The following is a 42085-nucleotide window of genomic DNA, read 5'->3' as shown; positions in this document are numbered from 1 at the left end:
CGCGGAGATCGTCGCAGGCAGGCATTCGACCGCGCTGGTACCGGTCAGCACCGACTGACCGGCACGCGGCGTGCCGTCTCCGGGCGGCATGCCGCCCGGCCGCTCACTTTCTCTGCTCGCGGTGGCCGCGAGCCGTGCTCAGGCCCAGTCCTGAGGCTTGAGGTAGCGGTCGTAGAGCTCGGCTTCGGCGGAGCCCGGCTCGGGGTGCCAGTCGTAACGCCACTTCACCACCGGCGGCATCGACATCAGGATCGATTCGGTCCGTCCGCCCGACTGCAGGCCGAACAGGGTGCCGCGGTCGAAAACCAGATTGAACTCCACGTAGCGCCCGCGCCGATAGGCCTGGAAATCCCGTTCGCGTTCGCCGAAGACGTGGTCACGGCGGCGCGCAAGGATCGGCAGATAGGCGCCCAGGAAGGCCGCGCCTACGGAGCGGGTGAGACCGAAGGCCTGATCGAAGGGGAGGTGTCCGTCCGCGCCGAGATCGTCGAAAAACAGGCCCCCCACGCCGCGCGCTTCGTTGCGGTGCTTGAGGAAGAAGTAGCGGTCGCACCAGTCCTTGAGCCGGCGATACTCGGCTTCCCCGCCCCAGGGCAGGACCGCCGACCTGCAGCTGGCGTGGAAATGGCGGACGTCCTCCTCGAAGGGATAATACGGCGTCAGGTCCATGCCGCCACCGAACCACCAAACCGGGGGCTTGTCCTCGGCCTCGGCGACGAAGCAGCGCACGTTCATGTGCACCGTCGGGCAATAGGGATTGCGCGGGTGCAACACCAGCGACACCCCCATCGCCTCGAAGCGCCGGCCGGCGAGTTCGGGGCGGTGTGCGGTGGCGGACGCGGGCATCGCCCCGCCCATGACATGGGAGAAATTCACCCCGCCGCGCTCGAACACTCCGCCGTCCTCGACGACCCGGGTGATGCCGCCGCCACCGGCGGGGCGCGCCCAGGCGTCGGTGTGGAAGCGCTTGCCGTCCAGCGTCTCGAGCTCGGCGACGATGTCCGCCTGCAGCCCGAGCAGCCAGTTCCTGACGATCGCGGTGTCCATACGCTGCGGGGACCCGCTCAGCTCTTGTCGTCGACTTCGGCGCTGGCGGCGCCTGACTTCATCGCCGCGATCGCGGCGTCGCGCGCGGCGGCGTCGGCGAACATCGGGCTGGTGCCGATGATCTGACCGTTGCTGGCCTTCAGGTTGAAGTAGGGGCGGCCGTCAGAGGCTTCCTTGAGCTCGTAGCGCTTGTCATCGGCGGCGTTCTTGCGTACCGATTCGACGCCGTTGGCGCAGCTCGACTTGGCGTTGTAGCCCTCGCTGCGGACCAGCGTCTTGCCCTCCGCCGAGAGCAGCTTGAAGTGGAATTCGCCCTTCTCGGCCCTGGTGATTTCGAACTTGATCGACATCCATGCCTCCGTATCGGTTGTGGGTGGGAACGTGGAAGCGCCAGTATGGATGGCGCCCTCGGGAAAGTCAGCAGCGGCGGGGCTTTCCCTCCGCTCCCATGTCGTGGGGATTCACGCTTCGCGCGCGGCGGCGCGATGGCCGATGTCGCGGCGGTACTGCATGCCGTCGAAGCGAATCGTCTGGGCGAGCGCGTAGGCCTTCTTCTGCGCCGACTGCACGCTCTCGCCGAGCGCGGTCACGCACAGCACGCGGCCGCCGGCGGTGACGATCGCGGCGCCGGGTTCGGCGGTGCCGGCATGGAAGACGTGGCTGTCGGCGTCGGCGACGGCGGGCAGCCCCTCGATCGGATCGCCCTTGCGCGGGCTGTCCGGATAGCCCGCTGCGGCGAGCACCACACCGAGCGCGATGCGCGGATCCCACTCGGCGCTGGCCTGGTCGAGCCTGCCGGCGATCGCCGCCTCGACGAGGTCGGCGAGGTCGGTCTTCAGGCGCATCATGATCGGCTGGGTTTCGGGGTCACCCATGCGGCAGTTGAACTCGACCACTCGCGCCTTGCCGGCGGCGTCGATCATCAGGCCGGCGTAGAGGAAGCCGGAGTAGGGCAGGCCGTCGGCGGCCATGCCGGCGAGGGTGGGCTCGATGATCTCGCGCATGACGCGGGCGTGAACCTCGGGGGTGACCACGGGCGCAGGCGAGTAGGCACCCATGCCGCCGGTATTCGGACCCTGGTCGCCGTCCTTCAGGCGCTTGTGATCCTGGCTGGTGGCGAGCGCGAGCGCGTGCCTGCCGTCGGCCATGACGATGAAGCTGGCTTCCTCGCCCTCCATGAACTCCTCGATCACCACCTGCGCGCCGGCCTCGGTGTACTGCACGCCCATGCGGTTGTCGAGCAGCATCATGTCGATCGCGGCGTGCGCCTCGTCGGCCGTCATCGCGACCACCACACCCTTGCCAGCGGCGAGGCCGTCGGCCTTGATCACGATCGGTGCGCCCTCTGCGTCGATGTAGGCGTGGGCTTCGGCGGCGTCGGAGAAAGTGCGGTACTTCGCGGTCGGAATGTCGTGGCGAATGAGGAACTGCTTGGCGAAGTCCTTCGAGCTCTCGAGCTGGGCGGCGGCCCGGGTCGGGCCGAAGATCGGCTGACCCGCGGCGCGGAAGGCGTCGACCACGCCGGCGGCGAGTGGCGCCTCGGGCCCCACTACGGTGAACGCGATGCCTTCGCGGCGGGCGAACTCGACCAGCTCGGGGATCGCCGTGATCGGGAGATTTTCGAGCTTCGGCTCGCGGGCGGTGCCGGGGTTGCCGGGCGCGACCAGCACCCGCGTCACGCGCGCCGACTGCGCGAGCTTCCACGCCAGGGCGTGCTCGCGGCCGCCCGAACCAATGACCAGAACCTTCATGGACTGCTCCACAGACCCTGCCGGCAGCGTGCGCGAGGCCGCCGCCGGCGTCGGGCGATCAGTGACGGAAGTGACGGAAGCCGGTGAACACCATCGCGATGTCCTGCTCGTCGGCGGCGGCGATCACTTCGGCGTCGCGCATCGAACCGCCGGGCTGGATCACCGCGGTGGCGCCGGCCTGGGCGAGCACGTCGAGGCCGTCGCGGAAGGGGAAGAAGGCGTCCGAGGCGACCACGCAGCCGGCGATCTGGAGGCCGGCGTTGTCGGCCTTGATCTTCGCGATGCGGGCGGAGTCGACCCGGCTCATCTGGCCGGCACCGACGCCGACGGTCATGCCGTCCCTGCAATACACGATGGCGTTGGACTTGACGTACTTGGCCACGCGCCAGGCGAACAGCATGTCGCGCATCTCGGCTTCCGTCGGAGCACGCCGGGTCACGACCGTGAGGTCGGCGATCTGGATGCGGGCCTCGTCGGCGCTCTGCACCAGCAGGCCGCCGCCCACGCGCTTGTAGTCGAAGGCGCCTGCGGGCTGGCCGAGCGGGCAGGTGAGCACGCGCACGTTCTTCTTGCCGGCGAGCAGCTCGAGCGCGTCGGCCGTGTAGGACGGAGCGATCAACACCTCGAGGAACTGTGCCGACACGGCTTCGGCCGCCGCGCGGTCGACCTCGCCGTTGAAGGCGATGATGCCGCCGAAGGCCGAGGTCGGGTCGGTGGAGAAGGCCTTCTTGTAGGCCTCGAGCGGGCTGGCGGCGACCGCCACGCCGCAGGGGTTGGCGTGCTTGACGATGACGCAGGCGGGGGCCGAGCCGTCGAAGGCCTTGACGCACTCCCACGCCGCATCCGCGTCGGCGATGTTGTTGTAGGAGAGTTCCTTGCCCTGCAGCTGGGTGTAGCCGGCGATTCCGCCTTCGGCCGCGCCCGGCTGGCGGTAGAAGGCCGCGGTCTGGTGCGGGTTCTCCCCATAGCGCAGGTCCTGCACCTTGTCGAAGGCGAGCTGCAACCGTTCGGGGTAGCTCTGCAGCGAGACGTCGCCGGCGTCGTTGGTGACCAGCGCGGTGAGGTAGTTGGCGATCGCCGAGTCGTAGCGTGCGGTGTGGGTGAAGGCCTTCACCGCGAGCGCGAAGCGCGTCTTGTGGCCGAGCTTGCCGCCCTGCGCCTTGAGCTCGGCGACGATCGAGGCATAGTCGTCCGGGTCGGTGACGACGCCGACACCGCCCTTCTCGTCGCCGTGGTTCTTGGCTGCCGCGCGCACCATGGTCGGACCGCCGATGTCGATGTTTTCGATCGCATCTTCCAGCGTGCAATCGGGCTTGGCCACGGTCTGCTGGAAGGGATAGAGGTTGACCACGACGAGGTCGATGCGGCCGATGTCGTGCGCGGCGATCGTGTCCATGTGCTCGGGCAGGTCACGGCGGGCGAGGATGCCGCCGTGCACCTTCGGGTGCAGGGTCTTGACGCGGCCGTCGAGCATCTCTGGGAAGCCGGTGTGTTCGGAGACGTCGGTGACCGCGAGACCGGCCTCGCGCAGCAGGCTGGCGGTGCCGCCGGTCGACAGCAGCTTGATGCCGAGCTCGGACAGTTCGCGCGCGAAGTCGAGCACGCCACGTTTGTCGGAGACGCTGATAAGGGCTTGGGTGACGTTCATCGTGAGTCCGGAGGGAGTGACGGATTGGGAGAGTCTGCGTGGCGCGTGGCCGGGGTGCTCAGAGCAGGTCGTAGTCGGTGAGCTTGCGCCGCAGGGTGTTGCGGTTGATGCCGAGCATGTCGGCCGCGGCGGTCTGGTTGCCCTTGGCCTGCTGCAGCACGAACTGCAGCATCGGGCGCTCCACGTTGCGGATCACCATGTCGTAGATCGCGGCCGGCTTGGCGCCATCGAGGTCGCGGAAGTACTGCTCGAGGGTGCGATGAACCGAGTCGGCGATGTCGTTGCTGGGACTGCTCATGCTGCAAGCTCCTGGGGCATTTCCGCTTCGTAGCGCAGACGGTCGTCGGCTTCGGCGAGCTGGCCGAAGAAGACATGCACCGCCTCGAGCTGGCCGGGGATGTCGGGGATCTGGTTCATCGCGTGGCGGAAGGCGGCCGAACCGACCAGACCCCTGGTGTACCAGGAGATGTGCTTGCGCGCGATCTTCACCCCACGCTCGTCGCCGTAGAAGTCGTAGAGGTCGGCGAGGTGTTCGCGACACACCTGGTGGATCTCGCTGACCATCGGTGGCGGCAGCATCTCGCCGGTGGCGAGAAAGTGCTCGATCTCGCGGAAGATCCAGGGACGCCCCTGGGCGGCACGGCCGATCATGACGCCGTCGGCGCCGGTATATTCGAGCACCTGCCTGGCCTTCTGCGGGCTGCCGATGTCGCCGTTGGCGATCACCGGGATGCGCACCCGCGTCTTGACGTCGGCGATCGTGTCGTACTCGGCATCGCCCATGTACTGGTCGGCGCGGGTCCGCCCGTGGATCGCGATCACGCGGATGCCGGACTCCTCGGCGATGTGCGCGATGCTCGGCGCGTTCCTGTTGGCGCGGTTCCAGCCGGTGCGGAACTTCAGCGTCACCGGGGTATCGGGCACCGCCTTCACCACCGCCTCGAGGATGCGGGCGACCAGTGGCTCGTCCTGCATCAGCGCCGAACCGGCCATGACGTTGCACACCTTCTTCGCCGGACAGCCCATGTTGATGTCGATGATCTGGGCACCGCGGTCGGCGTTGTGGCGCGCGGCCTCGGCCATCATGGCCGGGTCCGCACCGGCGATCTGCACCGCGATCGGCTCGGCCTCGCCGTCGTGGTTGGCGCGGCGGCGCGTCTTCTCGCTGCCGTACAGCAGCGAGTTCGAGGTCACCATCTCCGACACCGCGAGACCGGCGCCCATCTTCTTGCACAGCTGGCGGAAGGGACGATCGGTCACGCCGGCCATCGGGGCGACGATGAGGTTGTTGCGCAGGGTGAAACCGGCGTACTCCATGGGCGTGGTGGCGGCTCTGGAAAAACGCGCATTTTACCCCATGCGGCGGCCGACGGCTGCGCGCCCCTCTCCTTCGTTACAGGGCGCGCGTCTCCCTCACGGCCAGGCGCGGGCGCCGAACATCATGCGTCTGGCGACGAAATTGCGAAGCGGGGGGATCAGGTCGAGGGCGAAGAGGCCGGCGCCGCGGCCGTGGCGCATGGGAAGGAAGTCGGTGCTGAAGATGCGCACCAGCGCGTCGGTGAAGCGGATCGTGCCGAAGCGGTCGAGGTCGCGGGCGCGCGCGTAGGCCGACAGGGTGACGGGATCGCCCGGGTCGCCGCCATGCTCGCGAAGGGTGCGGGCGAGCGCCCACACGTCGCGCAGCGCGAGGTTGAAGCCCTGGCCGGCGACCGGGTGCAAGGTCTGGGCGGCGTTGCCGAGCCAGACGCAGCGCTTGCCCACCGGCTGGCGTCGGTAGCGCAGCCGGAGCGGGTAGCGCAGCCGCGCGCTGACGCCGGTGAGGCGTACGCGGCTGCCGATATGGCCCTGCAGGACGGCCAGATAGGCCGCGTCGTCGAGCGCGAGCAGTTCGTCCGCGCGCGCGGGCGGGGCGACATGAACCAGGGCGTAGTCCTTGCCGCAGGGCAGCAGAGCCACCGGTCCGTCGACCGTGAAGCGCTCGAAGGCGAGCCCGTGGTGTCCTCCGGCGACGCCGACGGTGCCGATCAGCGCATGCTGGTGGTAGTCGTGGGTGACGGTATCGGCGTCGTCGGCGCGCATGCCGCCTTCGGCGCAGGCGACGAGGCGGGCGCTCAGCGTCGACGCCGGCGCGCCGGTGCCGCCGAGGCGGGCGGTCACTGCAGCTTCGGCGGGCGCGAGTTCGAGGACTTCGGTCTGGTCGAACACCGGGATGCCCGCGGCTGCGACCTCGCGGCGCAGCGCCGCGGCCAGCGCACCGGCCGGCACGACGTAGCCGAGGGCGGGGAGTTGGTGCTCGGAGGCGCGCAGCAGTGTGCGGCCGAAACCGCCCGCGTGCGAGATGTGCACCGACTCGATCGGGGTCACCGGCAGGCCGCGCCAGGCGCCGAGCCGCTCCAGGGTGAGGCGGCTGCCGTGGGCGAGCGCCAGCGTGCGCGCGTCGCCGGCGACTGCGGCGGCACTGCGGGCGTCGGCGAGCGCGACGTCGAGGCCGCTGTCCTTGAGGGCGAGCGCGAGCGCGAGGCCGACCGGGCCGGCGCCGACGATCAGCAGGTCGCGCTCAGCCATGGCCCGCCTCCCGCATCAGCGCCTCGATGTCGGCGACCGATTTGGGCGCGTCCTCGGTGATGAACTCGCAGCCGGCCGCGGTGACCACCGCGTCGTCCTCGATGCGGATGCCGATGTTCCAGAAGGCCTCGGGCACGCCCTCGCCTGGGCGCACGTAGCAACCGGGCTCGACGGTCAGCACCATGCCCTCCTCGAGCGCTCGCCACGCGCCGCCCACCTTGTATTCGCCGGCGTCGTGCACGTCCATGCCGAGCCAATGCCCGGTGCGGTGCATGTAGAAGCGGCGGTAGTCGCCGCGCTCGAGCACGCCGTCGAGGCTGCCCTCGAGCAGGCCGAGGTCGAGCAGGCCCTGGGCGAGCACCTCCACCGCGGCCTCGTGCGGCTGGTTCCAGTGCGCGCCCGGGCGGATCTCGGCGCGCGCCGCGTGCTGGGCGGCGAGCACGAGCTCATAGAGTTCGCGTTGCGGGCCGCTGAAACGCCCGTTCACCGGGAAGGTGCGGGTGATGTCGGAGGCGTAGCCGTCGAGTTCGCAGCCGGCGTCGATCAGCAGCAGCTCGCCGTCGATCATGCGCCGGTCGTTCTCCACGTAATGCAGCACGCAGGCGTTGGCGCCGCTGGCGACGATCGAGGTGTAGGCGGGGAACTGGCTGCCGGCGGCGCGGAAGGCGTGCAGCAGCTCGGCCTCGATCTCGTACTCGAAGCGGCCCGGACGGGTGGCGAGCATCGCCCGCCGATGGGCCTCGGCGGAGATCTTCGCCGCGCGGCGCATGATCGCCAGCTCGGTGTCGTCCTTGAACAGCCGCATCTCGTCGAGGTCGGCGCGCACATCGCGCACCGAGTGCGGTGGGATGATGCCTGTGCGCGCCTTGTCGCGCACCGCATTGAGCGCGGCGATGACGCGGGTGTCCCACTCGTTGTCATAGCCGAGGCCGCACCACAGCACCGGCTGGTTGGCGAGGAAGTCGGGCAGGCGGCGCTCGAGGTCGCCGATCGTCCACGCCTCGTCGAAGCCGAATCGCTCACGCGCCGCCTCCGGGCCGTGCCGGTAGCCGTTCCAGATCTCCTGCTCCTCGTCGCGCTGGCGGCAGAACAGAATCTGGCTGGGCTGCTCGCCGGCGACCAGGACCACCACCGCCTCGGGTTCGGTGAAGCCGCTGAGGTAGTAGAAATAGCTGTCGTGGCGGTAGGGGTAGTGGGCATCGCGGTTGCGCGGACGCTCGGGGGCGGTGGCGAGGATGGCGACACCGCCGCCGGCTGCGGCCATGCGTTCCAGCAGGCGCTCGCGGCGGGCACGGAAGGGGGTGATGTCGAGCGGGCGGGATTCGGTCGGTGCGTTCATGGGGCGATTATGTCATGCGGGGTCGACAGGGCTGTCGACCACCGTTTGCGGCCGGGGTGCCGCGGCGGCACGCAGGCGGGCGTCGAGTTCGGCGAGGCGCTGTGGTGTGCCGACATCGACCCAGCAGCCGTCGTGGCGCGCGCCGGCGACCCGCCCGGCGGCCATCGCCGCGCGCAGCAGCGGGCCGAGGGCGGCGCGTTCGCCCGCGGCGAGGCCGGCGAACAGGGCCGGCCGGTAGGCGCCGAGCCCGGCGAAGGTCAGCCGCGGCTCGCCTTCGGCATGGACCCTGCCATTCACCAGGCCGAAGTCGCCCGTCGGGTGGTGGTCGGGATTGGGCACCAGCAGCAGGTGGGCGAGGTCCTCGCCGGCGGCCAGGGCCTCGGCCGCGGCGCGCAGCGCGCCGAAGTCGGCATCGCAGAAGACGTCGCCATTGACGACGACGAAGGGGGCGTCGCCGAGCAGTGGCAGCGCCTGGCGGATGCCGCCGGCGGTCTCGAGCGCGACCGCCTCCGCCGACCACGCGATGCGCACGCCGAAGGCGCTGCCGTCGCCGAGCGCGGTCTCGAGCAGATGGCCGAGGTGGGCGTGGTTGATCACCAGCTCGCGGAAGCCCGCGTCGCGCAGGCGCTCGATGTGCCACACGATCAGCGGCTTGCCACCGGCCTCGAGCAGCGGCTTGGGGCGATGGTCGGTCAGTGGGCGCATGCGTTCGCCGCGGCCGGCGGCGAGGATCATCGCTTTCATCGGCGGGCGCTCAGAAGGTGTAGCCGACGCTGACCTGCTCCGGCTCGATGCGCTCGAGCAGCCGGGTCAGCGGTCCCAGCTCGCGCCAGCGCTTGCAGGCGCGGCGCAGGTAGTCCATCACCAGCGGCATGTCGGCCAGATAGCCGTCCTTGCCGTCGCGATGATGGAGACGGGCGAAGATGCCGAGCACCTTGAGGTGGCGCTGCACGCCCATCCACTCGAAGTCGCGGTGGAAGTCGGGGAACTCGGCGCGCACCGGCAGGCCGAGCTTCTTCGCGGCCTCCCAGTAGCGGATCAGCAGGTCGAGGACGAACTCCTCGTCCCAGCGGATGTAGGCGTCCTTGAAGAGCGACACCAGGTCGTAGCTGATCGGCCCGTACACCGCGTCCTGGAAATCGATCACGCCGGGGTTGAGGCCGGCCTCGTCGGCGGGCTCGAGCAGCATCAGATTGCGCGAATGGAAGTCGCGATGCACGAACACCCTGGGCTCGGCCAGGTTCACCGCGAGGATGCGCTCGAAGGCGTCGTGCAGGCTGGCGGTCTCCTTGTCGTCGAGCACGATGCCCTTGTGGCGGGCCACGTACCACTCCGGAAACAGCATGAGCTCGCGCAACAGCAGCGCGCGGTCGTAGTCGGGCAACACGCCGGGCCGGCTCGCGGCCTGGATCGCCGCCAGCATGCCGAGCGCGTCGGCGTAGAGCCCGGCGGCGCGGTAAGGGTCGTCCTGCGCGCGCAGCGCGGACAGATAGGTGGTGCTGCCGAGGTCGGAGAGCAGCAGGAAGCCCTGCTCGAGGTCCTGTGCGAGTACGTCGGGGACGTGGGCGCCGGCCTTGCGGAAGAGGTCGGCGACATGCAGCCAGGGGCGGCAGTCCTCGTTGGCCGGTGGGGCGTCCATGACGATCAGCGAGGGTGAGCCGTCGTCGAAGACGAGGCGGAAGTAGCGGCGGAAGCTGGCGTCGGCCGAGGCCGGGGTGAGCTGGAAGCGGCGCCCGGGCAGGGTTTCGGCGAGCCAGGCGTCGAGCTGGGCAAGGCGGGGCAAGGAGTTCTCCGCAGACGTTCGTGTAGAATCCGGGAGTTTATCAATACGGTCGTTCCGGTGGGCGGCCAGCCACTGCCGCGACGGGGAATGCTGTGCCAGACAAGGCTTTGAAAACTCGGATGCGCGTCCTGCCATGGCTGCTGTGCTGGATCTCCGGCTCGGCCTTCGGCGCCGGGCTGGCGCCGCTGGTCGTGTCGCCGGATCTGGTGCGCGACGCGCCGGCGCGCCCAGCCGTTCCCTCGCCTGCCGTCTCCACGCCCGCCCCGCAGCCGGTGGGGGCGAGTCCGGCCCCGGCGGCGAGTCCGGTCGCCGAGACGGTGGTCGAGGCGCCGCCCGCGGCCGAGGCCGTGTCGGAGCCGGCAGCGCCGCTGGCGCTCGGCGCAACCGACGTCCGTGCCGAGCGCATCAGCGGCACGCGCGGCATCGGCCTGTTCGCCGAAGGCGAGGCCGACGTGCGGCGCGACGACCTCCGCCTGCAGGCCGACCGTGTCAGCTACGACGAACTGACCGACGAGGCGGTGGCCGAGGGCAATGTGCGGCTGCAGAAGGGCGGGGACCGGATCACCGGTCCGCGGCTCAATCTCTTCGTCGGCGACCAGGTCGGCACCTTCGAGTCGCCGCGGTACTCGATCAACCGCCCGAAGGCGGAAGGCGGGGTGACCGCGGCGGGCAGCGGCGAGGCCGATGCCCTGCTGCTCGAAGGGGAGAACCAGTACCGGCTGAAGAACGGCACCTGGACCACATGCGAGCCGACCGATCCCGACTGGTACATCAAGGCGCGCGACCTGCAGCTCGACTACGATCGCGAGGTCGGCACTGCGCGCGGCGGCAGCATCGTGTTCATGGACACGCCGCTGTTCTGGATGCCCTGGATCGAGTTCCCGCTGCTGGCGCAGCGCCAGTCCGGCCTGCTGCCGCCGACCTTCGGCTCCTCCAACAAGACCGGCATCGACTTCGCACAGCCCTATTACTGGAACATCGCCCCCAACTACGACGCGACGATCACGCCGCGCTTCATGGGCCGGCGCGGCCTGCAGATCGGCGGCGAGTTCCGTTACCTCGGCGAGACCTACCAGGGCCAGGCGCGGGCGGAGTGGCTGCCCGAGGATCGCGTCACCGGCGAGGCGCGCAGCTTCGGCTCGCTGCAGCACCGGCAGCGGATCACGCCCAGGCTGAGCGGTGCGCTCGACTTCAACGCGGTGTCGGACGACGCCTATTTCGAGGACCTGTCCTCGCGCATCGCGATCGCCTCGCAGTCGCACCTGCTGCGCCAGGGGCAGCTGGTCTACAGCGGCGGCTGGTGGTCGGCCTCGGCGCTGATGCAGAGCTACCAGACCCTGAACCCCGACCCCGACGACTATGTGGCGCCGCCCTACCGCCGGCTGCCGCAGCTCAAGCTGAACGCGCTGCGGGCGGATCTGCCCTTCGGCGGCCTGTTCAAGCTCGACAGCGAGTACGTCAGCTTCAAGCACACGGAGAACAACCGGGTCGAGGGCGAGCGGATCACCGCCTACCCGCAGCTGTCGCTGCCGCTGCAGGGGACGGCCTACTTCCTGACCCCCAAGGTCGGCGTGCATCACACCAGCTACGACCTCGAGCGGCCGGTGGATTCGCCCAACCTGCGCAACTCGATCAGCCGCACGCTGCCGATCGCCTCGCTCGACGGCGGGCTGATCTTCGAGCGCGAGGCGCAGTTCTTCGGCGGCGACTACCTGCAGACGCTCGAGCCCCGGCTCTACTATCTGTATGTTCCGTATCGCCGGCAGGACGACATCCCGCTGTTCGACACCAGCCGGTTCGACTTCGGCTTTGCGCAGATCTTCGCCGAGAACCTCTATTCGGGCGGCGACCGCATCGCCGATGCCAACCAACTCACCGCAGCGGTCACCTCGCGCCTGATCGAGCCGGAGACCGGCGCCGAGCGCATGCGGGTGATCGTCGGTCAGCGCTATTATTTCCGGGACCAGGAAGTCACCGCCGGCGAGACCGCGCGTACCGACTCGCGCGCCGACCTGCTCGGCGGCTTCAGCGGCCGGATCTCGCGCCACACCAGCCTGGAAGCGCTGGCCCAGTACGACGCCGACGAAGGACAGACCCAGCGCTACAACGCGACCCTGCGCTATCAGCCCGACTATGCCAAGACGCTCAACCTGAGTTACCGCTACTCCCGCCCCGGCTATGTCGGCAGCGGCCTGCGCGACATCGACGTCTCCGGCCAGTGGCCGCTCGGCGGGCGCTGGTACGGGGTCGGCCGCGTGACCCGATCGGTGCTCGAGGACCGCACCACCGAGGCGCTCGCCGGTCTCGAGTACGACGGCGGCTGCTGGGTGTTCCGCGTCGCGATGCACCGTTTCGCGGTCGAGAGGGACGACGTCACCAAAGCGGTGTATGTCCAGCTCGAGCTGAACGACCTCGCCGGGATCGGCTCCAACCCGCTCAACCTGATCCGGCGCAGTGTGCCGGGCTATGGCATGATCAATGCTTCCTCGGCAGACCGCGTCTTCGGCGCCGACTGAGCGTGCCGCCTCCGCAATTCAATCGAGTGACCATGAATCGTCTCCTTTCCCGTACCCGTCCTGCGCTCGCCGCCGGCCTGTGCTGCCTTGCGCTCGCCTTGCCGGCCGGCGCCGCGACCACCCCCATCGAGGTCGATCGGATCGTCGCAGTGGTCAATAGCGAGGTGATCACCGCGCTCGAGCTGCGCGCGCGGATCGACCAGGCCACCCGTCAGCTCCAGCGCCAGGGCGTCGAGCTGCCGCCGGCAGGCGTGCTCGAGCGCCAGCTGCTCGAGCAGCTCATCATCGAGCACGCCCAGCTCCAGCTCGCGCGCGACACTTCGCTGCGCATCGACGACGCCGCCCTGGATCGTGCGATCGCAAGCATCGCCCAGAACAACCGCATCGACACCGACGAGCTGCGTCGTCGGCTCGAGGCCGATGGCGTGAGCTGGGAGCAGTTCCGCAAGCAGATCCGCACCGAGATGCTGATCAGCCGGTTGCGCGAGCGCGAGGTCGACAGCCGCGTCGCGGTCACCGATGCGGAGATCGACAACTTCCTCAACAGCAATCCCGACGCGCTGTCGGGTGAAGAGTACCTGGTCGCCCACATCCTGCTGCGCGCGCCCGAGGGCGCGACGCCGCAGCAGATCGAGGCGCTGCGCGCCAAGGCCGAGGCGGTGATGACTCGCCTGCGCAGCGGGGAGGATTTCGCCCGCGTCGCCGCGGCGACCTCCGACGCGCCCGACGCGATCAACGGCGGCAGCCTCGGCTGGCGCCAGCGCGACCGCCTGCCGGCCCTGTTCGCCGAGGCGGCGCGCCAGCTCCAGCCGGGCGAGATCACCCCGCCCCTGCGCAGCGCCGCCGGCGTGCACATCCTCAAGCTGGTGGACAAGCGCGGCGGTGATGGCGTGGCATCCCAGCAGCTCGAACAGACGCGCGCGCGCCACATCCTGATCCGCACCTCCGAGGTGCTGTCGGACGCCGAGGCCGAGGCCCGCCTGCTCGGCCTGCGCGAACGGGTCGCCAACGGCGCAGACTTCGGCGAACTGGCGAAGGCCAATTCGGCCGACCTTTCCGCCGCCAAGGGTGGCGACCTCGGCTGGCTCAATCCGGGCGACACCGTGCCCGAGTTCGAGCGCGCGATGAACGCGCTGCAGCCGGGCGAGCTCAGCCCGCCGGTGCGCTCGCCGTTCGGCTGGCACCTGATCATGGTCGAGGAGCGCCGCCTGCAGGACGTCACCGACGAGCGCAAGCGCGCCGCCGCGCGCGCGGTGCTGCGCGAGCGCAAGGCCGACGAGGCCTACGAGGACTGGGTGCGCCAGCTGCGCGACAGCACCTACGTCGATTACCGGCTCGAGCGCGAGTGAGCGAAGTGACGCGTGCCGATGCGCGACCGCTGATCGCGGTCACCGCCGGCGAGCCGGCCGGCGTCGGCCCCGAGCTCTGCGCTCGCCTGATCGAGCGCGCATGGCCGGCGCGGCTGGTGGTGCTCGGCGACATCGAACTGATCCGCGCGCGCGCGGCGCGCTGCGGCATCGCGCTCGAGGTGCAGTCCTATCGTGCCGAGGCGCCCGCCACGCCCGGCGTGCTCGAGGTGCTGCACCTGCCGCTCGCCACCGCCTCGCGTGCCGGCCAGCCCGATCCCGCCAACGCCCGACACGTGCTCGGCCTGCTCGATCGTGCGATCGACGGCTGCACGAGCGGCGAGTTCGCCGCGATGGTGACCGCGCCGGTGCACAAGGGGGTGATCTGCGACGGCCTCGGCGGCGACGGCATGCCCTTCACCGGCCACACCGAATACCTCGCCGCACGCACCCGCACCCCGCGGGTGGTGATGATGCTGGTCGGGGGCGGCCTGCGCGTGGCGCTGGTCACCACCCATCTGCCGCTCGCCGCAGTGCCGGCGGCGATCACTCCGGCGGCGGTGGAGGAAACCCTGCGCATCCTGCACCGCGACCTGGTGCGCCGCTTCGGCCTCGTCGCGCCGCGCATCCTGGTCGCCGGCCTTAACCCGCACGCGGGCGAGGGTGGCCACATGGGGCGTGAGGAAATCGAGGTCATCATTCCGGTGCTGGAGCGGCTGCGGTGCGAGGGCATGCAGCTCCTCGGCCCGCTGCCGGCAGACACCCTGTTCGTGCCGCACACCCTGGCGCAGGGCGACGCGGTGCTGACGATGTACCACGACCAGGGACTGCCGGTGCTCAAGCACGCCAGCTTCGGCGGCGGGGTGAACGTCACCCTGGGCCTGCCGATCATCCGCACCTCGGTCGACCACGGCACCGCGCTCGATCTGGCCGGCAGCGGCCGCGCGGATGCGGGCAGCCTGTTCGCCGCGGTCGAGCTGGCGATCGCGATGGCGGACGCGGACGCCCGCGCCCGCCGCTGACGGAAGTCATCATGGACGACCATTCGACGCAGGGCCACCGCGCGCGCAAGCGCTTCGGCCAGAACTTCCTTTCCGATCCCAACATCATCCGCAAGATCGTCGACGCGATCCGCCCGCAGCCGGGCGAGAAGCTGGTCGAGATCGGCCCCGGCCTGGGGGCGATGACCGAACCGCTGATCGAGCGTGTCGGCCACCTGCACGTGGTCGAGATCGACCGCGACCTGATCGCCCGCCTGCACGAGCGCTACACGCCGGCGCAGGTCACGGTGCACGAGGGCGACGCGCTGAAGTTCGACTTCGGCAGCCTCGGCGCGCCGCTGCGCATCGTCGGCAACCTGCCTTACAACATCTCGACGCCGATCCTGTTCCATCTCGCGGAGTTCGCCTCTGCGGTGAAGGACATGACCTTCATGCTGCAGAAGGAGGTGGTGATGCGGATGGTGGCCGAGCCGGGCAGCGAGGAGTACGGCCGCCTGTCGGTGATGCTTCAGTACCGCTTCCGCATGGGTCGGCTGTTCGACGTGCCGCCCGGGGCCTTCCGCCCGGCGCCGAAGGTGATGTCGAGCATCGTGCGCATGGCGCCGCTGCCGGTCGAGCAGCTCGGGGCGCGGGACGAGGCGCTGCTCGGGCGCATCGTCACCGCCGCCTTCGGCCAGCGGCGCAAGACGCTGAAGAACACCTTGCGCGACTTCATGACCGACGCCGACTTCGCCGCCCTCGGCCTCGATCCGGGCCTGCGCGGCGAGAGGCTGTCGGTGGCGCAGTTCGTCGCCATCGCCAATCATTGCACGGCGCGCGACGCCGGCGGCTGAAGGCCGCCCTGGGGCAGGAAAAGGCAAGAAGCCGGGCAAGCCCGGCTTCTTGCCTGGTGCGTCAGTCGCGGCTCACTTCCTCAGCGGGCAGGTGTTCGCGCCGATCAGCTTGTAGGCCGGGCACCAGCCCATCAGGCCGGTAGCCAGCGGCAGAAGGCCGATCCAGGCCCACACCGGGCCGCCCGCCAGCGCCCAGACGATCAGCGCGATGCCGACCACGATGCGCAGGATCTTGTCGATGCCACCGACGTTCTTCGTCATGTCGTTCTCCTCGGAGGATGGGTAAGTACGCTGATTGAAACACAGCGATGTGACCGCGGTCTGTAACCGCGGTTACATAGCGGCACCGGCCGGCTCATGCGCGCGCCGTCCCCTCGGCGGCGATGCGGCGCAGGCCGGCGGGGTCGACGATCTCCACCTGTTCGCGCGCCAGCCGTACCATGCCTTGGTCGGCGAAGCCCTTCAGCAGGCGGCTGACGATCTCGCGCACGCTGCCGAGTTCGTCGGCGAGCTGCTGGTGGGTCACGTGCAATGTACGCCCCTTGCCGAGCAGCAGCGCGGCGAGGCGCTGGTCGAGCTTGCGGAAGGCCACCTCCTCGATCAGCTGCATCAGGTCGGAGATGCGATCGGCGAAGAGCCGGAAGACGAAGTCGCGGAAGGCGGGCTCGGCGAGCAGCGCCTCGAACACCGGCCGTGGCAGCAGCATCAGCACGGTGGGGGCCTCCGCGACGCCGCGCGCATTGTAGTCCTCGCGTCCGAGCAGGCAGGACGAGGAGATGACGCAGGTCTCGCCGGCGCCGACCCGATAAAGCGGCAGCTCGCGGCCGCTCGGCGCGCACTTGCTGACCCGGATCGAGCCCTCGACGACGAAGGGGAAGCCTTCGCAGGCCTGGCGCTCGTCGAACACCACCGCGCCGACCGGCACCTCGATCCAGTGCGCCGCGCGCAGCAATCGCTCGCGCGCGGCGGGAGCGAGCGCGGTGATGACCGGGTAGTGCTCGGCGAGGCGGGCGTCGTCGCGCATCCCCGCCTCAGGCCGCCAGTTCGAGCACGACCGGTGCGTGGTCGGAGGGGCGCTCGAGGCGGCGGGGATCCTTGTCTACGACGCAGGCGGTGCAGCTCTCGCCCAAGGCCGGTGACACCAGAATATGGTCGATGCGAAGGCCGAAGTTGCGGCGGAAGGCCATCCTTCGATAGTCCCACCACGAGAAGCTGCGCTCGGGCTGCTCGAACAGGCGGAAGGCGTCGATGAGGCCGAGCTCGAGCAGGGCGCGGAAGGCGGCGCGCTCGGGTTCGGAGACGTGGATCTCGTCCTCCCAGTCGGGGTGGGCGTCACGATCCTCGGGGGCGATGTTGAAATCGCCGGTCAGCACCAGGCGCTCGTGGCCCTTCAGCTCCTCGCGCAACCAGTCGGTGAGCGCGGCAAGCCAGCGCAGCTTGTACTCGAACTTGTCCGAGCCCACCGCCTGGCCGTTGGGGAAGTAGCCGCAGATGACCCGCACGCCCTGCACGGTGGCGGCGATGATGCGCTTCTGTTCGTCCTCGAAACCGGGAATGCCGCGCACGACGTCTGCGTCGTCGAGCGGGTGCGGGCTCAGGATGGCGACGCCGTTGTAGGTCTTCTGGCCGTCGAACACCGCGTGATAGCCCGCCGCCTCGAGTTCGGCGAGCGGGAAGGCCTTGTCCTCGAGCTTGAGTTCCTGCAGGCAGAGCGCGTCGGGCCGATGGGCTGCGAGCCAGTCGAGCACGTGGGGCAGCCGGACCTTGAGGGAGTTGACGTTCCAGGTGGCGATCTTCATCTGTCGTATCGGCAATTGACGCAAGACCCGCCATTGTAAGCCGCCGACGCTCGCCGCGCCTGCGGGCCCGGGGCAGCGCGCTATTCGGCGAGCGGCTGCCAGCCGGGGTGGTCGAACTGGCGGCCGTAGCGATTGACGTCCTGCACCACCTTGACCACCGCGAGGCGGCGGATCTCGGGGCGCGGCGAAATCTGCATCAGCTCGGTGCCGTCGATGATGTCGCTGAACAGCACCTGCAGCGGCTTGCGTGCCTTGTCCGGGAGTGTCGTCTCCTTCAGGATGCGGCCAACGCGGCCGGCGACGAGCTTGCCCAGTTCCGCCTGGGCGGCCGCGTCGAGCGCGTCGGCCGAGCGCGCGCCGTCGGCGCCGAGCTTCGCGTCGAGCGCGGCGCGGATCTCCTCCATGCCTTCGCGCACCACCGCATCGGTGGGTCGGGACTGGGCGGCAGCGGTCGGGGTGGCCTGCGGCGCAGGTGCGGCGGTTTCGGCGAGTACGACGGCCGGGGCGGCGAAGACGAGCGCCGCCGCGAGGGCCGGGGCCAGCTTTTCGATGCGCATTCGGGTTCTCCTGGCGAAGGTTCTGCCGCGGATTCTAGCCGCCCGGTGCGTCGGCGGCCTTGATCCGCGGCAGGATGCACGCGCCCGGAGTGTCGGCTCAGGCCGCCTGCTCGCCGCTCACCATGCCGCTGTGGCGCAGCAGCGCATCGACCTTGGGCTCGCGGCCGCGGAAGGCCTTGAACGAGTCGAGCGCCGGGCGGCTGCCGCCCACGGCGAGGATCTCGCGCCAGAAGCGCTCGCCGGTCTCGGCGTCGAGGAGGCTGCCGCGGCCGGCACCGGCTTCCTCGAAGGCTTCGAAGGCGTCGGCCGACAGCACCTCGGCCCATTTGTAGCTGTAATAGCCCGCCGCGTAGCCGCCGGCGAAGATGTGCGAGAAGCTGTGCGGGAAGCGGTGCCAGGCGGGCGGGCTCATCACCGCCACTTCCTTGCGCACCTCGTCGAGCAGGGCCATCACACGCTCGATCGGCACCGGCCCTGAGGAGGCATCGACTTCGCTGTGCAGGCGCAGGTCGAACATCGAGAACTCGAGCTGACGCACCGTCTGCATGCCGCTCTGGAAGTTCCGGGCGGCGATCATCTTGTCGAAGAGCGCGCGCGGCAGCGGCTCGCCGGTGTCGACGTGCGCGGTCATGCCCTGCAGCACGTCCCACTCCCAGCAGAAGTTCTCCATGAACTGGCTGGGCAGCTCGACCGCGTCCCACTCCACGCCGTGAATGCCCGACACCGCGAGCTCGTCCACCTGGGTGAGCAGGTGGTGCAGGCCGTGGCCGCACTCGTGGAACAGGGTGAGCACGTCGTCGTGGGTGAAGGTGGCCGGCCGCTTTTTCGCACCCTCGCCGATCGGGCCGGGGAAGTTGCATACGAGGTAGGCCACCGGGGTGTCGCTGCCCCATGTATTGCGATGGCGGCTGCGGGCCGAATCCATCCACGCGCCGCCGCGCTTGGTGCTGCGCGCGTGCAGGTCGAGGTAGAAGTGGCCGACGAGTTCCCCTTCCTTCTCGATGCGGAAGAAGCGCACGTCCGGGTCCCAGCTCGGCGCCTCGTCGGGCAGGATGTCGACCCGGTAGAGCGCGCGGATTACGCCGAACAGGCCGTCGAGCACCCGGGGCTCGGGGAAGTACTGCTTCACCTCCTGATCGGAGTAGGCGTAGCGCGCCTTGCGAAGCTTCTCGGAAGCGTAGGCGAGATCCCAGGGCTCGAGCGTGTCGAGGCCGAGCTCGGCCCTGGCGAAGGCCTTGAGTTCCTCGAGATCCTTCTCGGCGAAGGGCCTGGCCTTGGCGGCGAGGTCGTGCAGGAAGCCGAGCACCTGTTCGGGCGTGTCGGCCATCTTCGGCACCAGCGACACCTCGGCGAAGTTGCGGTAACCGAGCATGCGCGCCTCTTCGTCGCGCAGCGCCAGGATTCGGCCGATCAGCGGGCCGTTGTCGAGCTCGGGCTTGCCGAGCTCCGAGGCTCGGGTGGCGTAGGCGCGGTACATGCGCGCGCGCAGCTCGCGGTCGTCGGCGTACTGCATCACCGGCAGATAGGACGGCATCTGCAGGCTGAACTTCCAGCCTTCCTTGCCCTCGTCTTCGGCGGCGGCGCGGGCCGCCTGGCGGGCGTCGTCCGGGATGCCGGCAAGCCCGGCCTCGTCGGTGATCCATTCGGCGTGGGCGTTGGTGGCGTCGAGCAGGTTCTCGGAGAACTTGGCGGCGAGCTGGGACTGCTCTTCCTGGATGGCCTGAAAACGGGGCTTCTGCTCATCCGGCAGTTCGGCGCCGGCGAGGCGGAAGTCGCGCAGCGCGTGTTCGAGGATGCGCTGGCGCACCGGCGACAGGCTGGCGAACTCGGTGCTGTCGTGCAGCGCCTTGTACTTCTCGAACAGCGCCAGGTTCTGGCCGACCTCGGCGTAGAAGCGCGAGATCTCCGGCAGCATCGCGTTGTAGGCCTCGCGCCACTCGGGCACGTCGAACACGCTGTGCAGGTGGCCGACCACGCCCCAGGCGCGGCCGAGGCGCTCGCCGGCCTCGTCCATCGGACCGACGAAGCCGTCCCAGGTGGGGGTGGCCGGGTCGGCGGTGAGGCGCTCGATCAGCGCGCGGTTCTCGTCGATCAGTTCGCGGACCGCCGGGGCGACGTGCTCGGGACGGATGTCGCCGAAGCGGGGCAGGCCGCCGAAGTCGAGCAAGGGATTGTCGGAAGAGGCGGGGGAGGCGGGTTTCTGCATGGTGGAGAAGACCTTTTGCGAGTTCCTGGATGCGGGGCATTGTGCCGCAAAAAAACGCGCGGGCGCCGCTATCGGCGCCCGCGCCCGAATCGATCGCGCTCAGGTCGTGGCGGGCCGCTCGGCCTGCCAGATGTTGCGGCAGCCGGTCTCGCGCAGGAAGAAGGTGGCGACCGCGCCGATGAAGGCCGCGCCGGCGAGCAGGGCGATGCCATGGCGGAAATTCTCGACCGAATACATGCGCACGCCCTCGACCAGGGTGCCGTCCCAGCCGGCGTCCATCGCCATGCCCACTGCAGGCTGCAGCAGCGCGCCGGCGAGGAAACCGCCCATGTTCGTGATGCTGGTACTCACGCCCGAAAGCTGGGGCGGATTGACTTCCTTCGCGCACGCCCAGGTCAGCGCGAAGCTCGCGGTCGCCAGACCCATCAGGCCGAACAGCACGTAGGAAAGCCCCACCGGCATGCGTACCGCCGACAGCCACACGATCCATAACGCGCAGTAGAGCAGGCTGCCGACGATCAGCACCGGCTTGCGCCGGCCGATGCGGTCGGACAGCGAGCCGATCGCGAAGCAGCCGACGGCGAAGCCCGCGAAGTAGAGCGACAGGTGGCTCGCCGCGGTGACGCGATCGAGCTGGTGCACTTGCGTCAGATAGGGCGTGGCCCACAGGCCGGCGAAGGCGAAGAAGCTGCCAGCGAGGCCGAAATTGACCCACACCGCGGGCCAGGTGGCGCGGTTGGCGAGCACGCCCGCGAGGCCGCGCCGGATCGCCGCCCAGCTGAAGTGGGGTCTGGACGCGCCTTCCTCGCGTTGCTCGCGCACGAAGATCCAGCAGGCGATGCCGAGCGCCACCGACAGCACCGCCGCACCGATGAACACGCCGCGCCAGGACACCACCTGGGCCACCGCCGCCAGCGGGGTACCGGCGAGTACCGAGCCGAGGTTGCCGAGCAGCATCGACAGGCCGACCAGGGTGGCGAAGCGGCGCTCGTCGTACCACACGGCGATCAGCTTGAGCATCGCGATGAACACCACCGATACGCCGAGGCCGACCAGGGTGCGGCCGATGAGCGCGGCGTCGAGGTCGGGGGCAAGCGCGAACAGCGCGCTGCCGGCGCCGGCCATCAGCCCGCCTAGCAGCAGGATGCGGCGCGGCCCGAGGGTGTCGACCAGGATGCCGGTCGGCACCTGCATGATCGTGTAGACGTAGAAATAGGTGGCGGCCAGCACGCCGAGCGAGGCTGCGCTCGTATGGAAAGCGGCGGCGAGATCCTGCGCGATGCCCGCGGGGGCGAAGCGGTGGAAGAAGGACAGCACGTAGGCGGCGATGACGACAGCCATCGCCAGGGTGCGGCCGGATGCGGGGGGTTTCATTGTTCTTGTCTCCTGAGGCGCACCGTCGGACGTGGTTCGGGCCGGCCGCGCCGACACCGCTGGCTGCGGCGTGGGGCGGCCGGCCCGAGAGGAGGCTTAGGCCAGTTCGTGACCGGTCAGGCGCTCGTAGGCCTCGCGGTACTTCGCCGCGGTGTGCTCGATGACCTCGGCGGGCAGTTTCGGTGCCGGCGGCGCCTTGTTCCAGTCGAGCGTCTCGAGATAGTCGCGCACGTACTGCTTGTCGAAGGACGGCGGGCTGATGCCCTCGCGGTAGCCGTCGGCGGGCCAGAAGCGGGAGGAGTCCGGTGTCAGCGCCTCGTCGATCAGGTGCAGCGTGCCGGCGGCGTCGATGCCGAACTCGAACTTGGTGTCGGCGATGATGATGCCGCGCCCGGCGGCATAGTCGGCGGCCTCGGAATACAGCGCGATCGCCGCGGCGCGCGCCTCCTCGGCGAGCTGGGCGCCGGTCTTGCCGGTGCCGGCGAGCGCGTCCTTCATCAGCGCCTCGCAGCGCGCCTCGGCCTGCGCGAAGGAAATGTTCTCGTCGTGCTCGCCGATGTCGGCCTTCGAAGAGGGCGTGAAGATCGGCGCCGGCAGCTTCGCCGCCTGCGGCAGGCCGGCCGGTAGCGGAATGCCGCAGATCGCGCCGGTGGCCTGGTAGTCCTTCCAGCCCGAACCGATCACGTAGCCGCGCACCACCGCCTCGATCGGCAGCGGCTTCAGGCGCTTGACCACCAGCGCGCGCCCGCGCACCTGCTCGCGCTCGTCGGCGGCGACGACCGTTTCCGGATCGATGCCGGTGAGCTGGTTGGGGATGATATGGCCGAGGCGCTCGAACCAGAAGTTCGCCAGCGCCACCAGCACCTTGCCCTTGTCCGGGATCGGGTCGGGCAGGATCACGTCGAAGGCCGACAGGCGGTCGCTGGTGACGATCAGCAGCTTGTCGTCGTCTACCGCGTAGATGTCGCGCACCTTGCCGCGGCCGAGCAGCGGCAGGCTCTTGATGGAAGTTTCGAAAAGCGGAGTCGCCACGGTGGGCCCTCGGGTTGCTGGCAAAAGCGGGATTATAGGGGAGGGGCGCTCACTTTCGGGGTTGTGCGAGGCATGGGAAGGCGTGTCGATCGCCCTTGAACGCGCTCGCGGATCCGCGGGCTAAAGTGTGTTCGGCAAGAGAAGGAGAACGCGATGTCTTCAGGGGCCGATGAAATCATTCGCTTGTATGAGCGACATGCGGAAGCCTGGGATCGAAACCGCATGGCCGATCTCGTTCTCGAAAGAGCGTGGATGGAGCGTTTCGTCGCGCTGCTGCCCCCAGGCGGCACGGTGCTGGACCTGGGGTGCGGCTCGGGCCAACCCATGGCCCGCCATCTCCTGGAGCGTGGGTTCGCCGTTGTTGGCGTCGATTCTTCGCCAACCCTCATCGCCAAATGCCGGCGCCGTTTTCCGGATGCGGAATGGTTCGTGGCTGATATGCGGGCGCTGCTGATCGACCGAAAGTTTGACGGATTGATCGCGTGGGACAGCTTCTTCCACCTCTCGCACGAGGATCAGAAGGGCATGTTCGCCGTGTTCCGTGCGCATGCGTCATCTGGCGCGCCATTGCTGTTCACGACTGGTGCTGTGCACGGTGAGGCGATAGGCTCCTTCGAGGGCGAACCCCTGTACCACGCCAGTCTGGCTCCTGAAGAGTACGGGACGCTCCTTGCATCACATGGGTTCGAGATGCTGGATCATGCGGTCGAAGATCCAGGGTGCGGGGGGCACACGGTATGGCTCGCGCAGTACGAGCATTCCGGGTCGAACGATCCGCCGCACCTGACTGCGCCAAACGCGGCGCGTGGACGGTAGCGCGTCATGTCGGGAGGATCGGACCATGAAACCACGGATCAGCATGATCACGCTCGGCGTTGAGAATCTGCAACGCTCTATCAGGTTTTATGAGCAGGGGCTCGGCCTTCCCCGGATGGAGTCCCCTCCGGAGGTCGCCTTCTTCACGCTCCAGGGCACCTGGCTGGGCCTTTATGGCCGTGAAGCCCTCGCTCGAGATGCTGGCGTCTCAGGTCGGGCTGGCGGTTTTCCAGGGTTTAGTCTGGCGCACAATGTCGGCTCCGAAGGGGAGGTCGATGAAGTCATGGCTCAGGCCGCCCTCGCAGGTGCCAGGGTCACGAAGCCCGCGGAGAAGACATCGTGGGGCGGGTACGCCGGGTACTTCTCCGATCCGGACGGCTATTTATGGGAGGTGGCGCATAACCCAGCGTTCTGGGTCGGCCCTGCAGACGAAGATCCATGACGAGGTGTTCCAGTCCGTTCCGGGCGTGACGGCCCTTCATCTAGCCGAGACGTTGGGCGCTGACCGAAGCCATGCACACTCATAAGGAAATTTTCCTCAGTGGACATCCCGAGGATCTTCAGCATCACCGAGCGCGCGCACCGCATCCACAACCCGATCACACCCGAAAAGCTCGCCACGCTCGGGGCGGCGCTGCGCCTTGAATCGGGAACCCGGGTGCTCAACCTCGGCAGCGGTTCGGGCGAGATGCTTTGCACCTGGGCGCGCGATCAGGGCATCAATGGCATCGGCGTCGACACGAGCCAGCCGTTCACCGCGCAAGCGAAACGCCGTGCCGAAGAACTCGGCGTTGCCGATCAGGTCGAGTTCATCCACGGCGATGGCGCCGGCTACGCGGCTTCTCGCGTCGTTCGGCCGCCTTGGCTGCGACGTCGTTGAAATGGTTCTGGCTGACCCGGATGGCTGGGACAGATACGAGGCGGCCAAATGGCTGACCATGCGCCGATGGCTCGAAGCCAATCCCGACGACGAGTTGGCGCAAGAGGTTCGAGCCCGACTGACCGAGGAACCGGCGCGCTACGCCGCTTACACGCGTGAATATCCGGGCTGGGGCGTCTTCGCCCTGATGCCGCGGTGACGAGGGAATGACCGGGCGACTCAGAAAGTGGGGAAGATATAACCACGTCCGACCTGTTCGTCAGGCGTCATTCGAGCCGACCCCCCCAATCATTCAAGCCGAGCGTGCGCTTCTGCACGAGCTCGCGCAGCCGTACCAAGCTCCGGAAACAGCACCTCCGTGAATCCGAAGCGCGCAAAGTCCTTCACCCGCATCGGGTAGAGCGTGCCGTCGAGATGGTCGCACTCGTGCTGCACGACGCGGGCGTGGAAGCCTTCGGCAACGCGGTCGATCGCTTCGCCCTCCGGGGTGAAGCCCTGGTAGCGGATGCGGGCGTGGCGGGGCACGACGCCACGCAGGCCGGGGACGGAGAGGCAGCCTTCCCAGCCCTCCTCGGTCTCGTCCGACAGCGGGGTGATGATCGGATTGACCAGCACCGTGGTCGGCACTGCGGGCGCGTCCGGGTAGCGCTCGCTGCGCTCGAAGCCGAAGATGACGACGCGCAGGCTCACGCCGATCTGCGGCGCGGCGATGCCGACGCCACCTTCGGCCGCCATGGTGTCGAACAGATCGTCGACCAGCGCGGCGAGCTCCGGCGTGCCGAAGACAGTGACCGGGGCGGCGGACTGCAGCAGGCGGGGGTCGCCCATGCGGAGGACGGTGCGGACGGTCATGGGGGCTTCGTTCTCCGGTGGTCGCCCGGCGTGCAGGCTGGCCTCAGGGGCGCGGCGTCAGACAGTGTGGGGCTCGAACAGCCCGGCGAGGACGGGCGCGAGGACGAAGTCGAATTCTGCCGTGAACGCCACGGCGGGGTCATCGACCGCGACGAAGTCGGCCAGCAGCAGCGGGCGCAGCGCCTCGGGCACGCGCATGAAGAGGCCGTCGTGCTGGTTGAGCGGTTCGCCGGCGACGTAGATCTGGGTGACGAAGGGGCGGCCGCCCTCCGGGAACACCGCGGCATGGATGTGCGGGGTGCGGCCGGGATAGGGCACAGGGCGGATGGTGCGGAAACGGTAGCGCCCGTCGGCGTCGGTGATCGTGTGGCCGAAGCCCTGGAAGTTCGGGTCCTCCTCTAGCCCGCTGCGGTCGCGCGGATGGCGGTAGCGCCCGTTGGCGTCGCACTGCCAGATCTCCACGCGCAGGCCGGCGAGAGGACGCCCGTCGATGTCCAGCACCCGGCCCGTGAGATCGCTGATCTGCCCGGCGGCGCGAACCTTGCTGCCGTCGACGAGGGTCAGGTCGTTGTCCCTGTGCAGCGGCGGGGTGACCGGGTAGAAGGGGCCGACGGTCTGGCCCGGGGTCAGCGCGCGCAGTGCCGCGGCGAGCGGCGAAGACAGGATCAGGGCGCTTCCGCCGAGGACGACCCGGCGGCGCAGTCGGGAATGGTGCGACATGGCGGCGGCTCCCGTCGTGCAGATGCTGTGAAGACCGCTGCGCATGCTTTCGGTTCCGCCACCTGCCGCAGATGCGGCCCGGGGTGAGCCGGACCCGGGCTCACGGATGGGTGACGCCCTCTTCCGTGCCCAGCAGCTTGCGCATCCTCCTCAGCCCCAGGAACACCAGCCCGGCGATCACCGGGATCGACACCGCGGTGATCACCTCCGGCGTGGCCGGGGCGATGAAGTCCTTCGCCCCCTTCGCGAGGTAGTTCACCAGCTGCGAGGCGTAGTAGGTGATCGCCACCACCGACAGGCCTTCCACCGTCTCCTGGAGGTGGAGCTGGATCTTGGCGCGGCGGTTCATCTGTGCGAGCAGTTCCTGGTTCTGGCGTTCGATCTCGATGTCCACCCGGGTGCGCAGCAGCTGCGAATTGCGCGCGATGCGCGCGGAGAGGTCGTCCTGGCGGCGGGCGATCGAGGCGCAGGTGTCGATCGCCGGCACCAGGCGGCGATCCATGAACTCGGCGATCGGCGAGAAGCCGGGGAGGCGCGCTTCGCGCAAGTCCTCGATGCGCTGGCGCACCAGGCGATAGTAGGCGGCGGCGGCGCCGAAGCGGAAGGTGGTGCGCGCCACCGAGCGCTCGACCTCGGCGGCCAGGCGCGACAGGCGCGTGAGCACCGCGCGGTCGTCGTCGGCGGTGCGCGACTGGCCCATGCCGTCCATGAGGTCGGCGAGCTCGTCCTCGGCGCGCGACACCAGGCGGCCGACCTCCTTCGCCACCGGAAAGGCGAGCAGGGCCATCACGCGATAGAGCTCGATCTCCACCAGGCGCTGGGCGATGCGGCCGGCCTGGCGCGGGGTGAAGTCCTTGTCGAGCACGAGGAAGTGGGAGAAGCCCTCGTACAGGTGGAAGTCGGTCAGCACCCAGCCGGCGCCATCGGACACCGACGAGGCCACCAGTGCCTGGCCGCGGCGCGACTGCTGGTGCAGAACCGATTCCAGCGGCATCTCGGCGATGCTGCGCAACTCGATGTGGGTGGCGGCGATGAGCTGGCCGGGAATCGCCTTGCGCCAGGCCGCGGGCACATGCAGAAGCGCATAGTCCTCGGCGATGTCCTCGGGCTCGATGCGACGAAAGAAGCAGTAGCTGGAGAACTCGTTGTGACGCTCCCACTTGAGGCGGAAGCCGTCGCTCTCCATCAGCAGGTGGCCGGAGTCCGTTTTCGGCTCGGGCAGCCCGAGCTGTTCGGCGAGCTGGCGCAGGTGCGCGGCCTCCCGTTCGGCGCTGCCCTCGTGGTGCAGGAAGGCGAGGTAGGTGACGAATTCCGGCGTATTGAGCGGGACGGGTGGGCGCGCGTGGACTTCGTCGCTGAGCGACTGGCGCAGTGGGTGCTGTTCGAACAGGGGCATGGACGTGGCGCGCAGGGTGGCGTAATGGGCTGAGAGGCGGTCGGGATGAGGCCGCCGGGGCAGGCCTGCCGGCATTCTTGCCCGCGGGCTTGCGCCGTGACAAGCGGACCGTTGCACGCGAGCGGAGCGACGCGTCTCCTTGCGCAAGTAAAAAAGCCCGCTTCCGGAGTGGGAAGCGGGCGAAAGGCCCGAAGGCAGGGAGAGGGAAAGGAGGCGCCGCCCGAGGCGCCGCCAGCGTGGCGGTGATCCGCCGGCGGGACGAAGGGGCTGCGTGGCGAGGCGTCAGCGCGTGGCGGCGAGGTCCTCAGTGGGCCGCGGCGGCATAGCGCCGCGCGAGCGCGTCCAGCGGCAGTGGCCTGATGCGGCTGGCCTGCCCCGCGCAGCCGAAGGCCTCGAAGCGCGCGCGGCAGATGTCGCGTGCGGCGTCGCGCGCGGCCTTGAAGAACTTGCGTGGATCGAACTCCTTGCGGTCGGTGGCCATCAGCCGGCGCATCGCGCCGCTCATCGCCAGGCGCAGGTCGGTGTCGATGTTGACCTTGCGCACGCCATTGCGGATGCCGTGCACGATCGCCTCGACCGGCACGCCGTAGGTCTCGCCGATCTCGCCGCCGTGCTCGCGGATGATGGCGAGCCATTCCTGCGGCACGCTGGAGGAACCATGCATCACCAGATGGGTGTCGGGGATGCGAGCGTGGATGGCGGCGATGCGCTCGATGGCGAGGATGTCGCCAGTGGGGGGGCGGGTGAACTTGTAGGCGCCGTGGCTGGTGCCGATCGCCACCGCGAGCGCATCGACCCCGGTGGCGGCGACGAAGTCGGCGGCCTCCGCGGGGTCGGTGAGCATCTGGCTGTGGTCCAGCGTGCCTTCGGCGCCGACGCCGTCCTCCTCACCGGCCTGGCCGGTCTCGAGCGAGCCGAGGCAGCCGAGTTCGCCTTCCACTGACACCCCCACCGCATGCGCCATCTCGACCACGCGGCGGGTGACGTCCACGTTGTAGTCGTAGCTCGCCGGGGTCTTCATGTCCGCGCGCAGCGAGCCGTCCATCATCACGCTGGTGAAACCGCTGCGGATCGACTGCTGGCACACCGCCGGGCTGGCGCCGTGGTCCTGGTGCAGGCAGACCGGGATGTCGGGCCATTGCTCGACGGCGGCCTCGACCATCTTCTTCAGGAAGGCCTCGCCGGCGTAGCCGCGCGCGCCGGCCGAAGCCTGCAGGATCACCGGGCTGTCGGTCGCCTCGGCGGCGAGCATGATGGCCTGGATCTGCTCCATGTTGTTGATGTTGAAGGCGGGCACGCCGTAATCGTGGTCGGCGGCGTGGTCGAGCAGCTGTCGTAGGGCGATCATTGCCATCGGGGCTTCCTTGGTCGGGTTCAGATGGTTTCGGGTTCGTGCTCGAGGCGCCTCGTCGGCTCGACGAGGCCGCCGGCAGGCCGGGCGCGGTCGCGCAGCGCGGCGACGGCGGGCAGTTCGCGGCCCTCGAGGAATTCGAGGAAGGCGCCGCCGCCGGTGGAGATGTAATCGATGCGCTCGCCGACGCCGAAGCGCGCGATCGCCGCCAGGGTGTCGCCGCCCCCGGCGATGCTGTAGGCCGGACTGGCGGCGATCGCCTCGGCCAGGCGACGGGTGCCGGCAGCGAAGGCGCCCATCTCGAACACGCCCACCGGACCGTTCCATACGATTGTGCCGGCGCGCGCGAGCGTGCTGGCGAGCGAGTCGCGGCTCTGCGGACCGATGTCGAGGATCATCCAGCCCGCCGGCACGCTCTCCGAATCGCAGATGCGGGCGTCCGCGTCGGCGGCGAAGCGGTCGGCGATCACCACGTCTTCCGGCAGCCACACCACGCCGCCGCGTTCTGCGAGCCGGCGTTCCACCCGCCGCGCGGCGTCGACCAGGTCCGGCTCGTGCAGCGAGGCGCCGACTTCGCAGCCGCGTGCGGCGAGGAAGGTGTTGGCGATGCCGCCGCCCAGCACCAGCACATCGACCTTGTCGGTCAGGCTCTCCAGGATGGTGAGCTTGGTCGACACCTTGGCGCCGGCGACGATGGCGGCCAGCGGCCGCGCCGGCCGGGCGAGCGCGCGACCGAGCGCCTCGAGCTCGCCCGCCATCAGCGGGCCGGCGCAGGTCACGGGCGCGGCCAGTGCCAGCGCGTGCAGCGTGCACTCCTTGCGGTGGGCGGTGCCGAAGGCGTCGTTCACATAGACGTCGATGAAGCTGGCGATGCGCGCGGCGAGCCGCGGATCGTCGGCCTTCTCGCCGACGTTGCCGCGGCAGTTCTCGAACAGCACGACCTCGCCCGGCTGCAGGGAGAAGTCGCCGTCGGTCCAGTCCGGGACCAGCGGGACCGGCCGCCCGAGCAGCTCGCCGAGGCAGGCCGCGACCGGGGCGAGCGAATCCGCCGGCGTCAGCGCACCCTCGACGGGGCGGCCGAGGTGCGACGTGATCATCACTGCCGCACCGGCCTCGAGGCAGAGGTGGATCGCGGGCAGGCTGGCCCGGATCCGGCTGTCGTCCGCGATCGTGCCGTCGGCGTCGAGCGGCACGTTCAGGTCGGCGCGGATGAAGACCCGTTTGCCGGCGAGGTCGAGCTCGGCGAGATGCACGAAATTCATCGGGGTGTCCTCCATCGGGATCGTCCGGATTGGTCAGTCGGGCTGCAGCAGGCTGCGCGCCTGGGCGAGCACGGCTTCGGTGTGGAAGCCGTAGCGCTGCAGCAGCGCGGCAGCAGGCGCCGATTCGCCGAAACCGTCCATGCCGACGACGGTGCCGCGCACCCCGGCGAGGTAGCGCCACCAGCCGTCGCTGCGCGCGGCCTCGATCACCAGCCGCGGCACGCTCGGCGGCAGCACGCTGCGCCGGTAGTCGGTGGGCTGGCGGTCGAAGACGGCGGTGCAGGGCATGGAGACGACGCGTACCCCGACGCCTTCCGCGGCGAGCGCCTCGCGCGCCGCCATCGCCAGCGCCACTTCCGAGCCGGTGGCGATGATCACCAGCGCCAGCGCCTGCGCGTCGGCGAGCACGTAGCCCCCGCGGGCGATCGCCTGCAGCTGATCGGCCGCGCGCGGCTGGTGCGGCAGGTTCTGGCGCGACAGGGCGAGCAGGCTGGGTCCGTCGCGGCGGGCGACCGCCGCGTTCCAGGCGGCCTGGGTTTCCACCGCGTCGCACGGGCGCCAGACGTCCAGCCCCGGGATCAGGCGCAGGCTGGGGATGTGCTCGACCGGCTGGTGGGTGGGGCCGTCCTCGCCGAGGCCGATCGAGTCGTGGGTCATCACATACACGACGCGCTGCTTCATCAGCGCGCTCATGCGGATCGCGTTGCGGGCGTAGTCCGAGAACACCAGGAAGGTGGCGCCGAAGGGGATGAAGCCACCATGGAGCGCGATGCCGTTGAGCGCCGCTGCCATGCCGAACTCGCGCACCCCCCAGTTGATGTGGCGTCCCGGCGCGTCGGCGCGCACCGCGCCGCAGCCCGGCCAGTCGGTGAGATTGGAGTGGGTGAGGTCGGCGGAGCCGCCGAGCAGTTCGGGCAGCGCGCGCGCCAGGCGGCCGATCGCCTGCTGGCTGGCCTTGCGGGTGGCGACGGTTGCACCGTCGTTATGCACGCCGCGCAGGATCGCGTTCGACAGCACGCCGAAGCCCACCGGCAGCTCGCCCGCCATGCGACGGCGGAACGACTCCGCGTCGTCGGGGAAGGCTGCGGCGTAGTCGTCGAAGCGGGCCTGCCAGTCGGTGTGTTGCGTCGCGCCGCGGTGGCGGGCGTCGAAGGCGCGGCGGACCTCGTCGGGGATCTCGAACGGCGCGTGCGCCCAGCCGAGCGCGGCGCGGGTGGCGGCGATCTCCTCGGCGCCGAGCGGCGCGCCATGCACGTCGGCGCTGCCCGCGCGACCCGGGCTGCCCCTGCCGATCGTCGTCCGGCAGCAGATCAGCGTCGGCCCGCAGTCGTTCGCCGCGTTGTCGAGCGCGGCGCGGATGGCGCGGTCGACCGCCTCGACGTCGTGGCCGTCGACCGCCTCGACGACGTTCCAGCCGTAGGCGCGGAAGCGTGCCGGGGTGTCGTCGGCGAACCAGCCTTCGACGTCACCATCGATCGAGATGCGGTTATCGTCCCACAAGCAGATCAGCTTCGACAGCCGCTGCACGCCGGCGAAGCTGGTGGCCTCGTGGCTGATGCCTTCCATCAGGCAGCCGTCGCCGAGGAAGACCCAGGTGCGGTGGTCGACGATGGCGTGGCCGGGGCGGTTGAATTCGGCGGCGAGCAGCTTCTCGGCGAGCGTCATTCCCACGGCGTTGGCGAGGCCCTGGCCGAGCGGGCCGGTGGTGGTTTCCACGCCGGGGGTGTGGCCGACTTCGGGGTGGCCGGGGGTGCGGCTGTCGAGCTGGCGGAAGCGCCCGAGCTCGTCGAGCGGCAGGTCGTAGCCGCTGAGGTGGAGCAGGGCGTAGAGCAGCATGGAGCCGTGGCCGTTGGAGAGCACGAAGCGGTCGCGGTCGGGCCAGGCGGGGTCGGCGGGATCGTGCTTGAGGTGGCGGGTCCACAGCGCCACCGCGATCTCGGCCATGCCCATCGGCATGCCGGGATGGCCGGACTTGGCGGCTTCGACGGCGTCGATGGCGAGGAAGCGGAGCGCGTCGGCGCAGAGGGTGTCGACCGGCGCCTGGGTGAGTCGCATGTTCATCGGGGCTCTCCAAGAATTGGGAATGTCGTCTACAGCCGTTGTTCAGGCACCACGCTACGCAGGCACGGGCCGTGAGGCTGGTGGGGTCAAAAAAATCCCTCCTCGGCCGAAGAGCGTTCCAGGAACCCGCGGCCTAGCCGGGGGTGTTCCTTCCGCGGGCTGCGGAACTCGCCCTTCGGGCTCGGACAGTCCTCGCCCGCTTCAGGAACACCCCCGGCTCTCCGCTCGGCGTGGATGCTTGTCTGGCGGTCGCGCGGATTCGCGGGTGCGTGCCTTACTGCGCCAGCGCCTTGCGGCGTCTTTCCATCAGGCGCCAGATGAAGGGGGTGAAGATGAGCTGCATCGCCAGCTCCATCTTTCCGCCCGGCACGACGATGGTGTTGGCGCGGCTCATGAAGCTGTCGTTGATCATGTTGAGCAGGTAGGGGAAGTCGATCCCCTTGGGGTTGGCGAAGCGGATCACCACCATCGACTCGTCCGCGGTCGGTATCGCGCGCGCGATGAAGGGGTTCGAGGTGTCCACCATCGGCACGCGCTGGAAGTTCACATGGGTGCGCGCGAACTGCGGGCAGATGTAATGCACGTAGTCGTGCATGCGCCGCAGGATGGTGTCGGTGACGGCCTCGGTGGAGTAGCCGCGGGTGTTCTTGTCGCGGTGCAGCTTCTGGATCCACTCGAGGTTGACCACGGGGACCACGCCGATCAGCAGGTCGACGAAGCGGGCGACGTCGATGTCCTCATGCTGCACGGCGCCGTGCAGGCCCTCGTAGAACAGCAGGTCGGTACCGGTCGGCAGGTCTTCCCAGGGCGTGAAGGTGCCCGGCTCCTGCTTCCAGGGTTCTGCCTCTTCTGCGTTGTGCAGGTACTTGCGACGCTTGCCGCCGCCCGACTCGCCGTAGCTGCGGAAGAGGTTCTCGATTTCGCCGAAGAGGTTGGCCTCGGGACCGAAGTGGCTGAGCTGGCAGCCGCCGTCGACCTCGCAGGCGGCGAGCTTCTCGCGCATCGTCTTGCGCTCGTAGGCGTGGAAGCTGTCACCTTCGATGACGGCTGCGGTCACGCCCTCGCGGCGGAAGATCTCCTCGAAGGTGCGCTGCACGGTGCTGGTGCCCGCGCCGGACGAGCCGGTGATGGCGACGATCGGATGACGTTCGGACATGGTGTTTCCCCTGGGGTCTTATTGAGCGAATTCGGTGTCGCCGAACAGCGAGCGGCCGTGGAACAGCGGCAGTTCGTCCTGCTGGCCGCCGATGACGGGCTCGGCGTGGTAGCGCTCGATGCGCTCGACTTCCTCCTTGGAGCCGAACACGAAGCCGACGCGCTGGTGCAGGCTCTCGGGCTGCACCTCGAGCACCGGACGCACGCCGGTGCTGGCGCGGCCGCCGGCCTGCTCGATGAGGAAGCCGACCGGGTTGCATTCGTAGAGCAGGCGAAGTCGTCCCGGCTTGGCGGGATCCTTGCGGTCGCGCGGGTAGAGGAACACGCCGCCGCGCATCAGGATGCGGTGGGTCTCGGCCACCAGCGAGGCGATCCAGCGCATGTTGAAGTCCACCCCGCGCGGACCGGTGCGGCCGGCGAGGCACTCGTCCACATAGCGCCGCACCGGCTGCTCCCAGAAGCGCGAGTTGGAGGCGTTGATGGCGAACTCGCGCGTCTTCTCCGGCACGCGGATGTCGGGGTGGGTGAGGTAGAACTCGCCGATGATCGGGTCGAGGGTGAAGCCGGCGACGCCACTGCCGACCGAGAGCACCAGCATCGTGGAGGGGCCGTAGATCGCGTAGCCGGCGGCGACCTGGCGGGTGCCGGGCTGGAGGAAGTCGGCGGCGGCGGCGTCCTCGCCCGGCGTGACGGCACGCAGGATGGAGAAGATCGAGCCCACCGCCACATTGACGTCGATGTTCGAGGAGCCATCGAGCGGGTCGAAGGCGAGCAGGTACTTGCCGCGCTGGTCGCTGGCCGGCAGCGGGATCGGCGCCTCGTTTTCCTCCGAGACCATGCCGGCGAGCTCGCCGCCCCAGTGGGTGGCGCGCAGGAAGATCTCGTCGGCGAGCACGTCGAGCTTCTTCTGCTCCTCGCCCTGCACGTTGGTGCTGTCGCGGCTGCCGAGCACGTCGGCGAGCGCGCCGTGGGCGACCGCGCGCGAGATCGCCTTGCAGGCCTGGGCGACCTGCAGGATCAGCGCGTTGAGCTCGCCGGTGGCCTCCGGGTTGCGGCGGCGGTGATCGATCAGGTATTCGGTGAGCGTGCGGCGTTCGAGGCTGAACATGGCTTGTCTCCTCCGGTACGGGACCGGACTGGTTTTTTGGCGTTATGTGTTCGTGGCGGGTGCGGCGCGCTCGGGCAGGGCGTCGGCGGCTTCGTCGGGCTGAAAGTGGCGGCTCGCGCGCACGTCGGCCTCGGTGATCGTGGTGAGCGCCTCGGCATCGACCGTCGCGCCGGATTCGAACAGTCGCAGTGCCTGACGCAGGCGCATGCGGTCGAGCGCATTGCGGATGCTGCGCGCGTTGGCGAAGTGGGGCTGGCGGCGACGGAGCACGATGTAGTCGTCGAAGGCGCGGCGGGCGTCCTCGTCGAAGCGGTAGTTCCAGCTGGCGAGCATGCGCTCGGCGATCTCGCCGAGCTCGTCGTCGCCGTAGTCGGGGAAGTCGACATGGTGGGCGATGCGCGACTTCATGCCGGGGTTGGATTCGAAGAAGCGCTCCATTCGGTCCGCGTAGCCGGCAAGGATCACGACGAGATCGTCGCGCTGATTCTCCATCACCTGCAGGAGGATCTCGATCGCCTCCTGGCCATAGTCCTTCTCGTTCTCGGGACGGTAGAGGTAGTAGGCCTCATCGATGAAGAGCACGCCGCCCATCGCGCGCTTGAGCACTTCCTTGGTCTTCGGCGCGGTGTGGCCGATGTACTGGCCGACGAGGTCGTCGCGGGTCACCGCCACCACGTGGCCGCGACGGCAGTAGCCGAGGCGGTGCAGGATCTCGGCCATCCGCATCGCCACCGTGGTCTTGCCGGTGCCGGGATTGCCGCTGAAGCTCATGTGCAGCGAGGGGTGCTCGGTGGCCAGGCCGAGGCGCTGGCGCACGCGATCGACGAGCAGCAGGGCGGCGATCTCGCGCACGCGGCGCTTGACCGGGGCGAGGCCGACGAGGTCGCGCTCCAGGGTGTCGAGCACTTCGCCGATGCCGGCGTCGCGGAATTCGGCGGCGAGGTCGATTCTCGTGGCGGGGGCGTTCTCGGGGGCGTTCATGGTCTCGTCTCCTGTGTGGGCGCGCGGAAAGGCAGGTAGGCGCGGCGACCGCCGCGATGACGGCGGTGATGCGGCGGTCGCCGCTGCTAACGGCGGTCGCGCGATCGTCCGGTCAGCCCGCGTAGCGCGCGCCTTCCGGGTTGCGGCCGACGGCGTAGCTCTCCATCGTGTAGCGCAGGTTGCGGCCCTGCGTCTCCTGGCGGATGAGGCGGAAGCCGGGCTCGGCGGTGGGGCGCTGGACGATGAAGGACATGCGCACCGTCTCCCAGCCCTTGGTGGAGTCGAAGGCGTTGATGCGGATGTAGTTCTCGGGGTTGGCCTCGCGGCAGGCCTTGAGTTCGCCCATCACGCCGGCGGGGTCGCGCAGGTCGAACATCGGCAGGCCCCACATGTTCCAGTAGGTGTTGCGGGGATGGGGGTCGTCGGTGAACTCGATCGCGACCGCCCACTCCTGCTCGAGGCAGTAGTTGATCTGCGCCGCGATCTGGCTGTCGCTGAGGTCGGGCAGGAAGGAAAAGCAGCCTTGGGTGATGCGCATGATGGTGTCTCCTCGAATGCGGGGTGCAGGCCGCCTGCCGCGCGCCCGCTCGGGGGCGCGGCAGAGGCGATGTGCGATGCGGTGATGCCTTACGCGACGCTGGCGGTGGGCACGAAGTCGGAGGTGTCGGTGCTGGTGTAGTTGAAGGTGATGTCGCCCCAGGTATCGAGCGCGGCACGCAGCGGCTGGCACCATTTGGCGGCGTCGGCGAGGATCTGCGGGCCTTCGTTGAGGATGTCGCGGCCTTCGTTGCGGGCGAGCACCATCGCTTCGAGCGCGACGCGGTTGGCGGTGGCGCCGGCCTGGATGCCCATCGGGTGGCCGATGGTGCCGCCGCCGAACTGCAGCACGCATTCGTCGCCGAACAGGTCGAGCAGCTGGTGCATCTGGCCGGCGTGGATGCCGCCCGAGGCGACCGGCATGACGCGCTTGATGCTGGCCCAGTCCTGGTCGAAGAACAGGCCGCGCGGCAGATCCTGCTTGGTGTAGGTGTCGCGGCAGACGTTGTAGAAGCCCTGCACCGTCATCGGGTCGCCCTCGAGCTTGCCGACCGCGGTGCCGGCGTGCAGGTGGTCGACGCCGGCCAGGCGCAGCCACTTGGCGATCACGCGGAAGCTCACGCCGTGGTTCTTCTGCCGGGTGTAGGTGCCGTGGCCGGCGCGGTGCATGTGCAGGATCATGTCGTTCTCGCGGCACCAGTTGCTGATCGACTGGATCGCGGTCCAGCCGATCACGAGGTCGATCATGACGATGCACGAACCCAGCTCGCGGGCGAATTCGGCGCGCTTGTACATCTCCTCCATGGTGCCGGCGGTGATGTTGAGATAGTGGCCCTTGGACTCGCCGGTCTGCGCCGCGGCCTGGTTGACGCCTTCCATGCAGTACAGGAAGCGGTCGCGCCAGTGCATGAAGGGCTGCGAGTTGATGTTCTCGTCGTCCTTGGTGAAGTCCAGGCCGCCGCGCAGGGCTTCGTACACCACGCGGCCGTAGTTCTTGCCCGACAGGCCGAGCTTGGGTTTCATGGTCGCGCCCAGCAGTGGGCGGCCGTACTTCTCGAGGCGCTCGCGCTCGACGACGATGCCGGTCGGCGGGCCGCGGAAGGTCTTCACGTAGGCCACCGGCAGGCGCATGTCCTCGAGGCGTGCGGCCTTGAGCGGCTTGAAGCTGAACACGTTGCCGATGATCGAGGCGGTGAGGTTGGCGATCGAGCCTTCCTCGAACAGGTCGAGGTCGTAGGCCACCCAGCAGAAGTACTGGCCTTCCTGGCCCGGGACCGGGTCGATGCGATAGGCCTTGGCGCGGTACTTGTCGCAGGCGGTCAGGCGGTCGGTCCACACCACGGTCCAGGTGGCGGTGGAGGATTCGCCGGCGACCGCGGCAGCGGCCTCGATCGGATCGACGCCTTCCTGGGGGGTGATGCGGAAGACGGCGAGCACGTCGGTGTCCTTCGGCTCGTAGTCGGCGTCCCAGTAGCCCATCTGCGCATACTTGAGCACCCCGGCCTGGTAGCGCTTCTTGGGATCGAGGATCTGCTGCGGGTTATCGGCTGCGCCCATGTTCGTCTCCTTCCTTCTGGTGTGCTTATCGGGTGGTCACGACTGGACAATAAGCGTTTCGTTAAATAAGCTCCAATGAGAATTCATGTTCATTTGAGATAAGGTTTTCTGATGAAGCTCGCCCAGCGACTGACCCTGAAACAGCTCCGTGCGCTGGTGGCCGTGGCCGACTGCGCCAGCTTCACGCAGGCCGCGCGGCTGCTGCACCTGACGCAGCCGGCGATCTCGATGCAGATCCGCGATGCGGAGGGGATCGTGGGGCAGGTGCTCGTCGATGGCCGGCGCGAGGCCCGCCTGACGGCGGCGGGCGAGGTGATGGTGCGCGCGGCGCGACAGGTGCTGCAAAGCCTGGAACTGGCGGAGGTCGAGTTGAAGGCGAGGATGGGCGTGGCGGCGGGAACCCTCGACGTGGTGGCGATCACCACCGCGGAGTATTTCGTGCCCCACCTGCTGGCTGAGTTCGGTCGCCGCTATCCCGAGATCAGCTTCCGCCTCACGGTGGCGAACCGCGAGCACGTGCGTACCCTGCTCCAGGAACAGCGCTGCGACGTGGCGATCATGGGCCAGCCGCCGCGCGGGCTGGACCTTCGCCGCATTCCCTTCGCCCCCCACCGGCTGTCCTTCGTGGCGCGGCCGGACCACCGCCTCGCGGGGCGACGCAATATTCCGCCGGCGGCGCTGACCGAGGAGCGCCTGCTGCTGCGCGAGCAGGGCTCGGGCACGCGCGACAATCTCGAGCGCTTCCTGCGCGCCCATGGCGTCAAGCCGCTCGCCGCCGACGAGCTCGGCAGCAATGAAACGCTCAAGCAGGCGGTGATGGCCGGCATGGGGATCGCCTTCCTGTCGCACCACACCTTCGCGATCGAGGTGGACGGCGGCCGGCTGGTGCGGCTGGAGGTGGCCGACACGCCGGTGATCCGGGAGTGGAACGTGGTCTCGCGCACCGACCGGCCGATGACGCCCGCGCTCGATGCCCTGCTGGAGTTCCTGCAGAGCGAAGGGGCGGCGATGATGCGGGCGATGGAGCGCTGAACGCAGAAACGAAAAACGCGCCCGTCAGGCGCGTCTTTCGGCGAGCGGGCGTGTGCGCTCAGCGCACGACCTGGGTCAGCTCGCCGGCCTTGTAGCGCGCGGCCATCTTCTCGAGCGAGATGGGCTTGATCTTCGAGGCCATGCCGGCGCAGCCGAAGGCGTCGAAGCGGGCCTTGCAAACCTGCTTGGCGGCCTCACGGGCAGGCTTGTTGAATTCGCGTGGGTCGAACTTGGAGGGGTTCTCGACCAGGAACTTGCGCACCGCCCCGGTCATCGCCAGGCGGATGTCGGTGTCGATGTTGATCTTGCGCACGCCGTACCTGATGCCCTGCACGATCTCCTCGACCGGCACGCCGTAGGTCTCCTTCATGTCGCCGCCGTACTGGCGGATGATCTCGAGCAGCTCCTGGGGCACCGAGCTGGACCCGTGCATCACCAGGTGGGTGTTGGGGATGCGGGCATGGATGGCCTTGACGCGCTCGATGGCGAGGATGTCGCCGGTGGGCTTGCGGCTGAATTTGTAGGCGCCGTGGCTGGTGCCGATCGCGATGGCGAGCGCGTCGCAGTCGGTCTGCTTGACGAAGTCGGCGGCCTGGTCGGGGTCGGTCAGCATCTGGCTGTGGTCGAGCGTGCCCTCGGCGCCGACGCCGTCTTCCTCGCCGGCCTGGCCGGTCTCGAGCGAGCCGAGGCAGCCCAGTTCGCCCTCGACGCTGACGCCGATGGCGTGCGAGAACTTCACCACCTCGCGGGTGACGGCGACGTTGTACTCGTAGGAGGAGGGCGTCTTGCCGTCTTCCAGCAGCGAGCCGTCCATCATCACGCTGGAGAAGCCCGAGCGGATCGCGCCCATGCACACCGCGGGCGACTGGCCGTGGTCCTGATGCATGACGATCGGGATGTTCGGATAAGCCTCGACGGCGGCATCGATGAGGTGGCGCAGGAAGGCTTCGCCCGCGTACTTACGCGCGCCGGCCGAGGCCTGCATGATCACCGGGCTGTCGCACTCGGCGGCGGCTTCCATGATGGCCTGGACCTGTTCGAGGTTGTTCACGTTGAACGCGGGCAGGCCATAGCCGTGTTCGGCAGCGTGGTCGAGCAGCTGGCGCATGGAAACGAGGGGCATGAGTCTCTCCGGAAGAGGGCCGCAGGGGGGCGGCGTGGCGATCGAAAGTGGTATTTTAGCCTGCGTCGCGCCGAATGCGCCTCCTGCAGGGGGCGAATCCATCGTCAGACCGGGTCGTCCAGCGTGCCCGGTTTGTGATGCTCGCCGACGCGCACGATCTTCAGCGTGTTGGTGCCGCCCGAGGCGCCGATCGGCTCACCGATGGTGAGCACGATGAGGTCGCCGTAGTCGACCACGCCCTGTTCCAGCAGCACCTGCTCGGCCTCCCACAGCAGCACGTCGCGGTCCTGGTGGGTCTGACTCATCAGCAGCGGGTACACCTGGCGGTACAGCGTCATCTGGTTGCGGGCGTTGATCTCCGGGGTCAGGGCATAGATCGGCAGGCCGGCGTTGAGCCGGCTCATCCACAACGCGGTGGAGCCGGTCTGGGTGAGCGCGGCGATCGCCTTCACCTTGAGGTGCCAGGCGGTCCAGATCGCCGCCATCGCGATCGACTGATCGATGCGGGTGAATACCCGGTTGAGCACCTCGCGGTCGAGGCTGACCTCGGAGGACTTCTCCGCCTCGAGGCACACCCGGCTCATCGCCTCCACCACCTCCACCGGGAACTGGCCGGAGGCGGTCTCGGCCGACAGCATCACCGCGTCGGTGCCGTCGAGCACCGCGTTGGCGACGTCCGAGACCTCGGCGCGGGTCGGTACCGGGCTGGTGATCATCGACTCCATCATCTGGGTGGCGGTGATGGTGAGCTTGTTGCGGTCGCGCGCGGCGCGGATCATCTTCTTCTGCAACGCTGGCACCGCGGCGTCGCCGACCTCCACCGCGAGGTCGCCGCGCGCCACCATGATGCCGTCCGAGGCTTCGAGGATCTCGTCGAGGTTGGCGACCGCCTCGGTGCGCTCGATCTTGGCGATCAGCATCGCCGTGCTGCCGGCAGCGCGCAGCAGCTGGCGTGCCATGTACATGTCGGCGGCGCTCTTGGGAAAGGAGACGGCGACAAAATCCACCCCGATCCGCGCCGCGGTGCGAATGTCGTCCATGTCCTTGGCGGTGAGGGAGGGCGCGGTGAGGCCGCCGCCCTGGCGATTGATGCCCTTGTTGTTGGACAGCTCGCCGCCCACCTTGACGGTGGTGTGGATTTCGGGGCCGATCACGCGCTGTACCGTAAGCTTGAGCCGGCCGTCGTCGAGCTGCAGCACGTCGCCCGGCCTCACGTCCTTGGGCAGGTCCTTGTAGTCGAGGCCGACGCGCTGTCCATTGCCCAGCTCGCAGCGTGCGTCGAGGATGAAGGGCGCGTCGCGGGTCAGCGTCACGCGGCCGTTCTCGAACCTGCCGATGCGGATCTTGGGCCCCTGCAGGTCGGCGATGATGCCGACCGGGCGTCCGGCGCGCGCCGACGCGTCGCGGATGGTCGCGGCGCGGGCCACGTGATCTTTCGCCTCGCCGTGAGAGAAGTTCATGCGTACCAGGTCGAGACCGGCATGGACCATCCGTTCTAGCGTCTGCAGGTCGGAGGAGGCGGGGCCGAGGGTGGCGACGATCTTGGTGTGTCGGGACATTCGGGGACTCCGCGCAGAGGGCTTCAGGCATTCTAGCAGTGGCTGCACGATCGGCGGCGGGCACTGCGCGGCGGCGCGCCCGGCGCCTTATTGTGCAACGCAGCAGGATGCGGTGTACAGTACGACCATGCCTTCAGAACACCGTGTCCCGCACCCTGTGGAGCACGAGCCGCCCGGCTCGCTCCGGCGCCGCGACGCATCTCCACGGCCCCGTCCCTCGGCTGTCCGCGCCTTCCCCACGCCTGCCGCCTCCACCTGGCCCGCGCGGCTCGATGTGCTCCAGAGCCTGACCGGCCTCGCGCTCGCACTCTTCATGTGGCTGCACATGGGCTTCGTTTCGGCGATCCTGATCAGCGAGGACGTCGCTTGGGCAGTGGCGCGCTTTTTCGAGGGCTATTTTTTCCTGCCCCGTCCGCAGGCCTGGCTGGTGTCGAGTTTCGTTGCGGTGATCTCGCTACTGTTCGCGCTGCATGCGCTGCTCGCGCTGCGCAAATTCCCTGCCGACTGGCGCCAGTACCGTATCGCTGCCACCCACGGCAGCCGGCTCCGTCACGGCGACACCGTGCTGTGGTTCGTGCAGGTGGCGACGGGCTTCGCGATGTTCTTTCTCGCGCCGGTGCATCTATACGCGATGTTCATGCATCCTGATCTGATCGGCCCCTACGCGTCCGCCGATCGCGTGTGGACCGGCGGTTTCTGGCCGCTCTATCTGGCGCTGCTGTTCGCGGTCGAAGTGCATGGCAGCGTCGGCTTGTACCGGCTGGCGGTGAAGTGGGGCTGGTTCGAGGGCGGCGACGCGCGTGCGAGCCGACGCCGGCTGAAGATCGCGATGTGGGGCCTGATCGCCTTCCTGCTCACCCTCGGGCTGACCACGCTGATGGCGGAGATCCGCATGGGG

The 42085-nt window shown here is 69.2% G+C and carries 38 protein-coding genes and 1 pseudogene; 9 read left to right on the top strand and 30 right to left on the bottom strand.

From position 1 onward, the window contains the following. Nucleotides 1-138: 138 nt before the first annotated feature. From hemF to BB334_RS01860, 10 genes are all read right to left on the bottom strand, one after another. Nucleotides 139-1047 carry an oxygen-dependent coproporphyrinogen oxidase gene (hemF, locus tag BB334_RS01905; protein ID WP_068803772.1) on the bottom strand — a complete coding sequence of 303 codons (909 nt, stop codon included), beginning with the start codon at nucleotides 1045-1047 and terminating at the stop codon, nucleotides 139-141. Between the two features lie 17 nt (nucleotides 1048-1064). Further along, nucleotides 1065-1397 carry a YegP family protein gene (locus BB334_RS01900; protein WP_068803770.1) on the bottom strand — a complete coding sequence of 111 codons (333 nt, stop codon included), beginning with the start codon at nucleotides 1395-1397 and terminating at the stop codon, nucleotides 1065-1067. A 111-nt stretch (nucleotides 1398-1508) separates the two neighbouring features. Further along, on the bottom strand, nucleotides 1509-2798 hold the full coding sequence (gene purD / locus BB334_RS01895; protein ID WP_068803768.1) for a phosphoribosylamine--glycine ligase: 1290 nt from the start codon (nucleotides 2796-2798) through the stop codon (nucleotides 1509-1511). Between the two features lie 58 nt (nucleotides 2799-2856). Further along, on the bottom strand, nucleotides 2857-4446 hold the full coding sequence (purH, locus tag BB334_RS01890) for a bifunctional phosphoribosylaminoimidazolecarboxamide formyltransferase/IMP cyclohydrolase (protein ID WP_068803766.1): 1590 nt from the start codon (nucleotides 4444-4446) through the stop codon (nucleotides 2857-2859). Nucleotides 4447-4504: 58 nt separating this feature from the next. Further along, the gene (locus BB334_RS01885; RefSeq protein ID WP_068803764.1) at nucleotides 4505-4744 is read right to left on the bottom strand and encodes a helix-turn-helix domain-containing protein; all 240 of its coding nucleotides are present in this window, start codon (nucleotides 4742-4744) and stop codon (nucleotides 4505-4507) included. Further along, nucleotides 4741-5763, bottom strand: coding sequence for a tRNA dihydrouridine synthase DusB (gene dusB / locus BB334_RS01880; RefSeq protein WP_068803762.1), 1023 nt, complete (start codon nucleotides 5761-5763; stop codon nucleotides 4741-4743). Before dusB ends, BB334_RS01885 begins: the two co-directional genes overlap by 4 nt. 96 nt (nucleotides 5764-5859) lie before the next feature. Continuing rightward, complete coding sequence (locus BB334_RS01875) at nucleotides 5860-7011, bottom strand: FAD-dependent monooxygenase (protein WP_068803760.1); 1152 nt, start codon at nucleotides 7009-7011, stop codon at nucleotides 5860-5862. Continuing rightward, nucleotides 7004-8350, bottom strand: a complete 1347-nt coding sequence (locus tag BB334_RS01870; protein ID WP_068803758.1) for an aminopeptidase P N-terminal domain-containing protein — start codon at nucleotides 8348-8350, stop codon at nucleotides 7004-7006. The genes BB334_RS01875 and BB334_RS01870 overlap by 8 nt, the downstream gene beginning before the upstream one ends. Nucleotides 8351-8362: 12 nt before the next feature. Continuing rightward, a complete protein-coding gene (murU, locus tag BB334_RS01865) occupies nucleotides 8363-9085 on the bottom strand; it encodes an N-acetylmuramate alpha-1-phosphate uridylyltransferase MurU (RefSeq protein ID WP_068804407.1) in 723 nt (240 codons plus the stop codon). Between the two features lie 19 nt (nucleotides 9086-9104). Further along, nucleotides 9105-10133: an aminoglycoside phosphotransferase family protein gene (locus BB334_RS01860; RefSeq protein ID WP_068803756.1), complete on the bottom strand. Its 1029-nt coding sequence runs from the start codon at nucleotides 10131-10133 to the stop codon at nucleotides 9105-9107. Between the two features lie 119 nt (nucleotides 10134-10252). Here BB334_RS01860 and lptD point away from each other — a divergent pair, with 119 nt between their 5' ends. From lptD to rsmA, 4 genes are read left to right on the top strand one after another with little or no spacing between them, the layout of a single operon-like run. Then, nucleotides 10253-12649: an LPS-assembly protein LptD gene (gene lptD / locus BB334_RS01855; RefSeq protein ID WP_068803754.1), complete on the top strand. Its 2397-nt coding sequence runs from the start codon at nucleotides 10253-10255 to the stop codon at nucleotides 12647-12649. A 32-nt stretch (nucleotides 12650-12681) separates the two neighbouring features. Continuing rightward, entirely contained in the window at nucleotides 12682-13998 is a 1317-nt protein-coding gene (locus tag BB334_RS01850; protein ID WP_068803752.1) for a peptidylprolyl isomerase, read from the top strand. A gap of 5 nt (nucleotides 13999-14003) precedes the next feature. Continuing rightward, on the top strand, nucleotides 14004-15017 hold the full coding sequence (gene pdxA, locus BB334_RS01845) for a 4-hydroxythreonine-4-phosphate dehydrogenase PdxA (protein WP_068804405.1): 1014 nt from the start codon (nucleotides 14004-14006) through the stop codon (nucleotides 15015-15017). 11 nt (nucleotides 15018-15028) lie between these two features. After that, the gene (gene rsmA / locus BB334_RS01840) at nucleotides 15029-15829 is read left to right on the top strand and encodes a 16S rRNA (adenine(1518)-N(6)/adenine(1519)-N(6))-dimethyltransferase RsmA (RefSeq protein WP_068803750.1); all 801 of its coding nucleotides are present in this window, start codon (nucleotides 15029-15031) and stop codon (nucleotides 15827-15829) included. Nucleotides 15830-15901: 72 nt separating this feature from the next. Here the strand turns inward: rsmA and BB334_RS01835 are convergent, their stop codons facing one another. The 7 genes from BB334_RS01835 to BB334_RS01805 all read right to left on the bottom strand — a co-directional run bounded on the left by BB334_RS01835 (nucleotide 15902) and on the right by BB334_RS01805 (nucleotide 22797). Further along, nucleotides 15902-16090, bottom strand: coding sequence for a YgaP family membrane protein (locus tag BB334_RS01835; protein ID WP_068803748.1), 189 nt, complete (start codon nucleotides 16088-16090; stop codon nucleotides 15902-15904). 94 nt (nucleotides 16091-16184) lie between these two features. Next, nucleotides 16185-16853: a Crp/Fnr family transcriptional regulator gene (locus BB334_RS01830; protein ID WP_068803746.1), complete on the bottom strand. Its 669-nt coding sequence runs from the start codon at nucleotides 16851-16853 to the stop codon at nucleotides 16185-16187. Nucleotides 16854-16860: 7 nt separating this feature from the next. Next, nucleotides 16861-17628: an exodeoxyribonuclease III gene (gene xth / locus BB334_RS01825; protein ID WP_068803744.1), complete on the bottom strand. Its 768-nt coding sequence runs from the start codon at nucleotides 17626-17628 to the stop codon at nucleotides 16861-16863. 80 nt (nucleotides 17629-17708) lie between these two features. Continuing rightward, complete coding sequence (locus BB334_RS01820; RefSeq protein ID WP_068803742.1) at nucleotides 17709-18185, bottom strand: hypothetical protein; 477 nt, start codon at nucleotides 18183-18185, stop codon at nucleotides 17709-17711. 97 nt (nucleotides 18186-18282) lie between these two features. Continuing rightward, nucleotides 18283-20391 carry a M3 family metallopeptidase gene (locus tag BB334_RS01815; RefSeq protein WP_068803740.1) on the bottom strand — a complete coding sequence of 703 codons (2109 nt, stop codon included), beginning with the start codon at nucleotides 20389-20391 and terminating at the stop codon, nucleotides 18283-18285. Nucleotides 20392-20490: 99 nt separating this feature from the next. Further along, nucleotides 20491-21765 (bottom strand): MFS transporter, encoded by a 1275-nt coding sequence (locus tag BB334_RS01810; protein ID WP_068803738.1) that lies wholly within the window; start codon nucleotides 21763-21765, stop codon nucleotides 20491-20493. A 96-nt stretch (nucleotides 21766-21861) separates the two neighbouring features. Next, a complete protein-coding gene (locus tag BB334_RS01805; RefSeq protein WP_068803736.1) occupies nucleotides 21862-22797 on the bottom strand; it encodes a phosphoribosylaminoimidazolesuccinocarboxamide synthase in 936 nt (311 codons plus the stop codon). Between the two features lie 153 nt (nucleotides 22798-22950). On the opposite strand from BB334_RS01805, the gene BB334_RS01800 reads away from it, so the two are divergent. From BB334_RS01800 to BB334_RS01790, 3 genes and pseudogenes are all read left to right on the top strand, one after another. After that, nucleotides 22951-23613 carry a class I SAM-dependent DNA methyltransferase gene (locus BB334_RS01800; protein ID WP_068803734.1) on the top strand — a complete coding sequence of 221 codons (663 nt, stop codon included), beginning with the start codon at nucleotides 22951-22953 and terminating at the stop codon, nucleotides 23611-23613. 25 nt (nucleotides 23614-23638) lie between these two features. After that, nucleotides 23639-24055 carry a VOC family protein gene (locus tag BB334_RS01795; protein WP_068803732.1) on the top strand — a complete coding sequence of 139 codons (417 nt, stop codon included), beginning with the start codon at nucleotides 23639-23641 and terminating at the stop codon, nucleotides 24053-24055. Between the two features lie 99 nt (nucleotides 24056-24154). Further along, a pseudogene (locus tag BB334_RS01790) lies at nucleotides 24155-24692 on the top strand (SAM-dependent methyltransferase). 89 nt (nucleotides 24693-24781) lie between these two features. Here the strand turns inward: BB334_RS01790 and def are convergent. The 11 genes from def to BB334_RS01735 all read right to left on the bottom strand — a co-directional run bounded on the left by def (nucleotide 24782) and on the right by BB334_RS01735 (nucleotide 37473). Continuing rightward, the gene (def, locus tag BB334_RS01785) at nucleotides 24782-25345 is read right to left on the bottom strand and encodes a peptide deformylase (RefSeq protein WP_068803730.1); all 564 of its coding nucleotides are present in this window, start codon (nucleotides 25343-25345) and stop codon (nucleotides 24782-24784) included. Nucleotides 25346-25402: 57 nt separating this feature from the next. Then, entirely contained in the window at nucleotides 25403-26065 is a 663-nt protein-coding gene (locus BB334_RS01780) for a dioxygenase family protein (protein WP_068803728.1), read from the bottom strand. A 100-nt stretch (nucleotides 26066-26165) separates the two neighbouring features. Beyond that, entirely contained in the window at nucleotides 26166-27461 is a 1296-nt protein-coding gene (locus BB334_RS01775; protein WP_068803727.1) for a DUF3422 family protein, read from the bottom strand. Between the two features lie 304 nt (nucleotides 27462-27765). Beyond that, nucleotides 27766-28815, bottom strand: a complete 1050-nt coding sequence (gene fba, locus BB334_RS01770) for a class II fructose-bisphosphate aldolase (protein WP_068803725.1) — start codon at nucleotides 28813-28815, stop codon at nucleotides 27766-27768. Nucleotides 28816-28835: 20 nt separating this feature from the next. Beyond that, nucleotides 28836-30074 (bottom strand): phosphoglycerate kinase, encoded by a 1239-nt coding sequence (locus BB334_RS01765; RefSeq protein WP_068804402.1) that lies wholly within the window; start codon nucleotides 30072-30074, stop codon nucleotides 28836-28838. 33 nt (nucleotides 30075-30107) lie between these two features. Continuing rightward, nucleotides 30108-32135 carry a transketolase gene (tkt, locus tag BB334_RS01760; RefSeq protein ID WP_068803722.1) on the bottom strand — a complete coding sequence of 676 codons (2028 nt, stop codon included), beginning with the start codon at nucleotides 32133-32135 and terminating at the stop codon, nucleotides 30108-30110. Between the two features lie 274 nt (nucleotides 32136-32409). Further along, entirely contained in the window at nucleotides 32410-33291 is an 882-nt protein-coding gene (locus tag BB334_RS01755) for a phosphoribulokinase (protein ID WP_068803721.1), read from the bottom strand. An 18-nt stretch (nucleotides 33292-33309) separates the two neighbouring features. Beyond that, nucleotides 33310-34398: a class 1 fructose-bisphosphatase gene (locus tag BB334_RS01750; RefSeq protein WP_068803719.1), complete on the bottom strand. Its 1089-nt coding sequence runs from the start codon at nucleotides 34396-34398 to the stop codon at nucleotides 33310-33312. A 42-nt stretch (nucleotides 34399-34440) separates the two neighbouring features. Then, nucleotides 34441-35379, bottom strand: a complete 939-nt coding sequence (gene cbbX, locus BB334_RS01745; RefSeq protein ID WP_068803717.1) for a CbbX protein — start codon at nucleotides 35377-35379, stop codon at nucleotides 34441-34443. 112 nt (nucleotides 35380-35491) lie between these two features. Continuing rightward, entirely contained in the window at nucleotides 35492-35917 is a 426-nt protein-coding gene (locus BB334_RS01740; protein ID WP_068803715.1) for a ribulose bisphosphate carboxylase small subunit, read from the bottom strand. A gap of 89 nt (nucleotides 35918-36006) precedes the next feature. Then, nucleotides 36007-37473, bottom strand: a complete 1467-nt coding sequence (locus BB334_RS01735) for a form I ribulose bisphosphate carboxylase large subunit (RefSeq protein ID WP_068803713.1) — start codon at nucleotides 37471-37473, stop codon at nucleotides 36007-36009. A 111-nt stretch (nucleotides 37474-37584) separates the two neighbouring features. Here BB334_RS01735 and BB334_RS01730 point away from each other — a divergent pair, with 111 nt between their 5' ends. Continuing rightward, on the top strand, nucleotides 37585-38505 hold the full coding sequence (locus tag BB334_RS01730; RefSeq protein ID WP_068803711.1) for a LysR substrate-binding domain-containing protein: 921 nt from the start codon (nucleotides 37585-37587) through the stop codon (nucleotides 38503-38505). A gap of 58 nt (nucleotides 38506-38563) precedes the next feature. On the opposite strand, the gene fba (BB334_RS01725) is transcribed toward BB334_RS01730, so the two are convergent. Together fba (BB334_RS01725) and pyk are read right to left on the bottom strand one after the other, a co-directional pair. Further along, nucleotides 38564-39628 carry a class II fructose-bisphosphate aldolase gene (fba, locus tag BB334_RS01725; protein WP_068803709.1) on the bottom strand — a complete coding sequence of 355 codons (1065 nt, stop codon included), beginning with the start codon at nucleotides 39626-39628 and terminating at the stop codon, nucleotides 38564-38566. 104 nt (nucleotides 39629-39732) lie between these two features. Then, nucleotides 39733-41187, bottom strand: a complete 1455-nt coding sequence (pyk, locus tag BB334_RS01720) for a pyruvate kinase (RefSeq protein ID WP_068803707.1) — start codon at nucleotides 41185-41187, stop codon at nucleotides 39733-39735. A 274-nt stretch (nucleotides 41188-41461) separates the two neighbouring features. On the opposite strand from pyk, the gene BB334_RS17365 reads away from it, so the two are divergent. Next, nucleotides 41462-42085 (top strand): fumarate reductase cytochrome b subunit (locus BB334_RS17365; RefSeq protein ID WP_083200262.1); only part of this gene is annotated, 624 nt, incomplete at its 3' end.

This window comes from Thauera phenolivorans (assembly GCF_001696715.1).
Lineage (GTDB): Bacteria > Pseudomonadota > Gammaproteobacteria > Burkholderiales > Rhodocyclaceae > Thauera > Thauera phenolivorans.
Note: the sequence above shows the minus strand (reverse complement) of the source record. Positions and strands in the feature narration are given on the sequence as shown.

Coding starts and splice junctions, on each gene's coding strand:
- BB334_RS01820 (WP_068803742.1), bottom strand. CDS start 18,185: ATGCGCATCGAAAAGCTGGCCCCGGCCCTCGCGGCGGCGCTCGTCTTC.
- BB334_RS01870 (WP_068803758.1), bottom strand. CDS start 8,350: ATGAACGCACCGACCGAATCCCGCCCGCTCGACATCACCCCCTTCCGT.
- BB334_RS01775 (WP_068803727.1), bottom strand. CDS start 27,461: ATGCCCCTGTTCGAACAGCACCCACTGCGCCAGTCGCTCAGCGACGAA.
- BB334_RS01795 (WP_068803732.1), top strand. CDS start 23,639: ATGAAACCACGGATCAGCATGATCACGCTCGGCGTTGAGAATCTGCAA.
- BB334_RS01830 (WP_068803746.1), bottom strand. CDS start 16,853: ATGCGCGACGACGCCCGCCTCGCCGAGCACTACCCGGTCATCACCGCG.
- BB334_RS01730 (WP_068803711.1), top strand. CDS start 37,585: ATGAAGCTCGCCCAGCGACTGACCCTGAAACAGCTCCGTGCGCTGGTG.
- tkt (WP_068803722.1), bottom strand. CDS start 32,135: ATGAACATGCGACTCACCCAGGCGCCGGTCGACACCCTCTGCGCCGAC.
- murU (WP_068804407.1), bottom strand. CDS start 9,085: ATGATCCTCGCCGCCGGCCGCGGCGAACGCATGCGCCCACTGACCGAC.
- BB334_RS01885 (WP_068803764.1), bottom strand. CDS start 4,744: ATGAGCAGTCCCAGCAACGACATCGCCGACTCGGTTCATCGCACCCTC.
- hemF (WP_068803772.1), bottom strand. CDS start 1,047: ATGGACACCGCGATCGTCAGGAACTGGCTGCTCGGGCTGCAGGCGGAC.
- BB334_RS01740 (WP_068803715.1), bottom strand. CDS start 35,917: ATGCGCATCACCCAAGGCTGCTTTTCCTTCCTGCCCGACCTCAGCGAC.
- xth (WP_068803744.1), bottom strand. CDS start 17,628: ATGAAGATCGCCACCTGGAACGTCAACTCCCTCAAGGTCCGGCTGCCC.
- BB334_RS01780 (WP_068803728.1), bottom strand. CDS start 26,065: ATGTCGCACCATTCCCGACTGCGCCGCCGGGTCGTCCTCGGCGGAAGC.
- BB334_RS01735 (WP_068803713.1), bottom strand. CDS start 37,473: ATGGGCGCAGCCGATAACCCGCAGCAGATCCTCGATCCCAAGAAGCGC.
- rsmA (WP_068803750.1), top strand. CDS start 15,029: ATGGACGACCATTCGACGCAGGGCCACCGCGCGCGCAAGCGCTTCGGC.
- BB334_RS01875 (WP_068803760.1), bottom strand. CDS start 7,011: ATGGCTGAGCGCGACCTGCTGATCGTCGGCGCCGGCCCGGTCGGCCTC.
- purH (WP_068803766.1), bottom strand. CDS start 4,446: ATGAACGTCACCCAAGCCCTTATCAGCGTCTCCGACAAACGTGGCGTG.
- BB334_RS01835 (WP_068803748.1), bottom strand. CDS start 16,090: ATGACGAAGAACGTCGGTGGCATCGACAAGATCCTGCGCATCGTGGTC.
- BB334_RS01755 (WP_068803721.1), bottom strand. CDS start 33,291: ATGTCCGAACGTCATCCGATCGTCGCCATCACCGGCTCGTCCGGCGCG.
- BB334_RS01810 (WP_068803738.1), bottom strand. CDS start 21,765: ATGAAACCCCCCGCATCCGGCCGCACCCTGGCGATGGCTGTCGTCATC.
- def (WP_068803730.1), bottom strand. CDS start 25,345: ATGACCGTCCGCACCGTCCTCCGCATGGGCGACCCCCGCCTGCTGCAG.
- BB334_RS01850 (WP_068803752.1), top strand. CDS start 12,682: ATGAATCGTCTCCTTTCCCGTACCCGTCCTGCGCTCGCCGCCGGCCTG.
- BB334_RS01800 (WP_068803734.1), top strand. CDS start 22,951: ATGTCTTCAGGGGCCGATGAAATCATTCGCTTGTATGAGCGACATGCG.
- BB334_RS01765 (WP_068804402.1), bottom strand. CDS start 30,074: ATGAATTTCGTGCATCTCGCCGAGCTCGACCTCGCCGGCAAACGGGTC.
- fba (WP_068803725.1), bottom strand. CDS start 28,815: ATGGCAATGATCGCCCTACGACAGCTGCTCGACCACGCCGCCGACCAC.
- BB334_RS01900 (WP_068803770.1), bottom strand. CDS start 1,397: ATGTCGATCAAGTTCGAAATCACCAGGGCCGAGAAGGGCGAATTCCAC.
- BB334_RS01815 (WP_068803740.1), bottom strand. CDS start 20,391: ATGCAGAAACCCGCCTCCCCCGCCTCTTCCGACAATCCCTTGCTCGAC.
- purD (WP_068803768.1), bottom strand. CDS start 2,798: ATGAAGGTTCTGGTCATTGGTTCGGGCGGCCGCGAGCACGCCCTGGCG.
- pyk (WP_068803707.1), bottom strand. CDS start 41,187: ATGTCCCGACACACCAAGATCGTCGCCACCCTCGGCCCCGCCTCCTCC.
- dusB (WP_068803762.1), bottom strand. CDS start 5,763: ATGGAGTACGCCGGTTTCACCCTGCGCAACAACCTCATCGTCGCCCCG.
- fba (WP_068803709.1), bottom strand. CDS start 39,628: ATGCCCCTCGTTTCCATGCGCCAGCTGCTCGACCACGCTGCCGAACAC.
- BB334_RS01750 (WP_068803719.1), bottom strand. CDS start 34,398: ATGTTCAGCCTCGAACGCCGCACGCTCACCGAATACCTGATCGATCAC.
- cbbX (WP_068803717.1), bottom strand. CDS start 35,379: ATGAACGCCCCCGAGAACGCCCCCGCCACGAGAATCGACCTCGCCGCC.
- lptD (WP_068803754.1), top strand. CDS start 10,253: ATGCGCGTCCTGCCATGGCTGCTGTGCTGGATCTCCGGCTCGGCCTTC.